Origin of the sequence: Marinobacter piscis (assembly GCF_007671655.1) — a bacterium.
Classification (GTDB): domain Bacteria; phylum Pseudomonadota; class Gammaproteobacteria; order Pseudomonadales; family Oleiphilaceae; genus Marinobacter; species Marinobacter piscensis.
In genome coordinates this window covers 1-57,671 of the sequence record NZ_VCGX01000001.1, presented here as the reverse complement: position 1 = coordinate 57,671, position 57,671 = coordinate 1, and the positions used below count along the sequence as shown (strand labels likewise).

Below are 57,671 nucleotides of genomic sequence, written 5' to 3'. Positions count from 1 at the left end.
GAGCGTGAAGAGTATTCGCAGGATGCAGACTCGCTGATTCATGCATCGGAAGTCATTGCAGCGTATTTCCAGACGGTTGCGGCTGCAAACGACTACTGGAAATAATCGGTGCGGTGGCAGCAACCACGCCTGCCACCGCACAGTGTGACTTATTCGATGCAGTCTTCAGAAGGGCAGCAGTTTGCGAAGGCTGAGGTCCCATTCCAGGCTGTCCAGAAGGTTTTTCAGGGCAAGCCCCAGTTCGGTGTCGCCCTCAATGACGAGGCGGCGCTGAAAAAAGAGCTGGTCGGGATCCTGCCGACGTTCAGACAGAATCTTGAACGCAGACAGGGAGCCGCGGATGGTGGCTTCGCCCGGACCTTCCAGTACTCGCAGCCGGCCAGCCCAGAAACCAAAGGTAATGCCGGGTTGGCCGCCGTTTACTTCCAGCCGGATACGACGACCCTCAAAATCATCAAATTCCCCATCGGCAATGGCCTCGGAAAAAATCCGGTTCAACGGTGCTTCGGCAATAACCTGTTTGACAGGAACCGGGATGGAGCGGTCAATGGCGCTAAGTAAAGGGGAGGGCGACGGCAGGTATTGCGAAAACAGAGCCAGAGTATCACTGATCAGCGGTTTAGCTGGCAGTCGATGGGTGGCAAGCGGTGGCAGGGCCATAATAAACTCCGGGCAGTAGCTTCAGACTGCCCAAAGTACCCAAAAGCTGTAACATTTGATTTGATATAGCTCAGTCTTTATGCAGACCTTTTTCTACAGCCCAAATGGCAGCTTCAACCCGTGAACGCAAGCTGAGCTTTTTCAGCAGATGTTTTACATGCACTTTGACCGTGCCGTCACTGATATCGAGTTTGCGGCCAATCATTTTGTTGGATAGCCCCTCGGCAATTAACCGCAGAATATCTTTTTCCCGCGGGGTGAGGGTGTCGAAGTCTGGCTCGGAGGTCTGTTGCGGCTTGTTTGAGCGCAGGGCTTCGGCCAGTAACGTGGTCAGCCGGTCACTGATCACCATTTTTCCGACGGCTGCCTGGTGAAGCTGGGCAATCATATCTTCCGGTTCCATGTCCTTCAGCAGGTAACCGTCGGCGCCTGCTCTGAGAGCGGCAACAACATCGTCTTCCTGGTCCGACACTGTAAACATGACGATCCGGGAGCTTACATTCAGTCCCCGTAGCCTTTTCAGGGCCTCAATACCACTGACATCGGGCATATTGAGGTCCAGCAGGATTAAATCAGGTTCATTCTCGGTTGCCAGGCGAATGCCATCTTCGGCGTTGCTGGCTTCGCCTGCGATCATCATGTCCGCCTCCATTTCAACAAGCTGTCTTATGCCCTGACGTAACAGCGGATGGTCGTCGATGAGCAATATACTGGCGGGTGTTTCAGACATGCTATTGTGTTTCCTCTCTATTCTGGTGTTCAGGAGCCCGATGCTTCGGTCGGAATCAGGTGCCGGCTTGCGGGAACGAATATAAGCTCCACTTCTACGCCGCCTTCTTCGCGGTTCTGTACGACAACCTGACCGCCCAGGGTGCTGGCGCGGTCCTGCATGATAATCAAACCATAGTGGTTGACTGGCTGCCCACCTTTGGGCAGACCTTTACCATTATCCTGTACTCGCACCCTCACTTGCGGTGACTCAAACAGCACATCCACACGAATGTCCGTAGCGTCGGCATGTTTGACCGCATTGGCAAGCCCTTCGCGCACAATCTGCAGAGTGTGTATCTCTTCGTTGGGTGACAGGGCCTGAGGGGGGAGATTGTAATTCAGGCCTACAGGTTTACCCAGCCTTTCGGAAAATTCGTCAATGGTTTTGCGAAGGGCGGTGGCAAGATCCGGCGTATCCAGCTTCAGACGGAAGGTTGCCAGCAGCTCCCTTAGCTGACGGTAGGCGCTGTTCAGGCCAGTACTCAGCTCTTCCAGGATGGCATCATGGGCACCTTTCTGGTCGCCTTCAATATCCAGTCGGCGCAGTCGGGCTACCTGCATTTTCAGGTAAGACAGTGATTGCGCCAGGGAATCATGCAGTTCACGGGCAATCACGGTGCGCTCTTCCGCCAGTGTCAGTTGCTGTTCCTCGGTAATCTGGCGCTCAAGGTAAATGGCGGTTGCCAGTTGGTCACTTAGAGTGTCCAGCAGGCGGCGGGTGGTGTCCGAAAGGCCTTGCTCTGCTGAGTACCAGACCTCCAGGGTGCCCAGCAGACTGCCCGGCGTTCGGATAGGCAGCAGCAGCTTGCGGCCATTGTCGCTTTCCATAGGCAATTCATCATAGGCTTTCTGGGTTATCAGGCAGGCATCGCAGTTATGGTCACCGCAGTAAAAAGGCCGCTCGGTTGCCGCTGTGGTTGCCGTTTGTACTGGTTTGGAAGAGTTTTTGTCGTGTAAGTAAAGCTGGATCGGCCCTATACCCAGAAGTTGTTCCAGTTCCCGCAGCATAGGGACGGCACCGCTGCACAGGTCGTGCTTGGCAAACAGGTCGCGGCTGGAAGCGTGCAGAAGTTGCAATGCCGCATGGCTTGTTTCCAGTTCCTCGGTTTTGCTGCGGGCCCGCTCTTCAAGCTCGGAATAGGTCAGCGCAAGCTCGCTGGTCATCTGGTCAAACGCACTGCCCAGCTGAGCCAGCTCATCTCTTCCGTGCAGGTCCGCTTTGACAGAAAAGTCCTGTTCGCCAACGGCGGTTGCAATGCCAACCAGCTTGCGAAGAGGTTTCAGAACGCGGTTTCTGAGGTCAAAAAACAACGCGATGATGATCAGGATAGAGAATGCCAGACTGATGAGCTGGATCAGGTGCAACAACTCGATGCGAGCTTCTGTGCGCCTCTCAAGCATGCTCACCAGCTGGTTTACAGAGTCAACATAGGTTTGCGTGGCCGCCAGCATTGAGGCACTGACCGGTGTGCCCTGAGGGTAGCTCTCAAGCCTGGGTCGAAGGGTGTGCCGCCAGTATTCCGCAACCGCCTGGTACTGCTTTGCCAGCGGATGGTCAGATGTATCTGGAATTGTCCGTGTAATCAGAGGGCTGGACAGTTTCGTTTCATGGAGAGGCGTCAGAGTGCTGATGCTCTCCCCTTGGTTATAGGTGCTTGCCGGGCTGGCCACTTTGCTCAGTAATTGAAATGCACCCATGCGGAGAGCCCCGGCCAGGTTAATAGCAGTGGCATTCCCTTCAATGCTTTTCGAAACCGCAAGCGTTGTGGCCATGCTGACAAACGAAGTAAGCACAATCGCACAAACAACAATGGCAATCCGGTTCACAAGAGGGCTTCTGGATTTCATTAAGTCTCGTTTTTGCAGTCGCCGGAACATATACCTCGTTGAGGTTAGTCAATTACCCCAATGGTTGGTAACCCATCATAGTCTTTGACCTGCATCAGGGCAAAAGATGAAACTGAAAAACGGGTTTAAAATTGTTCATTAAGGACGTTAGCCGATGAAATCTGAGGCGGTTCAGGAGGATGAGCGGCTGGCAACACTTGCCGTTATTCTGCCGCTGGCGGTCACCGGCCTTGTTATTGCTGCAGGCTGCTGGACGCTGTTTGCGGTCGCGGGGATACATGTCCGTGCCGAACTGGGTCTCAGCAATCTGCAGTTTGGGTTGCTTCTTGCCATGCCCATGGCCGTTAGCGCGATCCTTGCTGTCCCCGCCGGGCTTGCGGCCCACAGATTTGGCGCCCGTCGCATCATGCTTGTATGCCTTGCAGGGCTTGGGCTGTGCATGGTGATTCTGCTTTTAACCGACACATTCCCTGGCTACCTGCTGGCCGCGGGAGGGCTCGGCCTGGCCGGCGGTTTTTACAGCGCCGGGCTGCAATTTGTCACCAGTCATACCCGGCAGAACCGGCTCGGGCTTGTACTCGGTGTGTTTGGTGCGGGGGTCACGGGCGCCGGATTTACCTACTATTTAGTGCCACTGTTCCATGAGGCATTTTCCTGGCATGGCGTTCCACTGGCGTACCTGATTGTGCTGGTGGTTGTCATTTTGCTTTTTCTGTTGCTTACAGACCCGGAAGATCCGGTTACAGAACCAGACATCGGAATACCTGCCAAAGTCGTGTTTGAACGCTTCAGTCAGCAGGGCGTCTGGCAGTTGGCTGTTTATTTCGGCGTGATTGCCGGAAGTTTTTTCGCTCTGGCCCTGTGGTTTCCGGATTATCTTTCTTCCCAGTTCGGGCTACAGGTGGAATCCGGCGCAAGGCTTGCGCAGTGGTTCATTATTCCCGGCGCACTGGCTCAGATTCTCGGGGGGTGGCTCTCGGATCGCTATGGAAGCCCCAGGGTTATTGGCCGGTCCGTTTTTACGGGTCTCATGGCACTTCTGTTCTTATCTTACCCGCCCATGACCCTGCTTATTCGCGGAATGGATACAGTGATCAGAATTGAGTTTGCCCTGCCTTTGTATGCTGAAAGTATCTTTATTGTGGTGCTTGGGATCGCCCTGGGGTGCGCTATGGGGAGTCTGCAGCGAATGGCTGTTATTGAAAGCAAGCGAAGCGCCGCATTTGTGGCCGGTCTGTTATTGCTCAGTGCCTGTTCCGTTGCATTCCTGTTGCCGGTTGTTTTCGGAGCTGCCAATCACTGGATAGGTATACGCAGCACAGTTTTCATGATTCTGTTTGTACTGCTTTGTGGCTTTCAGATCATGTTTTCCCGTTTCAGTCGCAATCATGAGCGCCAGAATCTTCTCCAGCCCGGGATATAGGCAAAGTACCCCTTCATGGGTAGCTGGTGATTATGTAGTAGTAACCATGCAGATTTCAGAGTGGTTCTGCCACACAATGAACTCAAATCGGAAAACGATCCGGCAGACGGAGACAAAACCATGAGTCATTTGATCGATAAGCTGAGCTACTTCAGCAAAAAGCGTGAGTCCTTCGCGGACGGCCACGGCGAAACCCACGACGTCAGTCGCGACTGGGAAAACAGCTACCGCCAGCGCTGGCAGCATGACAAAATTGTACGCTCTACCCACGGCGTAAACTGTACCGGCTCATGCAGCTGGAAAATATATGTGAAGAACGGGCTGGTCACCTGGGAGACCCAGCAGACCGACTACCCCCGTACCCGTCCTGATCTGCCTAACCACGAGCCACGTGGGTGTCCGCGAGGCGCCAGCTACTCCTGGTATATGTACAGCGCCAACCGCCTGAAATACCCCCTGATGCGTAAGCATCTGATGCAGCTGTGGCGTGCGGCCCGCATTCAGTTCAACGACCCGGTGGAAGCCTGGGCGTCTATTGTGGAAGATCCGAAGAAAACCGCCGAGTACAAGCCGCGCCGTGGTATGGGTGGCTTTGTGCGTTCCAGCTGGGATGAAGTGAACGAGCTGATTGGTGCGTCCAACGTCTATACGGCCAAAAAGCATGGCCCGGACCGCATTGTCGGCTTCTCGCCGATTCCTGCTATGTCGATGATCTCATACGCCTCCGGCGCCCGTTACCTGTCGCTGATCGGCGGCACCTGCCTGAGCTTTTATGACTGGTATTGCGACCTGCCGCCGGCTTCTCCGCAAACCTGGGGTGAACAGACTGACGTTCCCGAATCTGCTGACTGGTACAACTCGGGCTATATCATTGCCTGGGGCTCGAACGTGCCGCAGACCCGGACACCGGATGCTCACTTCTTTACCGAAGTACGTTATAAGGGCACAAAAACCGTTGCCGTAACTCCGGACTTTGCCGAAGTATCAAAGCTCTCCGATGAGTGGCTGAACCCGCAGCAGGGCACCGACGCTGCCATGGGTCTGGCGATGGGGCACGTGATACTGAAAGAGTTCCACGTGGATAACCCCAGCGAGTACTTCACCGATTACGTCCGTCGCTACAGCGACATGCCGTACCTGGTCAAGCTGGACAAAATGGAAGATGGGCGGTACGTACCCGGTCGTTTCCTGCGGGCCAGTGACCTGGTCGATGGACTGGGCGAAGAGAACAATCCGGAATGGAAAACCATTGCGATTGATGAAAACACCAACCAGCTGACGGCGCCTAATGGCTCGATCGGTTACCGCTGGGGCGAGAAGGGCAAGTGGAACCTGAAGCAGACCGCCCAGGCTGAAGATGTGAATCTGCAGTTGTCGATGGTGAAAAAGCACGACGAAGTGGTCGACGTTGCGTTCCCGTACTTTGGCGGCATCAAGCATGATCACTTCAAGTCTGTGGAAATCAGCGACACCCTGACCCACAAGCTGGGCAGTCGTAAGATTGATCTTGTGGATGGCAGCGAAGCGCTTGTCGTTACTGTTTATGACCTCATGGTTGCTAACTATGGCATCAGCCGTGGCCTGGGCGAAGATGACGGTGCTACCTCCTATGATCAGGTGAAGCCCTATACGCCGGCCTGGCAGGAAAAAATCACCGGCGTACCCGCCGAGAAAGTGATCCGCATTGCCCGGGAATTTGGCGAGAACGCCCACAAGACCAAGGGCCGTTCCATGATCATTGTGGGTGCCGGTATGAACCACTGGTACCACATGGACATGAACTACCGGGCATTGATCAACATGCTGATCATGTGCGGTTGTATCGGCCAGAGCGGTGGTGGCTGGAGCCATTACGTGGGTCAGGAAAAGCTGCGTCCGCAAACCGGCTGGCAACCGCTGGCGTTTGGTCTGGACTGGCAGCGTCCGCCCCGGCAGATGAACGGCTCCTCATTCTTCTATGCACACTCCGGTCAGTGGCGCTACGAGAAGCTGGGAGTTGATGAGATTCTGTCGCCGCTGGCAGACAAGTCGAAATTTGGCGGCAGTCTGATCGACTATAACGTGCGCGCCGAGCGCATGGGCTGGTTGCCGTCAGCGCCGCAGCTTAACCGCAACCCACTGGGTATTGCCGCGGAAGCTGAGAAAGCCGGTATGGAGGTTGCGGACTACGTGACCCAGTCCATGAAAGACGGCTCTCTGGCGTTTGCCGCAGAAGATCCGGAAGCCCCCGAGAACCATCCGCGCAACCTGTTTATCTGGCGCTCAAACCTGCTGGGCTCCTCGGGCAAAGGCCATGAATACATGCTCAAATACCTGCTGGGCACCAAGAGTGGCCTGCAGGGCAAGGACCTGGGCGAGGAAGGCGGTGCCAAGCCGGAAGAGGTGAAGTGGCACGATGAAGCAACCGAAGGCAAGCTTGATCTGCTGGTGACCCTGGACTTCCGCATGTCTACCACCTGCCTGTATTCAGACATTGTTCTGCCAACCGCTACCTGGTATGAAAAGAACGACCTGAACACGTCAGACATGCACCCGTTCATTCACCCGCTGACGGCTGCAACAGACCCGGCCTGGGAATCCCGCAGCGACTGGGAAATCTACAAAGGCATTGCCAAGGCTTTCTCGAAAGCATCCGAGGGACACCTGGGTGTGGAGACCGATGTGGTTACTGTGCCTCTGATGCACGACGCACCGGCAGAGCTGGGTCAGCCGTTTGATGTGAAAGACTGGAAGAAGGGCGAGTGTGACCTGATTCCTGGTAAAACCGCACCGAACTTTGTCACCGTCGAGCGGGACTACCCGAATACCTATGCCCGTTTCACATCACTCGGGCCGCTGATGGATAAGCTGGGTAATGGCGGCAAGGGTATTAACTGGAACACCGAAGACGAAGTGAAGTTCCTGGGTGACCTGAACTTCAAGCATATTGACGGTGCCAATGCCGGCCGGCCGAAAATTGACAGTGCCATTGATGCTGCAGAAGTGATTCTGTCCCTGGCCCCGGAGACCAACGGCCACGTAGCCGTTAAAGCCTGGTCGGCCTTGTCGGAGTTCACGGGTCTGGATCACAGCCACCTGGCTAAAGGTAAGGAGCACGAAGCGATTCGCTTCCGCGATGTTGTTGCGCAGCCGCGCAAGATCATCTCCAGCCCTACCTGGTCTGGTCTGGAAGACGAACACGTGTCTTACAACGCCGGCTACACCAACGTGCACGAGCTGATTCCCTGGCGCACACTCACCGGTCGTCAGCAGTTCTATCTCGACCACGAATGGATGCGTGCCTTCGGTGAAAGCCTGCTGGTGTATCGTCCACCGATCAACACCAAGACGGTGAGCAAAATGCTCAACCAGCGCAGCAACGGCAACCCGGAAAAAGCGCTGAACTTCCTTACACCACACCAGAAGTGGGGGATTCACAGTACCTACAGCGACAACCTGATGATGCTCACCCTGTCCCGTGGTGGCCCCATCGTTTGGTTGAGTGAAGACGATGCCCGCGATGTGGGAGTGGAAGACAACGACTGGGTAGAGGTGTTCAACGCCAACGGTGCCCTTGCGGCCCGTGCTGTTGTGAGTCAGCGAGTCATGCCGGGCATGATGATGATGTACCACGCGCAGGAGCGGATTGTGAATATACCGGGGTCTGAGATTACCGGTAGCCGGGGTGGCATACACAACTCCGTGACACGGGTCTGCCCGAAACCCACCCACATGATCGGCGGCTACGCGCAGTTCTCCTACGGTTTCAACTACTACGGAACCGTGGGCTCCAACCGCGATGAGTTTGTAGTGGTGCGTAAGATGAAGAACGTTGACTGGCTCGACGGTGAAGGCAATGACATTGTTCAGGAGGCTGTAAAATGAAAATCCGTTCCCAAGTTGGCATGGTACTGAACCTGGACAAGTGCATTGGCTGTCACACCTGTTCAGTAACCTGCAAAAACGTATGGACAAGCCGTGAAGGCATGGAATACGCCTGGTTCAATAACGTCGAGACCAAGCCTGGAATCGGCTACCCGAAAGAGTGGGAGAACCAGGACAAGTGGAAAGGCGGCTGGATGCGGACCAAATCCGGAAAAATACAGCCCCGTATTGGCGGCCGGTTCCGGGTTCTAGCGAATATTTTCGCCAACCCGGATCTGCCGGAAATCGACGATTATTATGAACCGTTCGATTTTGACTACCAGCATCTGCATACCGCTGGTGACAGCAAGCATCAGCCGGTTGCCCGCCCCCGTTCGCTGATCTCCGGCAAGCGCATGGAAAAGATTGAATGGGGACCGAACTGGGAAGAAATTCTGGGTACCGAGTTTGCCAAGCGTCGCAAGGATAAAAACTTCGACAACGTGCAGGCCGATATCTACGGCCAGTTCGAAAACACATTCATGATGTACCTGCCGCGTCTGTGCGAGCACTGCCTCAACCCGACCTGCGTAGCGGCCTGCCCGAGTGGCGCCATCTACAAGCGGGAAGAAGACGGCATCGTACTGATTGATCAGGACAAATGTCGTGGCTGGCGGATGTGTGTATCCGGCTGCCCCTACAAGAAAATCTACTTCAACTGGAAAACCGGCAAGTCTGAAAAGTGCATCTTCTGCTACCCGCGGATTGAAGCGGGCATGCCGACGGTGTGCTCCGAGACCTGCGTCGGCCGTATCCGCTATCTGGGTGTGCTGCTTTACGATGCCGACCGCATCGAAGAAGTGGCCAGCACCCCGGGCGAACACGAGCTGTATGAAAAGCAGCTGGAGATCTTCCTGGATCCCAACGATCCGAAAGTGATTGAGCAGGCCCGCAAAGACGGCGTGCCCATGAACGTGATAGAGGCGGCCCAGCGCAGCCCGGTCTACAAGATGGCCGTAGACTGGAAACTGGCTCTGCCACTGCACCCGGAATACCGCACACTGCCCATGGTCTGGTATGTGCCGCCCCTCAGCCCGATTCAGTCAGCGGCTGAAGCCGGTAACGTAGAGTTTGATGGGGTATTGCCGAAAATCGAAAGCCTGCGTATTCCGGTGAAGTACCTGGCCAACATGCTCACCGCCGGGGACGAAAAGCCGATTGTCCGCGCACTCAAACGCATCATGGCGATGCGACTGTACAAGCGGGCAGAGACGGTTGACGGTGTTGAGGATCTGACGGCATTGCAAGAGACCGGCCTGACCAAAGCCCAGGCGGACGAAATGTACCGCTACCTTGCCATAGCCAACTACGAAGACCGCTTCGTGATCCCGACCAGCCATCGTGAACTGGCCAAAGAGGCCTTCCCCGATGCAACGGCGCATGAAGAGCGGAACGGTTGTGGATTCAGTTTCGGTGACGGCTGTAACGGTGACAGCAAATTCAACATGTTTGGTGGCCGCAAGCAAACTACCACCATGGTGCAAAAGCTGACCACGGTGAAACAGGTCGACCCGAAACAGTTGCAGGAATGAGGAGGCCACTATGAAACTTTTGAAAGTACTTGCACGGATTCTGGAGTACCCATCCGCTGAGCTTCAGGCCTCTAAAGATGCCATGGTTGCCGTGGTCCTTGAGGACAGCCGGCTGCCGCAGCGGAACAAGGAGCAGTTGCTGCAGTGCATTGACCGCCTCTGTGATGGCAACCTGCTTGATCTTGAAGAAGCCTACACAGGCACATTTGACCGAGGCCGCGCCACGTCGCTGCTGTTGTTTGAGCATGTGCACGGGGAGTCCCGCGACCGCGGGCAGGCAATGGTTGACCTGATGGAAGAGTACCGGGCCAACGGCCTGGAAATTGACGCCAGGGAACTGCCGGACTACCTGCCGCTGTTCCTGGAGTATCTGTCGACCCGGCCCTGGGACGAAATCCAGAACTGGCTGGAAGATATTCACCATATTCTGGGTTTGCTGGGCGAGCGTCTGTATCAGCGGGAAAGTGTGTATCACGTCGCCATGGATACATTGCTGGAACTGTCCGGGCGCACAACCGACCGTCAGGAACTGGCGCAGCTTGTCGCCTCGGAGGAACGTGACGACACGCCGGAAGCACTGGACAAGGTCTGGGAAGAAGAAATGGTGAAGTTTGTGGATGATCAGGGCAGTTCCTGCAGCACCGGCGGCGTTGTCGGTCAGCGTCGGCGTGAGCTGGAACAGACCCAGACGATTCACCTCAGTGACCATCTGATGACGGATGTAACGCCCGCTCAGGCGCGTGCCGCCGCGAGAGACGCCTGACGGCGCAGGAGGAGACCAAGATGATGTCTTATCTGAACACACTGATTTTCGGGATTTACCCGTACATTGCACTGGTCGTGCTTATTCTTGGCACCTGGGCGAGATACGACCACGGACAGTTCACGTGGAAAGCGCATTCCACCCAGATACTGACCAAGAAAAACATGGTAATGGCCAGTGTGCTGTTCCATGTGGGTATTCTGGTGATCTTCTTTGGTCACCTGGTTGGCCTGCTGACGCCACACTTTATGTACGAGCCGTTCATGAGTGCCGGCACCAAACAGGTCATGGCCATTGTCGTTGGTGGAATCGCCGGTGTGATGTGTCTGGTGGGTGGCGCCATGCTGGCGTATCGCCGGCTGACAGACCCAAGAGTCAAAGCCAGCAGCACCTTTGCTGACAATATGATTATTGTGGTCCTTGTCGTGCAGGTGGCCCTTGGGCTACTGACAATACTGCCCACACTGGGGCACCTTGATGGCGGCACCATGATGCAACTGGCAGGCTGGGCGCAGAGCATATTCACGTTCCAGGGAGGCGCTGCCGAGTACATGGTAGGAATACACTGGATCTACAAACTCCATATTTTCCTGGGGCTGACGATCTTTGTATTGTTCCCGTTCACCCGACTGGTTCACATGCTGAGTGTGCCCCTGGAGTACTTCGGACGTAAGTACCAGGTAGTGCGCAAGCGGGCGTAAGAGCCTCCCCCCTCTCCCCAACCCCTCTCCCTCCAGGGGAGAGGGGCTTTTAACTGCACTGCTCTCGGGCTGGATTACAAACCCGAAAGCTTGGGATGTGTATCTCCCCTCTCCCCTCGCGGGAGAGGGGTTGGGGAGAGGGGGGCAAGGCACTCGACAGACCTATTCACGGAGATCCACCATGCAACTGATTCCCACCGGTGAACCCGAAAAACCCAGAAATCAATTTCCGCCCGTCTATGTAGGCGACACACTGATCCCTGAGGATGATATCGCCCGGGAGATGCAACACCACCCGGCAGACGAAGTTGCTGAAGCCTGGCATGAAGCTGCCAGAAGTCTCGTCATTCGCGAATTACTGCTGCAACAGGCAACAAAGCTGGCCTTGCCGGAGGAGTTGGATGAGGAAGCTACCCTTGCCACTGTTCTGGAAAAAGAGCTGGATGTGCCCGAGCCAAGTGATGCGGACTGCGAGCGGTTTTACGCTGCTAACCCGAGCCGCTTTCGCAGTCCGACGTTAATGGCTGTCAGTCATATTCTGTTGGCGGCGGCGCCGGACGATCCGCAGGAGCGGGTGCGTCAGGAAGACATGGGCAAGCAACTACTCTCCTCATTACTGGAAGGTCGTGCCCAGTTTGGTGCTCTGGCCAAACAGTACTCGGCTTGTGAATCACGCCATCAGGAGGGTAGTCTGGGCCAGATCAGTAAAGGCCAGACTGTGGACGAGTTTGAGCGGCCGGTACTGACTCTCAGGGAAGGTCTGAACCCGGAACTGATAGAGAGCCGTTACGGCTGGCACATAGTGCGGGTAGACCAGCGCATTGACGGTGAACAGCTGCCGTATGAGCATGTTAAACCACAAATTCGTCAGTACCTTAGTGAGAGCGTTACCCGCAGGGCCTTTCGGCAGTATCTGCAGGTATTGGCTTTTGAAGCCGGTGTCGAGGGTGTGGATCTTGAGCTGCCAGACTCGCCCCTGATGCAATAAGTTTCTCGGGTTGACTTGCAGCAAGTGGGGAGAATCGTTAGAGGTGCGACAGATTGCGTTAAATCAAATTTTCGCCAGTAATCGCAGCTCTACCCCCATTGAGGGAGCGACTTTTCAGGGACATCCTTTTATCATGTAAAGCAACATAAAGAATGCATGATTAGGAGAGGGAGCGATAATGGTGGCAACTCAGACTGTGGATACCCGCTACTCCAAACCGGTTCTGGTAGCTGTTAATACGTTGGCTGATGATGAAAACGGGCTGCAGCCACTGCGCAATCATGCGCTTTTCAAATCCCTTAGTAACGCCGATTTGCAGAGCTTGATTGCGCAGTCCCGGCGTCTTCGTCTTGGTCATCATCAACTGTTGTACCGGCAGGATATGCCGGCCCATCACTTTTTCTTTGTTATTTCCGGCCGCTTGCGGCTATACCGTCTGGACTCCTCAGGCGTTGACAGAACCCTCGACAGTATTGCTCCGGGCGACTGCTTTGCGGAGGTTATGATTTATGCAGATCCCGCCCGTTACGCCTGTTACGCTGAAGCACTGAAATCCAGCGAGATCCTGATGATCCCGGTTAAAGCCTATCAGGAGCTGCTCGACACCAATCCGGAATACGCCCATGCAGCGCTGCGGCACTACGCCATGCGGGCCGTATCCCGCTTCCATGACCTTGAGGTCATGACCGTTCAGAACGCCCGTGATCGTCTGATCCGTTATCTGATTGACCTGTTACCTAATGGCGCAACAGAAGGGGGTGAGGTAGAGCTGCCTTTACCCAAGTGTCTGGTCGCCTCCCGCCTGGCTATGCAGCCGGAAACCTTCTCCAGGATTCTTGCAGACCTTAAGTCCAACGGACTGGTGCGGGTAAACCGAAGCAAGGTGTTTATATCAGACCCCAAGCGATTGATCGAAATCAGCCAGTAGAAAGCAAAAGCACAAGGGTATTGCATCCATGATTAGCAGTTACAGTGATTTGATTAGCGCAACCAGTAACGAGCCTGAACCCCAGCGCCTGCTGTTTGTTTTTTGCCGTGCCGAGATGCCGGATGATGCATCCGCAGAAGAAAAGGCCGCCTTTGAGCGAGGCGAAGGGGGCGCGCTCACGCCAGTTATCTGTGTCGACAAAACACCACAGGAAGCAGCCGAATTCTCAGCCCTGGTGGAAGAGTCCCGTAAGACGGGCCAGTCGTGGGATGTGGTTTTTGTTGCGGCCATGTCCGGTCGGGGTGGTGTCCCTCCCTCTTCCGATGAAGCTGAGCAACCCATGACCATGATGGTTGAATCTGTTCGTCTGGGACACGTTAATAACTATCTGCCGCTGGACAAGAGTGGAAATGCCATCAATCTTGGCTGAGCCGGTCACTCACCAAGGGTTATCAGAAGGTGTAACCCTGAAGGGGTATTTGTTTTATTCCTCAATCATCTAGCCTTGGAACCCAGGCTTAATGATTTGCTGTATATGTCGAGGGCCAGTTTTGAATATTATCTCCCGCGCAGTGTTCTGTTTATTTACCCTTTTCCTTGTCTGGGTGCCGTTAACCCAGGCGGAACCACTCAGTCAGTATGAGCCCATAGCCGGGCGCCAGGTTATCGAAGAAGCTTTTCCGGGTGTCACCCGCCTGGAGCCCAGAGAGGGAAACCGTGCCATACAAGAGCTGTATGCCGGCGATGAGCTCAAGGGCTATGCTTACCAGTCTCTCGATTTTGTACAAACACCCGCATACTCCGGTAAACCGCTGAACGCCATGGTGGTGCTGGACACGGAAGGCACCATTCGCTTTGCCAAAGTGATCTACCACGATGAGCCGATACTTCTGGTGGGCATTCCGGAATATAAGCTCCATGACTTCACCGATCAGTACGCCGGCCTGAAAGCAGATCAGCGCGTGACGGTTGGTGGCACATCCAATGAGCGCAAGAAGGCCGTTGATGGCCTGTCGGGGGCAACCGTCACCGTGATGGTGATTAACGAAGTCATCATGCGCACAGCGCACCGTGTGGGTGTTGAGCTGGGGCTGGTAGAAGGCAGCGGCACCAAACGCCCACCAACCGCCGAAGTGATCACGGATGGCTTTCAGCCCCGCACATGGGAAGAGCTCACCGGAGATGGGTCGATTCGTCGCATGCTGCTCACCAAAGGCCAGGTAGATGATGCGTTCAAAGGTACGGATGCAGAGGGTGTCGAAACGGCCGCGCCTGGTGAAAGAGATGACACGCTGATCAATTTATATACGGCTTACCTGGATACACCGACAATCGGTCAGAACTTGCTGGGGGAAAGCCAGTATGAGTGGCTCATGTCCGAGCTGAAAGAAGGGGAGCAGGCCATTGCTGTTATGGCTAATGGTGAATATTCCTTTAAAGGCTCTGGTTATGTGCGCGGTGGTATTTTTGATCGGGTCCAGATCCGTCAGTACGGCGATACCTTTAACTTCCGTGACCTCGACTATTACCGGTTGAGTGACGTATACGCCGAGGGCATCCCTGATTTCAAGGAAATGGCGATCTTCATTATTCGCCAGCAGCATAACTTTGACCCGGGTGCGCCCTGGACGCTGGAGCTGACAGTAAAACGCCAGACCGGCCCTCTGGACAGTGAGTTCCAGGTATTCCCTCTGGAGTATCAGCTGCCGGATCAGTACTACACCCGCCCAGACCCCGTGCTGACGGAAGAAGAATGGCTTGAAGAGCAGCCTCTGTGGGTTCAGGTGTGGTATCAGCGCCAGTTCCAGGTCATCGTTGTGGGCCTGGGTATTGGTGTATTGATGCTGATTCTGTTCTTCCAGGACTGGCTGGTTAAAAAACCAAAGCTGACACGCTGGGTTCGGCATGCATTCCTTACCTATACACTGTTTTTCATCGGCTGGTATGCCCTGGGTCAGCTGTCGGTGGTTAACGTACTGGCGTTTGTGCACAGTCTGTTCAGTGGGTTTACATGGGAAACTTTCCTGATCGACCCGATAATCTTTGTGCTCTGGACAGCTGTGGCCGGCATCGTGCTTCTGTGGGGCCGGGCGGTCTATTGCGGCTGGCTGTGCCCGTTTGGCGCCTTGCAGGAACTGATTAACGAAATTGCTCGCGCGCTGAAGGTGCCTCAGTACAACGTGCCCTGGCCCATTCACGAGCGCCTGTGGGCGGTGAAGTACATCGTGCTGCTGGTGTTGTTCGGAGTCTCGCTGGATTCTCTGGCCATGGCTGAGAAAATGGCAGAAGTTGAGCCCTTCAAGACCGCCATCACGCTGCACTTCGATCGCAGCTGGCCGTTCGTCACTTATGCCGTACTGCTGCTGGTGGTGAACATCTTTACCCGAAAAGTGTTCTGCCGCTATATGTGCCCGCTCGGAGCAGCGCTGGCCCTGCCGACCAAACTGCGTGTGTTTGACTGGCTCAAGCGCCGCAAGGAGTGTGGCAACCCATGCCAGTTGTGCGCCAAGGAGTGTGAAGTTCAGGCTATTCACCCTGATGGCACCATCAACTATCAGGAGTGCCATTACTGCCTGGACTGTCAGGTAACCTATTTTGACGATCATAAGTGTCCACCACTGATCGTTAAACGTCGAGGCAGGCGTCGTGGACGCAATGCACCTGGCCGCCAGAATGAAATTCCGGTGGTTGAGGTGGCCTAGCAGTGCACTATCAAAAAGAAGAGAAGTGAATCGCTATTACCAATAATGGAGTTGGATGCTATGAAAAAGACAAACGAACTGGACAAAGACGTGCAGGAGACCGGGGACAGCGGTCTGAGCCGTCGTCGGTTCCTGGGTGCCACAGCGCTGGCAGGCGCCGTAGGTGCGGCTGGTTTTGGCGGTGCTGTGATGACTCGCGAGTCGTTTGCGGCGGCTGCCAAGGAAGCCCAGAATAATATTACGGTTGAACCAGGTGAGCTGGACGAGTATTACGGTTTCTGGAGTGGTGGTCAGTCTGGCGAAATCCGCGTGATGGGCGTACCGTCCATGCGTGAACTGATGCGGATTCCGGTTTTTAACCTGGATGGCGCGACCGGTTGGGGACTGACCAACGAGAGTAAGGATGTTCTGGGACATGATAACAAGTTCCCGAATGGTGATGCTCACCACCCCCATATTTCCATGACCGACGGTCGTTATGATGGCAAGTACATGTTCATCAACGACAAAGCCAACTCACGCGTGGCGCGTATCCGTCTGGACATCATGAAGTGTGACAAGATCACCACCATCCCCAATGTGCAGGCGATTCATGGTTTGCGTCTGCAGAAGGTGCCGAAAACGAACTACGTATTCTGTAACGCAGAGTATGTAATTCCGCACCCGAACGATGGCAGTGATTTCTCAATGGAAAGCAGCTTTACCATGTTTAACGCTCTGGATGCGGAAACCATGGAAGTTGCCTGGCAGGTGATTGTAGACGGCAACCTGGATAACACCGATGCGGACTTCACAGGTAAGTACGCCGCCTCTACCTGCTACAACTCCGAGAAGGCAACAGACCTGGCCGGCACCATGCGTAACGACCGCGACTGGGCCGTAGTCTTCAACGTTGAGCGGATTGCCGAAGCGGTAAAAAATGGCGACTACAAAACCCTGGGTGACTCAGATGTTCCGGTAGTGGACGGTCGTGGAAAATCACCGTTTACCCGTTACATTCCTGTGCCGAAAAACCCGCACGGTCTGAACACGTCTCCGGATGGCAAGTACTTTATCGCCAACGGAAAACTGTCGCCGACCTGTACCGTGATTGCCATTGATCGCCTGGATGACCTGTTCGATGACAAGATCGAACTGCGTGATACGGTTGTTGCCGAGCCTGAGTTGGGGCTTGGGCCTCTGCACACTACGTTCGACGGACGTGGTAACGCCTATACTACGTTGTTTATTGACAGTCAGATCGCCAAGTGGAACGTTGAAGATGCTATCAAGCACTACAACGGTGAGGACGTTAACTATCTAAGGCAGAAGCTGGATGTGCATTATCAGCCTGGTCACAACCATGCTTCGCTGACAGAGACCCGCGATGCTGATGGTAAGTGGCTGGTTGTGCTGTCGAAGTTCTCGAAGGACCGTTTCCTGCCGGTTGGCCCTCTGCATCCGGAGAACGACCAGTTGATCGACATTTCGGGTGACGAGATGAAGCTGGTGCACGATGGTCCTGCGTTCGCCGAGCCGCACGACTGTATCCTTGTGCGTCGGGATCAGATCAAGACCAAGAAGGTCTATACCCGCGACGATCCGTACTTTGCCAGTGCCCGTGCACAGGCAGAAGAGGATGGTATTACTCTGGAAGCCGATAACAAGGTCATTCGCGACGGTAACAAGGTGCGCGTTTATATGACGTCGGTTGCGCCTCAGTTTGGCACTACTGAGTTCAAAGTGAAGCAGGGTGATGAGGTGACTGTGTATGTCACTAACCTGGATACCATTGAGGATGTGACTCACGGGTTCTGTATGGTGAACCATGGGGTGCAGATGGAGGTCAGCCCACAGCAGACTTCCTCTGTAACCTTTGTCGCCGATAGGCCCGGGGTACACTGGTACTACTGCAACTGGTTCTGTCACGCTCTGCACATGGAGATGAGAGGCCGGATGCTGGTAGAGAAGGCCTGATTCCAGAAGTCACGGAAGTGAGTCCGGGGCCCTTTTTGGGGCTCCGGTTCTTCTGACTTTGGAGAAGCAAGACACTGGAAAAGCACTCTCCAAAACACGCTCCTTGCGGCACGTCCGTGTGGCGCTTGGGCTTCGCCATCCATGGCTCCGCACAGTTTTGGAGAGTGCTTTTCCAGTCTCTTGCCCAAATTTTAGCAGTCTCTTTCAGTTTGAGAGCATAATTAATGCACCACATTTTGCGTTTAGGAGCGGCTGTAGCGGTCGCTTTGCTATCGCTGACCGCACAGGCGGGTGTTCAGCAGCAGCTGGATGATCTTGCGCCAGGCGCGTCTTTTGAGCTTCCACCGACAACGCTTTCGCCATTGGTTATCCGGGTGCCGGGGGTGGCTGTGCGCTGTCAACCGGAAACCTTGATTGATGGGGGAGGTCAGGGAATTGCGGTTGAGATTCAGGCTGAGGGTGTGACCTTGTCCGGTTGCCGTATCCGGAACTGGGGGACCGATCTGAATGAGCTGGATGCGGGGGTGTTTGTGAACCGGGAGGCTCGCAACACGACCGTTGAGGGCAATAACCTTCAGGGTTCAGCGTTTGGTATCTGGCTGGATGCGGCGCCGGATGTGACGGTGAAAAACAATACCATTCGCGGGGATGCCGGCGTGCGCTCAAACGATCGTGGTAATGGTATTCATCTTTTTAATACCACCGGTGCGTTGATTGAGGGGAATGATATTCAGGAAACGCGGGATGCAATTTATATCGAAACCGCGAACGGGAACGAGATTCGTAATAATACGATGATGGATCTGCGTTACGGGATTCATTATATGTATTCCATGGACAATCTGCTGGAAAACAATGTCACCCGGGGCACCCGTACCGGGTATGCGCTGATGCAGAGTAAGCGACTTACTGTCATCAACAACCGTTCTGAAAATGACGAGAACTATGGCATTTTGATGAATTTTATTACGGATTCTGTGCTGCGGGGGAACGTGGTCACGGGCGTCGCACAGGGGCAGACGGCGGGTGTGTCGGTTTCCGGGGCCGAGGGGAAGGCCGTTTTTATTTATAACTCTCTGTACAACACCTTTGAGAGAAATGTGTTCCGGGACAGTGGCATAGGTATTCATCTGACGGCAGGCTCGGAAGACAATGAGGTGTTTCACAATGCCTTCATTGATAATCAGCGTCAGGTTAAGTATGTGGCTCTGCGCACCCAGGAGTGGTCAAAAGACGGTGAAGGCAATTACTGGAGTGATTACCTGGGCTGGGACCGTAATCAGGATGGCATTGGCGATATACCTTATGAGCCCAACGATAATGTCGACCGGCTGCTGTGGACCTACCCGGAAGCAAAGATTCTGATGTTCAGTCCGGCGGTGGATACGCTGCGCTGGGTTCAGGAAGCGTTCCCTGTGGTAAAGGCCGCGGGTGTGAGTGATCCGCACCCGTTGATGAAACCGCCCGTTAATATACAACCGGAGTCCTGATGAGTTGCTTTCGTCTTGAGAATGTAAGCTACCGGTACGATAAGGCACTGGTGCTGAACGGCGTTGACCTGCGCCTTGAACCCGGAGAAATTCTCGGGCTGTTTGGTCATAACGGTGCTGGTAAAACCACCAGTATCAAGCTGATTCTGGGTTTGATGACCCCGTGTGCAGGGAATCTCTCTGTGCTCGATGGCGAAGCGGGCGACCCTAAGGTCAGTCAATATATCGGCTATCTGCCCGAAAATGTGATGTTCTACCCGCAACTGACCGGCCGTGAAATTCTTGCACATTTTGCCCGGCTCAAAGGTGCCAGTCTGCGCCAGGTTCCGGAGCTGCTGGGGCGGGTCGGGCTGGAAGATGCCATGGATGCCAGGGTGAAAACCTACTCAAAGGGGATGCGCCAGCGTCTCGGGCTTGCTCAGGCTTTGCTTGGAAAACCCCGTTTGCTGATGCTGGATGAGCCGACAGTCGGGCTGGACCCTGTGGCAACGGCCGACCTTTATCGGTTGCTGCGCGGTTTGCGTGATGAGGGCACGGGCATTGTTTTGTGCTCCCATGTGCTGCCCGGGGTGGAACCCTACATAGACCGGGCCGCCATTCTTACGGAGGGTGCCCTTAAAGCCGCAGGGGATCTTCCCGCTCTGCGCCGGCAGGCGAATATGCCCATCACCCTGACGCTTGAGGCCGAAAATGACGAGGCGGCACTGCAGGCTGTTGTCGAAAAAACGGCGGGCACCAGTGTTATCAAGCGGGATAACAGCGGTCGTCTGAGTGTGGCGGTCCGGCCAGAGGAGAAAATGCCGTTGATTCAGGCGCTGATGATGTCCGGTGAAGTACGTGATCTGGGAATCTATCAGCCCACGCTGGAGGATTTGTACGTGCACTTTATTGGCTCAGGTGGTCTCGCTCACCGTGGAGGTGCCCAATGATGAGTATCTGGACCATTGCCCGTAAGGAGCTCAGTGACAGCCTGCGCAACCGCTGGCTGATTGCCATCTCTCTGGTGTTTGCCACACTGGCACTGGGGATTGCCTGGTTTGGTGCCGCGGCCTCGGGAGAGGTTGGTTATGCCTCCACACCGGCAACCATCGCCAGCCTTGCCAGCCTGGGAATATTCCTTATTCCCCTGATCGCCTTGCTGCTGGCCTACGACGCTATTGTGGGCGAGGAAGAGGGCGGCACTTTGTTGTTGCTGATGACTTATCCGCTGAGTCGGGGGCAGCTGCTGTTTGGCAAGTTTCTTGGGCATGGGCTGACCCTGGCTCTCGCCACACTGATTGGTTTCGGGGTCGCGGGCGTCGCCATTGCCTTGCTGGTGCAGGATGTGGCGGTGGGTACGCTAGCTGTGGCCATGCTGCGCTTTATTATTTCTACCACGCTGCTTGGTTGGGGGTTTATTGCTCTGGCCTATGTGGTGAGCGTATGGGTGAGTGAGAAACCGGTTGCTGCCGGGCTGGCTCTGGCTATCTGGTTTTTCTTTGTACTGATTTTTGATCTGGTTTTGCTGGGTGTACTGGTTGCCAGTCAGGGTGGCTTCAATCCGGATCTGCTGCCCTGGTTTTTGCTTCTCAACCCCACGGATATCTACCGGCTGCTGAACATAGTGACATTCAGTGATGGTGCTCAACTCAGTGGCGTTCTGAGTCTTGGTACTGATCTGCCCATTGGCCCGTCGGGGCTCTGGCTGGCACTGGTACTGTGGTTTGTTGTTCCCTTAACCGGCGCCTGGGCACTGTTCCGCCGTCGCCGTATCTGATCTGGCAACCTGAATCTGGAGATCACCATGATGCCCGTTCGTTTAATGCTCATCCCTGTGTTACTGATGCTTGCTGTCTTTTTGACAGGTTGCTCTGAAGGCCCTGAGAAGGTGGCAGAAAAGCCGGCTCCGGTTCATATCGATTCAGACGATGAGTGCCATGTATGTGGTATGGCCATTACACGCTTCCCAGGCCCGAAAGGCGAAGTGATTACCGAAAAAGAGCAATCGGTTCACAAGTTCTGCTCAACCAAGGATATGTTTGCCTGGATGCTGCAGCCTGAGAATGCGAACCGGCAGCACACACTTTATGTGCACGATATGAGCCAGACCGAGTGGGAAAGCCCGGACGATACAGCGCTGATTGATGCCCGGGAAGCGTTTTATGTCGCGGGTTCAGAGCGGACCGGGGCAATGGGGCCGACTCTGGCAACCTTCTCCGATGAAGCGGCGGCTCAGGAGTTCGCGAAAGAGTATGGTGGCCAGGTTCTGAAGTACAGTGAGGTCTCCATGGAGCATCTGGTCTCCGAGATGCCCATGGGTGATGGTGAAATGCCGCATTAAAGGTGGAGCCAATGCCGGGGGTCAGCCCCCGGTCATGTTCATAAAGCGCAGGATCTGAACATCACCCTCAGAAGAGAAGTGATGTTTTTCAGGTTTCAGATCCATGGAATCAATAATGGCCTGCCGGAGCTTGTCGTCAGTCACCGGGTGGCCGCGCAGAACCCGGCGTAAATCGACCGAGTGTTCATTACCCAGGCACAGCAGCAAACGGCCTTCCACCGTTACCCGCACACGGTTACACGTAGAGCAGAAGTTGTGGGAGTGAGGCGAAATAAAGCCGACCTTGATGGAGCTGTCAGGCATCCGGTAGTAGCGGGCCGGGCCACCGGAGTCTTCCGTTGTGGCAACCAGTTCATGCCGCTGGCTGATAATATCGCGCACCTCATCACTGGTGCACAGAGCCTGCCCACGGTCGTGTTCGGAAATTTCGCCCAGGGGCATTTCTTCTATAAAGGTTATATCTACGCCTTTTTTGCGGGCAAACTCAACAAGGTCAGGGACTTCGTGATCGTTGCCGCCCTTCATCACCACGGTGTTCAGTTTGATGCCTTCAAAGCCAGCGTCTTTGGCAGCGTCTATCCCATCCAGCACCCGGGACAGCTTGCCGGTGCGGGTGATGCTGGCGAATTTGTCCGGATCCAGTGAGTCGAGGCTGATGTTCAGCCGTTTCAGACCCGCCTTGCGCAGAGGATCGGCCATTGTGGGCAGCTGGCTGCCGTTCGTGGTCATGGCAAAATCCCGCAGACCGTAGGTACCGATCTCCTTAACCAACTCAAGAATGTCTTTGCGAACCAGCGGTTCACCGCCCGTCAGGCGGATTTTTTCAGTGCCCAGAGACACGAAGGTTTTCGCAACCCGGGCAATTTCCTCAAGTGTCAAAACCTGCTGCCGGGGCAGGAAGGTCATTTCCTCGGCCATACAGTAAACGCAGCGGAAGTCGCAACGGTCGGTAACCGACAGGCGCACATAGTTTACGGTTCTGCCGAAACGGTCCGTCAATTTGCTCTGAGACATCGGTTTCTTTCCTGTAACTGCTGAATGCTCTTTAGCCTGTTCACACTATGCCTAGTATCGCAGAGTCCGGCAATGAATCCGATACCTCTCGCTGGGTAACTCTGCGTCTTTTTGACCTAAAGATAACTATAAAATATACTTTAATGCCTCGGGAGACCTGTTCATTAATAAACGATAGAATAGGGGTAAATGGCACGGTGCTGAGGTAACGCTATGAGAGCGCGCTCCGGTAAGATCGGTTTCAGAATTCTTGCCTATATGTTTGTGGGAATCGCCGCCGCTGGTGTTGTTCTGCCTTTGCTGCCCACCACTCCCTTTGTGCTGTTAGCGGCGTTTTTTGCCAGCAAAGGATCCCCTGCATTTGCCAGCTGGCTTGATGGGCATCCTTCGTTTGGGCCGATTATAAGGGATTGGCGCCGGAACCGGGTCATACCGCCAAAAGCCAAGGCGTTGGCATGCGGCATGATGACCCTGAGCTGGGGAATTCTCTTTGTTTTGGGAACCGCCGGGATGGTTTTGGCCGTGTCGGGAGTATTCATGGTTGGTGTAGCAAGTTATTTACTTACCCGACCTTCGTATTAATTGCGTTTACTGGATAACCGGAGTGTAAAATGCACATAACCCGCTATACAGACTACTCGCTGAGGGTCCTGATTTATCTGGCGGTACAGGATGAGTACCTTACCACAATCCAGGAAATTGCAGACAGTTATGAGATTTCCAAAAACCATCTGATGAAGGTGGTGCACCAGCTCAATAAGAAAGGCTATATCGAGACGGTGCGAGGTAAAAAAGGTGGCATGCGGCTCCTCATGAAGCCGGAGGATATCAATATCGGAGTGTTTGTGCGTGAAACCGAACATGACCTCAGCATTGTTGAGTGCCACTCCTCAAAAAATGCCTGCATAATCACCCCGGTCTGTGGGCTGAAATCCATGTTTTCCGAAGCTCTGCAGGCGTTTCTCGCAGTACTTGATCAGTACACACTGAGAGACGTTATCAAGGAGCAGCACAAACCGCAGCTACTGAGACTGCTCCAGATTGCCTGATGGTTCTCCTGCCGGGCGGGAGCCGGGCGGCAGAACCAGCGTTTCCAGCTCATCCAGCGCTTCGCCGGTATACACGGCCAGGTTTTGCATGCTGGGCAGAGTATCCCGGCAGCCTGTAAACCCGAAGTTGATTGCACCGGCATAGCTCAGACAGGTGATATTCAGGGCACCTCCGTGGGCAATCAGTGAAACCGGGTACATGGCTTCAAGCCTGGCGCCTTCATAGTACAGGTTTTGCCCGGGACCAGGGACGTTGGAAATGGTTACGTTGAATACCGGGCGCATGCGCCCCCCGAGGCCAGACATCAGCTGCAGGATATAGGGCGACATCAGCAACATGGTGTATTGGTTAAGAGCACTTTTGGGCAGTTTTTGCAGGTGTTCTTTTGCCCGGCGCGTAGAGGTTTTAATCGTCTGCAGGCGGTTCAGTGCATCTGGCTCATCCGTAGCCAGTGATGCAATCATGAAGCTGATCTGTGTCCCTGTTCCCTCATCATTGGCCGGGCGGATATTAACCGGAATGCCTGCTGTCAGAGCAGTCTCCGGAAGGTCGTCATGCTCCAGCAGAAAGCGTCGCAGGGCGGTGCCGCACAGATAAAGCACAATGTCGTTGAGTGAGGCGCCGGTGGCACGGGCCACGTCTTTCAGGCGATCAAGCTGGTAATGTTGCGTCGCAAGGCGACGCTGGCCGGTGACCCGGTGATTGATCTTTGAAACCGGGCCGGTGAAGGGCGCCGTAAGGTTGTCTTCCGGGTGACGGACCGAGTGCACCAGCCGGTTGCCCGCCTGCCACATAGAGGGAGCCATATCGGCTTGCAATTTCAGCGCATCCAGTGCTTGCGAAAAGGCAGCGGGAAAGCTTGCATCTGAGTCTGCCTTACTGCCCCGGCGACGCATGGGCCGCACTGACCATGGAGGTAGCATGTCTCTTTTGCCCGGATCCTTACTCAGAACCCGCTGTAGCAGGCGCACGCCACTGATGCCATCAATCATTGAATGATGCATTTTGGTGTAGAGGGCAAAGCGATTGTTTTCCAGCCCCTCGATAACGTGGCACTCCCAGAGAGGACGGGCGAAGTCCAGAGGGTTTGAATGCAGGCGTGACACCAGGATGCCAAGTTCTCGCTCACCTCCCGGTTTGGGCAGTGCCGAGTGGCGTACGTGATAATCCAGATCGATATCTTTATCAACCTTCCAGGCAGGTGCCAGCAGCCGCCCCAGTAAACCCGAAAATGCCAGTTTAGCGCCCCAGGGCAGGGCAATGTCCCCGGTTTCTTTCATCCGGGTAACCATGTCACGAAGGAAGGTGTCCGGACAGTCTTCCGGCAGTGTGAAGATCATCAGGTTACCCACATGCATGGGCGTGTCTTCGGATTCGACAGCCAGCCAAGAGGCATCCAGTGTTCCCAGGCGTTTCATTCCTTGTATACCCCCGCCCGACCCGGGCGTTAAAGTGAGTCTTTATAATTATTGGCTGTCAGTATACGGGGTGTATTCGTCCCAGACGATCTTTGGCAGACAAAAATACTGAATAAGGAGTGCGCTTTCGCGCACGATCCAGTTGCCAGAGGCTTAGGGGGGACAGTGGTATTCGTCGACGATATCACCGTCATCCACACTCTCCAGATGCACATCAAACCCCCACAGCCTGTGGGCATGGCGAAGCACTTCTTCGGTATCCTTGCCCAGAGGTACTCTGTCTACAGGCACGTGCCTAAGTGTCAGTGAACGATCACCACGAACGTCCACGCTCCATACCTGTATGTTCGGCTCCCGATAACTCAGGTTGTACTGACGGGCCAGCTTCTCTCTCAGTTCCCGGTACCCGGGCTCGTCGTGAATGGCGGTTATTTGGTAGCTGTCTTCCAGGTCGTCGTCTTCAATGGCAAACAGTTTCAGATCACGCATGACTTTGGGGGACAGAAACTGCTGGATAAAGCTCTCATCCTTGAAGTTGGCCATGGCAAAGTGCAGGGTTTCCAGCCAGTCTGTGCCAGCAATGTCGGGAAACCACTCGTAGTCTTCACCTGTCGGTTCTTCGCAGATTCGCCGCAGGTCGGTAAAAATGGAAAAGCCCAGAGTGTAGGGGTTAATGCCGGAATACCACGGGCTGTCGAACGCTGGCTGATACACTACTGAAGTGTGGCTTTGCAGGAATTCCAGCATAAAGCCGTCGGTTACCAGGCCTTTTTCATACATTCTGTGCAGCAGGGTATAATGCCAGAAGGTAGCCCAGCCTTCGTTCATTACCTGGGTCTGGCGCTGGGGGTAAAAATACTGGGCCAGCTTGCGCACAATCCGGATGATTTCCCGCTGCCAGGTTTCCAGCAGGGGCGCATTTTTCTCAATGAAGTAGAGAAGGTTTTCCTGGGGCTCTTCGGGATAGCGTTTCTTGCGTGTTACCGGGTCTTCATCCCCATCCATTTTCGGAATCGTGCGCCACAGGTCGTTCACCCGACGCTGCAAATACTCTTCCCGCTCTTCCTGCCGGTGCGCTTCTTCGTGTGCGGAGACAGGCGCAGGGCGCTTATAACGGTCAACGCCGTAGTTCATCAGTGCATGGCAGGAATCCAGCGTTTCCTCGACGGCCTCCACCCCGTAACGTTCCTCGCACTCGGACACGTATTTCCGGGCAAACACCAGGTAATCGATGATGGCGCTGGCATCTGTCCAGGTGCGGAACAGGTAGTTGCCTTTAAAGAAGGAGTTATGGCCATAGCAGGCGTGGGCAATCACCAGTGCCTGCATGGGCAGGGTGTTCTCTTCCATCAGATAGGCAATGCAGGGATTGGAGTTGATAACCAGCTCATAAGCCAGACCCATTTGCCCCCGCTGGTAGCCTTTGGAGGTGCTCAGAAACTGTTTGCCAAAGGACCAGTGGTTGTAGCCCACCGGCATACCAACAGAGCTGTAAGCGTCCATCATCTGTTCCGCGCTGATCACTTCAACCTGGTTGGGGTAGGTGTCCAGGCGAAATTCTGCGGCACACTTTGCAATTTCTTCGTCGTATTGGCGGATCAGCTCAAAGGTCCACTCCGAGCCGGTGGAAATAGGCTCATGGGGTTTCGGGGACGTATTCCCCGGCGCGTCTGGACGATCAAATACATCACTCATGCAGCCTTCCTCTCAAACAGTCGCCGGAATACCGGGTAAATTTCCCCCGGGTCTGCAATCTGCTGCAAGGCAAAACTCTCGGGAAACAGCGCCTGCACCCGTTCGTATTCGTACCACAGCATCTGATGATCCTGAGGGGTAATCTCCACATAGGCGTAATATTGCACCAGCGGCAGAATGCTGTCGGTCAACAGTTTTCCGCACGCGGGCGAATCGTCGTTCCAGTTATCACCGTCGGAGGCCTGAGCGGCATAGATATTCCATTCTGCAGGTGGATACCTGGATTTGATGATCTTGTGCATCAGTTTCAGGGCACTGGAAACAATGGTGCCGCCGGTTTCCCGGGAGTAGAAAAACTCTTCCTCATCCACCTCTTTGGCGCTGGTGTGGTGCCTGATAAAAACCACATCGATCTTTTTGTAGCTCTTTTTCAGGAACAGATACAGCAAAAGGAAGAAGCGTTTGGCCGTGTCTTTGTGCATCTGGGTCATGGAGCCAGACACATCCATCAGGCAGAACATGACGGCGCTGGTGGCCGGCTTGGGTTGCTTCAGGTGCTGGCGGTAACGCAGGTCGATTTCATCGATGAACGGAATACGCTTCACATTGGCCTTCAGCCGCGCGATTTCGTCCTCCAGCGCTTTGATCTGATCCTCGTGACTGAAGGCTGCGTCCAGCTCCGCTGGCGCGCTCAGAAGGTCTGCACGCTGAGCCTCCAGCTCGCGGATTTTTTTCTTGCGGGCGCCTCCCAGGCCCAGCCGACGCGCGTGAGCACCGCGCAGCGACCTCACGACATCCAGCTTTGCCGGCACGCCCTGGGTACTGAACCCGGAGCGCACGTAAGTGAAGCTTTCGGTGTCTTTGAGTTGTTTCCGGACAAGATTGGGAAGCTCCAGGTCATCAAACAGAAAGTTCAGGAACTCTTCCTGGGTAATCTGAAAGGCAAACTCGTCCATGCCTTCGCCATCCGGGCTGGCCTGGCCTTGCCCCTGGCCCTGGCCGCTGCCACCGTCCGGTTTCGGCAGCCGATCACCCGCCACAAACTCCCGGTTGCCCGGATGCACCATCTCGCGGTGGCCACCCTGGCCATGGTGGAAGACAGGTTCATCGATATCCCGGGCCGGAATGCTGACATTCTCCCCCCGCTCTATATCTGTGATTGAGCGCCGGTGCACTGCATCTGAAACAGCCTTTTTGATGTGATGCCGGTAGCGGCGCAAAAACCGCTCCCGGTTCACCGCGCTCTTGTTTTTTCCGTTCAGCCGTCGATCGACGATGTGGGTCATACCCATAATTCACGCTCCGCTAGTGAGACTTCCGAACTCGCAGGTACCACTCTGCCAGCAGGCGCACCTGCTTTTCGGTGTAGCCCCGATCGACCATGCGCTCAACAAACTGTTTGTGCTTGTTCTGGTCTTCTTGACTGGCTTTGGGATTGAACGATATCACTGGCAGCAGGTCTTCCGTATTGGAGAACATCTTTTGCTCAATCACGCTGCGCAGTTTTTCATAACTGAGCCACGAAGGGTTCTCGCCCTGATTGTTGGCTCTTGCCCGCAGTACAAAGTTGACCACCTCGTTGCGGAAGTCTTTGGGGTTGCTGATACCAGCGGGTTTTTCGATTTTCTCCAGCTCTTCGTTGATGGAGGAACGGTCGAGAATCTCGCCGGTTTCCGGATCCCGGAATTCCTGATCCTGGATCCACAGGTCAGCATAGGTTACATAGCGGTCAAACAGGTTCTGGCCGTATTCACTGTAGCTTTCCAGGTAAGCGGTCTGGATTTCCTTGCCGATAAACTGGACGTAATGCGGCGCCAGAAACTCTTTGATAAAGCGCAGGTAGCGTTCCTGAACTTCCGGAGCGAACTGCTCCTGTTCCACCTGTTTTTCAATCACATACAACAGGTGAACGGGGTTGGCGGCCACTTCGGTGGTATCAAAGTTGAACACCTTGGAGAGAATCTTGAAGGCAAAACGGGTGGAAAGGCCATCCATGCCTTCGTTCACACCTGCCGCGTCCCGGTATTCCTGAATGGATTTGGCTTTGGGGTCTGTGTCCTTGATGTTCTGGCCGTCGTAGACGCGCATTTTGGAAAAAATGCTGGAGTTTTCCGGCTCCTTGATCCGTGACAGCACTGAAAACTGAGCCAGCATGTCCAGTGTATCCGGGGCACAGGGGGCACCGGCCAGAGAGCTGTTTTTCAGCAGTTTTTTATAGATTTCGACTTCTTCAGTTACCCGCACGCAATAGGGCACTTTGACGATGTAAACCCGGTCCAGGAAGGCTTCGTTGTGCTTGTTGTTGCGGAAGGTCTGCCACTCGGATTCGTTGGAGTGTGCCAGAATAACGCCATCAAACGGCACGGAACTCATGCCTTCGGTGGTGTTGTAGTTGCCTTCCTGGGTGGCCGTCAGCAACGGGTGCAGCACCTTGATGGGCGCCTTGAACATTTCCACGAACTCCAGCAGCCCCTGATTGGCCTTGCACAGGCCGCCGCTGAAGCTGTAAGCATCCGGATCGTCCTGGGAGTAATCTTCCAGCATGCGGATGTTTACCTTGCCCACCAGAGCCGAAATGTCCTGGTTGTTGTCATCACCCGGTTCGGTTTTGGAAACGCCGATCTGGTCAAGGACAGAGGGATAAAGTTTTACCACGCGGAACTTGCTGATATCGCCGCCATACTCGTGCAGGCGCTTTACAGCCCAGGGCGACATGATGTTTTTCACATAGCGTGAGGGAATTCCGTACTCTTCTTCCAGAATGGTGGCGTCTTCGGCCGGATCAAACAGCCCAAGAGGCGACTCGTTAACCGGGGAACCCTTGATGGCGTAGAAAGGTACTTTCTGCATCAGGCTTTTGAGCTTCTCCGCCAGCGAGGATTTACCACCGCCAACCGGCCCCAGCAGGTACAGGATCTGCTTTTTCTCTTCCAGGCCCTGAGCCGCATGCCGGAAGAAGGACACTATGTCCTCGACAGCATCTTCCATGCCGTAGAACTCGGAGAACTCCGGGTAGCGCTTAATGACTTTGTTGGAAAAGATGCGTGACAGGCGGGGATCACGAGACGTATCAATAAACTCCGGCTCGCCAATGGCAATCAGTAATCGCTCGGCGGCCGTCGCATAGGCGGATGGATCGTTCTTACAGATCTCGAGGTATTCTTCGAGACTGAACTCTTCTTCCTGAGTGCGCTCATACCGGTTCTGGAATTGTTGCAGTATGTTCATGGGTAGCCCCTCGATCGCTGTTTTAATACTTTCAGTACACGCAATATCCCCGTTGCAGTTACGGACGCCATGCCGGCGATTCGTCTGGTTGTGAGTGGAAGGAAAGGGTATCTCAGGCCTTATACGATCTGTGTCATATTTCGGCCTGTTTAACCTGAGCTTAGTTCACTGTTGCAAAATTGGACAGTAATAAAGGGGTGAAGGTTCATTAAATCTGATGCCCGGATAGCTCGCGGCACTATCGTTTTGTAAGCCTGAACACACTCTCCGTGGCGTCGGTAAGGCCTTTGCGTTTACTGAACGGGTGGTCGCTCCCAAGGGGGTTGGTAAGGATGTGCTCAATACTGTAATTGTCGGCATACAGCGCCTGCACTTCGTTGTCGGAGACATTGAAGGGTGGCGCAGTAATTTTTGTATTGTAGTCCAGGGTAATAAGCAGAATCCGGGTGCCTTCTGGAACGATGGCAGTCAGATGCTCCACATAGTCTTTGCGCATGGATGGAGGCAGGGCGATCAGGGCTGCGCGGTCATACACCAGGTGGGTATGCTTCAGGTCCTCGGGAGACAGCTGAAAAAAATCACCGGCCCAAAGCTCCAGACTGCCGTGGCGGAAGGTTGTAAAAGGCTCACCCGGGTGCACCATGGCTTTTTCACCGGCTTCTTCAAAAAAATCCTTGCAGGCAATTTCACTCAGCTCTACGCCGAGTACAGGGTGACCCCGGTCATGCAGCCACCACATATCGTGCGCTTTGCCGCATAATGGTACAAATACACTCCCGGTGTCGCCGCCGGAAAGCTCTGGCCAGTGGTCGTAAAGGTATTTATTGACAGTGCCTTCGTGAAAGCCGATTTCTTTGTTGCTCCAGCGCTCGTGCCAGAATTCGTGTTCCATGATTTTGTTCTCTTATTTGGACGTTTGCATCAGTCTACCTTAATCTCGGCGTCTGTTGATGAAGGAGAAAAGTATGAAAGCCGTGTTTCTTGATGCCATAACCCTGGGTAATGATGTTGACCTGACGCCTGTTGAGCAGGTTACCGGCGGTCTGATGAAACATGATGCTACCCCATCGGAACAGGTGCTCGCGCGCATCCGGGGCTTTGATACGGTGCTGGTGAACAAGGTCGTGCTTACCCGGGAGCACTTCGAGCATTGTCCGGAGCTGAAGACCATTGCGGTAGTGGCAACCGGGCTGAACAATATTGATCTGGACGCTGCCCGGGACCATGGGATACAGGTGCTTAATGTAACGAATTATGGCCGCTCAACCGTCGCCCAGCACACCATGGCACTGATGCTGGCGCTGGCGACGCGTCTGTTGGATTATGATCGCGACGTTCGCGCCGGTCGCTGGGCAGACAGTGACATGTTCTGTCTGATGGACCACCCGATCATGGAACTGGAGGGCCGCACCCTGGGCATTGTCGGCTATGGTGATCTCGGGCAGGGCGTTGCCGAGCGGGCAAAGGCCTTTGGCATGAACATTCTTCTGGGGGCGCGCCCGGGACAGCCAGCGGCAGAAACGGACGGTTACCCCAGGCTGCCGCTGGATGAACTGCTACCTCAGGTCGATGTGCTGTCACTGCACTGTCTGCTGACCGAGGAAACCCGCCACCTGATTGGTGCCCGGGAGTTGCAGATGATGAAGTCGGATGCCTTGCTGATTAACACCAGCCGCGGCGGCCTGGTGGATGAGGCGGCCCTGGCAGAGGCGCTGCGTAACGGCGTGATCGGCGGAGCCGGCTTTGATGTGCTTACAGAAGAGCCGCCACGGTCCGGCAACCCTTTGCTTGCAGATGATATCCCGAACCTTATTGTGACGCCGCACTCTGCCTGGGCCAGCCGGGAGGCGCGCCAGAGAATTGTGGAAATCACAGCGCGTAATCTTGCGTCGGCTTCCTGATGCACACAGAGGCTGTGGTTTGAAGACACGTCGACGTCGCCTCCTGGCTGCGGCTGCGATCCTGACTGTATTGATGTCGGGATGCTCGTCATTTCAGCATCGGGATCAGCTGGCCAGATTCAATTCAGCTTATACATCCGGTGATTACGAATCTGCACTGGAAACGGTGAGTTTCAGCATGCCTGATAACAAGCCTGTTGATTCCCGGAAGCATCTGCTTGAGTTATTGCACCAGGGTGAAATGTACCGCCTGACGGATCGGAATGAAGCGTCTGTGAAGGCCTATGATCTGGCGGAAGAGGGAATGAAGTACCTCGACACGGAGGGCCTGCTTGCGCGTTCCGCAGAAGGGTTTATGGCGGTCATGGTAAACGACGCAGAGCGCGATTATCAGGCACTGATGTCGGAAGCTGTTCTGGTCAATACCTACAAGGGCCTGGCCTTTCTGGCAGCGGGCAATAATGAATACGCCCGGGTTGAATTCAATCGTGCCAACGACCGTACCCGCCGGGCGGTTGACTATTTTCAGAAAGAAATAGCTGAACAACAGGCAGCGCTGAGAGCCGAGGCCCGGGGCGGAAACAGGCAGGCGTCCATGGTTAGCAGCAGCCTGCAAAGCCAGGGGCTTCAGTCCGCGGTTAACCAGCAGTACGGCAGCCCTTCATCCTGGTCGGTTTTTTCCGACTTTATTGTACCTTCCAGCACGTATCTCCATGGCATTTACTTTCTTGCAAACGCGACAGGCCATGCTGATTATGAGCGCGCGGTAACTTCGCTTCAGCGCGTGGCGGAAATGGCGCCACAGAGTCGCGTGCTGAAAGCCGATGCGGATCTGGCCGAAGCACTGGCATCCGGCTCGCAGAGTGCGGCGGCTTTACCGCCCCAGGTATGGGTTGTGTATGAAAACGGACTGGGGCCGGTGCTCAGGGAGGCACGCCTTGATGTGCCGCTGCTGCTTGTGCACGGTAACCAGCAGGCGCCTGCGTATTTTGGTATCGCACTGCCTGAATACGTTGAGCGCTCTGCTGTGCCCGGGAGTCTTGGTATAGTCAGTGGTGCCGGGCAAGAGGTTCGCACTGAGCGTATTTCGGATATGGGGAAAGTGGTCCGCACGGAAATGAAAGAGCGATTCCCCGGGGTACTTGCCCGGGCGGTTACCTCTGCGATAAGCAAGGCGGTTCTCCAGCATGAAGCGGCAGACCAGTTTGGGCCCCTGGGGCAGCTGCTTGCCGCTACAATGACGGTAGCCACTACCCAGGCTGACTTGCGCAGCTGGCAGGCGTTGCCGGATCACTGGCAGGCGACCCGTATGAAGCGCCCGGATGATGGAAAGCTGACCCTGCGAGATCATCGGGGCGAGGTGTTAGGTCATCTGGACATACCCGATCAGCCTTATACGCTCGTATATGTGAAAAGGCCGACCGCACAGGCGCCGGCGACTGTTATCACCATGGATTTGCAGGGCAAGTCGGAGGCGGATTTTGCTCGCTTCTCCAGATAGGATGAAATACAAGGTTTTCATCAATCAGGTAATCAATACATAACCCAAGCAGGATGTTTGCTATGAAAATGTTCATTCTGGTCAGTATGCTGATTCTGGGCCTGACCGGCTGTGCTTCACAGCCTGAAACCAGTAGCTCATTGATTGACAGGGAGGAGCTGAAAGTCGACCCCGAAGTCATTTACACAATGGATGTGAAGGAGCTTTTTGAAAAGCGGCTGGAACAACCGGGTGGCGAGCGCCTTTTGCAGGTGCAGTTTGCAGTAGAGGCCAGGTCTGATACTGAACTGGCCTGGAAGGTGACCTGGTTCGATGAAAGTGGCATGGTTGTAAGAGGTGTAGGTGAAGGCTATAAAAAAGCGACGTTGCTGACCGGCCAGACACGCTACTTCAGCTCGACAGCGCCCAACGCCCGCGTGACCAGTTACCAGCTTCACCTTCGTGAACCCAAATAAAAGGAAACCCCGATGTTGATACGTGCTTTTGCTGTTCTGATCAGCCTTGTTGTTCTGGCCGGCTGCTCCACACCCACGCGTTACATTGATCCAGCCGCAGATGATGGCCCTGTTGCCATGACTATGGATTACCGGGATTTTGAAAAAGCGGCCACAGACGCTGTCGAGGATATGCTTGCCAGCGGAGCTGTGAACAACCCGGACGGCGGCCGATACATCATGGTTGTCAGCCGTATTACCAACGACACCATGCAGCGCATTGATACGGACCAGCTTACCAAAAAGATCCGCGTAGCGTTGTTGCGCTCAGGCAAGGTGGTGACGACGACTGCCGTTGGCCTCAACGGCCCTGAAGACGCAATGACTGAAAAAGCCCGGGAACTCCGCGATTCCGACGAGTTTGATCAGTCCGGTGTGCAGCGCAAAGGTACCCTGCAAGCACCGGATCTGAGCCTTTCCGGTAAAATTATCCAGCGCAACCATAAAGTGGAAAAAGAGCAGCAGGTGGAGTATTACATACAATTATCACTCACCGAGCTGTCTTCTGGCCTGGCGATCTGGGAAGGTGAAACGCCGATCATCAAGCGTGGCTCGGACAAGTCAGTTTCCTGGTAGGGCTCTACTCACACCAGACAAAAAACAGGATGTTAAGTGGCTTCCTTCCAACTGAAAGAACGGCTCCAGGCCGCAGAGACATGGATTCTTGCCAACCCGAACCCGCCGAGAAGCTGGCCCTGGACCTGGCTCTATAAGGCTGGGCGGTCTGCTTATGCGCTGATACGGGATGTGGTCAGCGGGCAGCTAACCCTCCACGCCATGAGTCTGGTTTACACCACGCTGCTGAGTATAGTGCCCTTGCTGGCACTGAGTTTGTCGGTGCTAAAGGCGCTGGGAGTACACCAGCGAATGGAGCCGTTTCTGTTTCAGTTCTTCCAGCCTCTGGGGCCCCAGGGTGTTGAAATGGCCGAGCGGATACTGGGCTTTGTCGATAACATGAAGGTCGGGGTTCTGGGATCTGTCGGCCTGGCGCTGCTGGTATATACCGTGATCTCCCTGGTGCAGAAGATAGAGCGCTCCTTCAATATGATCTGGCGTGTTCCGGAGATGCGCTCGGTGGCTCAGAGGTTCAGCAACTACCTGAGTGTCATCATGGTGGGGCCATTGCTGATGGTTTCTGCCATTGGTGTAAGTGCGACCATATTCTCGTCGTCCCTGGTGCAGGCACTGATTGAAATTGAGCCATTTGGCTCGGTGATCGTTATAGCAAGCCGCTTCACACCGTTCTTTCTTGTGGTTGCGGCCTTTACCTTTGTTTATATATTTATGCCCAACACCCGGGTGAAGGTGAGGTATGCCTTTATCGGAGGCCTGGTTGCCGGTGTTTCCTGGCAGGCTGGCGGGATCTTGTTTGCCTCCTTTGTTGCCGGCTCGGCCAAGTACGCCGCCATTTACTCCAGCTTCGCCATTGGCATCATCATGCTGATCTGGATTTACCTGAACTGGATGATCCTGCTTTTGGGGGCAAGCCTGGCGTTTTACCTGCAGAATCCGGGCTCGGTGGCCAAGCGTAGCCATGTTCAGCTTGCCCCGGAGCTACAGGAGCGGATCGCTCTGGCCATGATGTGGATGGTGGCACGCCCGTTCAGTGAAGGCGCACCTGCACCACAGCAGGAAGCCCTGGAACAGGCGCTGCGGGTGCCGGGTGAGGTCACCCGGAATGTCAGTGATAAACTGATCCGCGCCGGATTGCTTACCCTTGCCGGTCGTCAGGGGGATCAGTTGGTTCCCGGGCGGGCGCTTGACCTTATTTCAGTAGGGGATGTGCTTACCGTTGTACGCCGCGATGAAGACCGGGTTGTGGACCGGCTACCGCCCGTGTTTCCTGCAGAGCTTCTCAAGGGTGAGCGAGAGAGTGATTCAACAACGTTTGCGGCCATGCTGAAACGCGAGGACAGTACCTAGATCAGGCACCCGCACTCTCACTGAGAGCGGCCTTCAGGATCGTTCTGGCCTGGCGTAGCTGGTCCGGGGTAAGGTGCAGCGCTTTTTGCAGGTCTTCTTCCGGTAAGTTTCGCTGATTGGCGTGGCGCAGCACCTCACGACTGCCCAGCAGTATGCCGTCGGTCAGGGCTGTGAGATGCTGACCAGGTTCCGGGCGTTCGGCCTGTCTCAGGAATGCTCTGTATCTGGTTGGTAAACCCCATTCATGGGCGATCAGCCGGGATGTACTCCATTGGTAGCGGGTCAGTGCCTCATAAATCAACGCGGTATCTGGCTCACTGTCTGCATGCTGCTCCTTCCAGATTTTATGCAGTTCCCTGTGAAGCGTGATGTATGAAAGAGCTGGAAGAAGTCCGACCGTGAAATGGGCGCTGGCGTCAGCCCCGTCAAGCATAGCGATGAATTCAGTGGCACGCGCGCAGGTTAACCCCCAACGCCAGGTGCGTTTGGAAAACAGGGCCTCGCGACTGTTCCGGGGGGCTATCATAGGGCGTACAAGTGCTGCAGCAATGACTTTACGAATGCCATCCATACCAAGTACAAAAACAGCCTGATCGACAGACTCTATGGTGTGTTCGCCAGTACGGAAATATGGACTGTTGGCAACGTGCAGCAGTTGATCGGTTAAGGCCGGATCCTCAAGAATAATCCGGCTTAACTTTTTGCGGTCACCGGACTCGTCAGAGAGGGCTTGTATCAGCATGGGCAGCGTCATTGGCTGTCTGGGCAGCTCTCTCATCTTATTGTTTTTGAGACGAGAGTTGAGCTCTTCAAGCATGGGGTTTGCAGGTGAGGTTGTGGCGTACAGCTTCGAGGGGGCGGCATCTAAAAGCCAGCAGAAGAGGTTTTCCTCAAGTAATACGCGCAGGCTGCGTGTATTTTCCGGAGGCGGGGGTGCCTGTATTGTCTCTTCTGAATCGTGCAGCTGTCCCTGTGGGGTCACAGCAGGCGTAGCCTTGGTGAAAAAGCCTGCAATCCAGGAAAAGAAGCCTGGCATTCGGCGCCTCCGGTTTCTGTGTCGTGATTATGTACGCATATATACTGTGTAGTATAGAGATCCCTCGCAAGCTTGCACAGATAAAATAAGGCTTCTGTTCTGCCTGCTTATGAAAGAGCCCCTCCGAACACAAAAATCAGCTGGCAGACACCAGCCGTAAAGCCCAGAGCCGCGCCTACAAGGATGAGCTTGATTTCGTCTTCCTGAAAGCAGGGCCGGAGCAGGTCCTGGAACTCAGCCGGGGAGAGCGCCCGCATACGTTCGACCATAATGGACTCTACAGCGCGTGCTCTGTCGACCTCAAACACCGGGTCGTCAAACGGCTCTTGTGATATTTCGATGGCTTTCTCTCCCACCTGATGCCTCATCGTCGCAAAGCCGGTCGGGCCGAACGCCACCTGAGTCAGGGCCTTGCCCAGGCCGGCCGTTTCATCGACCAGGGGTTTAATGTGTTGCTTCACCATGTTGCGGGCCCGGTCCCCACTGGGGCCTTCCAGTATGGCGTTGATGATATTGCTGACCGTGAGGATGTCGTGGGTCACTATGTGGCAGAAAGATTCAGCCACCTCGTGTTGGCGTTTGAGAAACAGGCCCTGAATGCGGAATGGGCCAATTTTAATTGCGTGCAGCGGGCGGAAAATAACATTCAGTGCTATCCAGTTGGTGGCCCAGCCGACCATTAGCCCGAACACGGGCAACACCCACCAGTTCTGGAAAAAATACCAGACAGTCATCTGAATCAGGCCGAACAGGAAGCCGAAGTAGAAGCCTGAGTTCACAATAAAGCGGAACTCTGCTTCGCCGCATTCGAGAAAAGTGCGGTTCAGCAGTTGCTTGTCAGTGGTGAGGCGTTCGACCACCATGCCTTTCATGTCCAGCAGGTCTTCAATATTGTCTGCAACATCACCTACCAGGTTGTCGACCAGTTGCGGCGTGGCTCTGCGCACCCGCTCGTAGACAATTCTGCGTGCGGAAGCGGGGAGGTTTTCCCAGAATGTCGGGTGCTCCCTGAGCATCAGTTCGTCGACATATTCCTCAAGGCGCGGATCGACAGAGTGGACAATGTGAGTAGCAAGCACTCTAGGGTCAATCTGCTCGAAAATTTCCCGCACCGTGCCGATTTTGGAAATGGTTGCATCAACACTGATGGACGCCATTTTGCCGGCTTTGGAGGGAATAATGCCCTGCCAGCCAAGCCAGGGTGGCTTGCCCACAAACTCCAGCGGAAAGAAGGTCATTTTGATGGCGAGCCAGTTCGTGCACCAACCGATAATAGCCGCGATCATCGGGATGCTGAGATACTGCCAGAGCTCTGGATTACCCAGCAGGCTGGTCATCCGATATCTCCCCATAACCACTGGCATAGCGCCGTAGCTGCAACGGGGGCGGTTTCGGTTCTGAGAACCCTGGGGCCAAGAGCCACAGGGAGAAAGCCGTCCTGTTCTGCCAGAGCTATCTCGCTCGCGCTCAGACCGCCCTCAGGGCCAATCATCAGCGCGATATGCTGAGGCTTGTCCATGGCAGCGAGAGACTGTGCGGTGCGGTGGTGAAGCACCAGACGCAGATCGCAGTTGCGGCTATGTTCCAGCCATTGCTCCACGGTCATGACTGGCAGAATCTCCGGAACCCTGGCCCGGCCACACTGCTCTGCGGCACTCACCGCGACGGACTGCCAGTGCCGAAGACGTTTGCTCTCACGGTCGCCTTTAAGTTTTACCTCACAGTGCTCAGTGGTAAGCGGCACGATGCAGGTAACGCCCATTTCCACCGCCTTCTGAACGGCGTAATCCATACGGTCACCCCTGGACAGCGTCTGGCCCAGGGTGATCTGCAGGGGCGACTCAGTGTGATTGGCCTCTGGCGCATCTACACGTACTTCGACACGCTTTTTGCCGGTTTCGGTAATCGTAGCCGGGTAGTCCTGGCCATCCCCGTTGAACAGTCTCAGCTGTTGCCCTGATTGCATTCGTAAAACGCGGCCAACGTGCTGGGCAGCGTTTTCATCAAGTTCAGCGAGAGCGCCTTCGCTCAGAGGCGAGGCGGTGTAGATTCTGGGGATGCGCATGAGTGTTTACCCGGGTCAGTCACGAACGGCGATGTTTATACCTTCTGTCGCGACCTGGGCCAGATGTTGAATCTGGTCTTCGGTTATGACGTAAGGTGGCATGAAGTAAACCACATTACCCAGGGGTCGAAGCAAGGCCTCGCGTGTGAGGGAGTGCTGATAAACACGAATACCCCGGCGTTCCTGCCACGGGAACGGGGTTTTTGTGGCCTTGTCTTTGACCATTTCCACGGCCAGGGTCATGCCATGCTGGCGGATATCGCCCACGTTTGGGTGGTCGGCAAGATGGGCAACCGACTCGGCCATACAGGCTGAAAGACGGCGGTTTTGTTCGATAACCTGATCGTCCCGGAAAATATCGAGGGTTGCCAGCGCCACGGCACAACCGATGGGGTTGCCGGTGTAACTGTGGCTGTGCAGAAAGGCTTTCAGGGTTTCGTAGTCGTCGTAAAAGGCGTTGTAAACCTGATCGGTGGTCAGCACAACCGAAAGAGGCAGGTAGCCGGCCGTGAGACCTTTAGACAAACACATGAAGTCTGGCGTTATACCGGATTGTTCGCAGGCAAACAGGGTGCCGGTGCGGCCGAAGCCGACGGCAATTTCGTCTGCGATCAGGTGAACGCCATAGCGGTCACAAGCCTCACGCAGTTTGGTGTGGTAAACCGGATGGTGCATTCGCATGCCGCCGGCGCACTGGATCAGCGGCTCCACGACGACAGCGCAGATTTCTTCGTGCTTTTCCGCTAACAGCTTGTCCATGGCTTCAAACTGGCGCAGAGCATACGCTTCGTCAGTCTCTCCCTCTTCTTTGTAATAGGCATCTGGCGAGGGTGCTGTTAATACCTCCATCAGCAGAGGTTGATAGGTGTCCCTGTACAAGCCCACATCTCCCAGAGCCAGCGCACCCAGAGTCTCGCCATGGTAACTGTTGCTCAGGTTCACAAAGTTTTTCTTGCCGGGTTTGCCCTGGTTTTTCCAGTAGTGAAAGCTCATCTTGAGTGCTGCCTCGATGGCTGACGAACCATTGTCCGCATAGAAGCACTTGTTCAGATCTTCGGGAGTGACTTCAATAAGCCGTTCAGACAGGTTGACCACAGGCTCATGGGTGAACCCGGCCAGGATGACGTGTTCCAGTTCGCCAATCTGCTTTTCAATCGCCGCGTTGATTCTGGGGTTGGCATGGCCAAACAGATTCACCCACCAGGAACTGACGGCATCAATGTAATGATTGTTCTCAAAGTCCTCCAGCCAGACTCCCTTGCCACGCTTGATAGGGACCAACGGGAGGGTTTCGTGATCCTTCATCTGGGTGCAGGGGTGCCATACGGATTTAAGCCCACGGGCTATAAGATCAGCGTTGTGCATAAAAGTGCTCCGGTAAGTGCATGGATATGCAATGATAAATCTTGGCTGTTAACCGTTTTTGATAATACAGTTAACGGCGGTCCATGACCAGAGCTCCGGAGTGCTGATAAACAGGCAGATTTATGGCGCCTTTTACACCTGAACAGAACGCGAGTATGAAACAGTTAAACAGCTGTTATAATGCGCGTTCATGGACGAAACAACGTAAAGGATGCGATATGAGTAAAGCCGTTGTACTACTCGGAGACCTGGGCTCCGATCACGAAGGTTTCCCGCCAACGCCGGTGCTCGCCGGCTCCCCCGATGTTCTTATTGATGGTAAACCCGTTGCCCGTGTGGGCGACCCGCTGGGGCCTCACTCCAAGCCCAAACACCCACCCCACCCACGGGCAGTGGCTGCAGGTTCCGGAACCGTGATGATTAACGGCATACCCGCCGCTGTGACAGGGGGAGCAATTACCTGTGGTGGGGTGGTGATTGGATCCGGGTCGGTGGTAATCGGGGACTGAGTCAGCGCACCAGCACCCTCGAGAGAAACGCCTGGGTGCGCTCGTTCCGGGGGTTATCAAACACGTCGTCTGGCTTGCCCTGTTCCACAATCTGGCCCTCGTGTATGTAGATCACACGGTCGGCCACTTCCCGGGCGAAGCCCATTTCGTGGGTGACCACCATCATGGTCATGCCTTCTTTGGCCAGTTCGCGCATGACATCCAGCACTTCGCCGATCATTTCCGGATCCAGTGCGGAGGTAGGTTCGTCAAACAGCATAAGGCCCGGCTCCATGGCCAGCGCCCGGGCAATGGCGACCCGCTGTTGCTGGCCACCGGAAAGGTGGCTGGGGTATTTGTCGGCCTGGCTACCAATGCCTACCCGGTCCAGCAGGCGCTCAGCGGTGGCGTTGGCAACCGTTTTGGGCGTGTTTTTAACTTTCTTCGGGGCCAGCATAATGTTCTGCTTCACCGTGAGGTGAGGGAACAGGTTGAACTGCTGGAACACCATACCGACCTCTTTGCGTATGGCTGTTAAAGCCTGCTGATTGCCGCCTTTCGGTGACAAGGCGTGGCCATGAACCTCCACACGACCAGACTCAAACTCTTCCAGGCCGTTAGCACAGCGGATCAGGGTGGACTTGCCTGAACCGCTGGCCCCGATAACCACAACCACTTCGCCCTGCTCCACAGTCAGGTCGATATCTCTGAGGACATGTAACTTGCCGAAGTACTTGTTCATGCCCTTCATTTTTACAATCTGCGTCATGATCAGGTGTCCTTCACACAGAGGCGAGCCCGCGCCGTTCAATCAGGCGGAGGACCAGTGACAGGGAAAGCGTAATAGCCAGATAGAGAACTGCAACAACAAAGTACACCTCAAAGGCCGTGAAGGTGTTGGCAATGTAAACCTGGCCCTGACGGACCAGCTCACCAACACCGATAACCGAGAACAAAGAGGTGTCCTTGATGCTCACGATAGCCTGGTTGCCCAGTGGCGGGATCATGCGCCGGAAGGCCTGGGGCCAGACCACGGACCAGAAGGTTTGTGTGCGCGACAGCCCGAGGGACAGCCCGGCCTCGGTCTGACCTCTGTCAATGGATTGGACGCCGCCGCGCACAACCTCTGAGATATAGGCCCCGGAGTTCAGTGCAATTGCCGCAATACCGGCCGTCAGCGGGTCAATCGGACCACCGATCAGGTCTGGCAGGCCATAAAAGATAAACAGGACCTGAACCAGAATCGGAGTGCCCCGGAAAACTTCAATGTAGGCCGTGGCGGGCCATTTGAAGAACCACTTTTTGTTGATGCTCAGTAAGCCAAAAATAATACCCAGGACAAAGCCTATCACAAGGCCGCCGAAGGAAATCAGGAGAGTATAGGGTATCCCTTTGATCAGAAAGGGAATGGAGTTGATGGCTGCCTGCCAGTCAAATTGAAACTGGGATTCCACAGTAGGCGTCTCCGCAGGGGTTGGCGTCAGAAGCCACCGGGGCGAGGCCCCGGTGGTAGATACGGAAGAAGGTTCAGCCGGCTAAGGGCTTATTTTTCTTCCGGCATGGGGCCAAACCACTTTTCGTAGATCTTCTTATAGGTTCCATCATCTTTCATGGAGGCGAGGGCGTCGTTAACGTCTTCAACCCACTCGCTGCCATCCTTGAGTGCGATGCCGTATTGCTGACCTTCGTACAGTTTGCCTACTGTTTTTACCTTGCCTTCGCCTTTGGTGCGGGCAAAGTAGCCAACGTTCGGGGAGTCATAAAATACCGCATCGACCGCCCGCGACATCAGAGCCATGTACATATCGGAACTGCCGGGGTAGGGCGTAACGCCGTCGTTTTCGTCCAGATTCTTCTTGAGGTAATCGTAGCTGGTGCTGCCGATTTTAGTGCCGACTTTCAGGCCCTCAAGATCCGACATTTCAGTAACCTCGTTGTTATTGTTACGAACAAGGATACGCAGGCCGGAATCATAGTAAGGGTCGGAAAAATCAACGATTTTCTCGCGCTCATCGGTAATGGTGATGCCGGCAATGGCAATATCCACATTGCCGGTTTGCAGAGCCGGAATAATACCGTTGAAATCCATGGTGTTGAGCTTGTAATCAAAGCCGGCGCGCTCGGCGACTTCGGCAATGATTTCCATGTCGAACCCGATCATTTCGCCGGATTCCTCATCCATCATTTCGAAGGGGACAAAGCTTGGGTCGGTGACCACTCGGAGGGTTTCAGCGCTGACGGTGCTGGCTGCGACGGTCAGTGCCAGGCCTGTGCCCAGGGTTTTCATCCAGTTGATGCTCATGCTTTCTCCTTGTCTTTCTTATTGGGGCTCCGTCTTCGGGGGAGCATTAGTGGAACTGCATCATGTACATTTTAGACTATTACTAGGATGGGCGCTGGAAATCAAATGCTTGCACAACATAAGCCCCTCTCCCCTTGCGGGAGAGGGGTTGGGGAGAGGGGTTGGGGAGAGGGGTTGGGGAGAGGGGAGAGGAAGTCACCTCAAAACGCAATCTTCTCCCGCTCGCTGATACCCAGGTTGTTCCAGATACTGATGCTCGGCTCAGCCTGGTTCAGGGTGTAGAAGTGCAGCCCCGGTGCGCCGGCTTGCAGCAGCTTTTCACACATGCGGGTGACCACTTCTTCTCCGAACTTGCGGATGCTGGCTGTATCGTCACCGTAGGCTTCCAGCTGCTTACGAATCCAGCGTGGAATTTCTGCACCACACATGTCCGAAAACCGCACCAGATTTGAAAAGTTCACAATGGGCATGATGCCAGGGACCACCGGAATGGTAACCCCGAGCTTTTCCAGCCGGTCGATGAAGTAGAAATAGCTGTCCGCATTAAAGAAGTACTGGGTGATGGCGCTGTTGGCACCGGCTTCTACCTTGCGGGCAAAGTTTTTCAGATCTTCTTCGGCGTTACGGGCCTGGGGATGAAACTCCGGATACGCAGCAACTTCCAGGTTGAAGTGGTCGCCGCTGTGCTCGCGAATAAATTCAACCAGCTCGTTGGCGTAGCGCATTTCACCGCCGGCACCCATACCGGAAGGCATGTCACCCCGAAGGGCGACAATGCGGTTGATGCCGTTGTCTTTGTAGGCATCCAGTAGTTCTGCTATATCGGCACGTGTACCACCAATGCAGGACAGGTGGGGCGCGGTGGAAATGCCTTTGCTGTGCAGGTTGAGCACGGTTTCAATCGTGCGGTCGCGAGTGGAGCCGCCCGCCCCGAAGGTGACCGAGAAAAAATCCGGGTTCACCTCGGCAAGCTGGTTGCGCACTCCCTGGAGCTTTTCCCACCCTCTGTCCGTTTTGGGCGGGAAAAACTCAAAGCTGAAGCGGCGTTTGAATTGTTTCTGAGATTCCATTTTTCTATCCGATCAGTATTTATAACTTTCTGGCTTGTACGGGCCTTCAACCGGTACACCTATGTACTGCGCCTGCTCCGGTGTCATCTTGGTGATCACACCGCCAAAGCCTTCAACCATGGCGCGGGCCACTTCTTCGTCCAGGTGCTTGGGCAGAACCTGAACATAGATGCCTTTCGCGCGCGCCTCTTCAGGCAGGTCTGCGAACTTGCGTTCGAACAGGTACATTTGCGCCAGAACCTGGTTGGCGAAGGAGCCATCCATGATCCGTGAAGGGTGCCCGGTGGCATTACCAAGGTTTACCAGGCGACCTTCAGAGAGCAGGATCAGGTGGTCATTCACCGCCTTGTCGCGATAAATCACGTGCACCTGGGGCTTAACTTCGTCCCACTCCCAGTGCTTGCGCATGTAGGCTGTGTCGATTTCGTTATCAAAGTGGCCGATATTGCACACAACGGCGCCGGACTTGAGTGCTTTGAGCATGTGAGCATCGCACACGTTCATGTTGCCGGTTGTGGTCACCAGAATGTCGGTGTTCTGCAACAGGTCGGTGTTAATCGCCGCTTCCGTGCCTGTGTTGACACCGTTGGTGTAGGGAGAAACCACTTCAAAGCCGTCCATGCAGGCCTGCATGGCACAGATGGGGTCGGCTTCGGTCACTTTTACAATCATGCCTTCCTGGCGCAGTGAAGCGGCGGAGCCTTTGCCCACGTCGCCGTAACCGATCACCAGCGCTTTCTTGCCGGAAAGCAGGTGGTCGGTGCCACGCTTGATGGCATCATTGAGGCTGTGGCGGCAGCCGTACTTGTTGTCGTTCTTCGACTTGGTTACTGCGTCGTTTACGTTGATGGCAGGTACTTTCAGGGTGCCTTCACGCAGCATTTCCTGCAGGCGGTGGACACCGGTGGTGGTTTCTTCGGTTACGCCGTGGCAGTTGGCCAGTACTTCCGGGTACTGTTCATGGAGCAGGGCAGTGAGGTCGCCACCGTCGTCCAGAACCATGTTTGGCTCCCAGCCGTCTACGTCGGCACCAATCGTGCGCTCGAGGCACCAGAGGTATTCCTCCTCGGTTTCGCCTTTCCAGGCGAATACGGGGATGTTTTGGGCCGCAATGGCCGCTGCTGCCTGGTCCTGGGTAGAGAAGATGTTGCATGAGGACCAGCGTACGTTAGCGCCCAGTTCAACCAGGGTTTCGATCAGTACGGCCGTCTGGATGGTCATGTGGATGCAGCCCATGATGTTGGCGCCTTCCAGCGGCTGCTCGGCTTTGTATTTTTCGCGCAATGCCATGAGAGCGGGCATTTCGCCTTCGGCGATTTTGATTTCTTTGCGGCCCCAGTCTGCCAGGGAAATGTCGCGTACTTTGTAGTCTTCGAAGTTGCTCATGGTGTTCTCCAGTTAGTTCTGTTCAGGCCTGGAGGTTTACCTCTCTGGCCTTTGAATTTTGTGTGTCGGTGGTGGGGGATCCCTCCCCGGAACCGCTACGAGCACATCCATGTGCGCTTGGCTTCGGCCATCCATGGCCTCAGACATTCCGGGGAGGGAGTCCCCCACCACCTCTCTTAAACTTTGGCGAATGCCATCAGCAATACGCCAAAAAACGTGTCAGATACCCGCTGCATCCTTAAGAGCAGCCGCGCGATCTGTTTTCTCCCACGGGAAGGTGGTGAATGTGTTGCCGCCAATGGTGACTTCCTGTGGCTCGCGGCCGAAGTGTCCGTAGGCTGCTGTGGCCTGGTACATAGGGTGTAGCAGGTCGAGCATGTTGGTGATGGCGTAAGGGCGCAGATCGAACTGTTCCCGGACCAGCTGGATGATTTTGTCGTCGCTGATTTTGCCGGTGCCGAAGGTGTTCAGGGAGATGGAGGTGGGTTGGGCCACGCCGATGGCGTAGGACACCTGTATCTCGCACTTGTCGGCCAGGCCGGCGGCAACGATGTTTTTGGCGACGTAGCGGCCGGCGTAGGCGGCTGAGCGGTCTACCTTTGAGGGGTCTTTGCCCGAGAATGCGCCGCCGCCGTGGCGGGCCGTGCCGCCGTAGGTGTCTACGATGATTTTCCGGCCAGTAAGGCCGCAGTCGCCCACCGGGCCACCGATAACGAATTTACCCGTGGGGTTGATGTGGTACTGGGTGTCTTTATGCAGCAGTTCGGGTGGCAGTACCTTTTTTACGACCAGCTCCATGACCGCTTCTTTCAGGTCTGCCTGGGTAACGTCCGGGTCGTGCTGGGTTGAGAGCACCACGGCGTCGATGCCGGCTACTTTGCCGTTTTCATAGCGGCAGGTAACCTGGCTTTTCGCATCCGGGCGCAGCCACGGGAGAATGCCTTTTTTACGGGCTTCTGCCTGGCGCTCCATCAGGCGGTGGGCGAAGGTAATCGGGGCCGGCATCAGTACTTCGGTTTCGTTGCTGGCGTAGCCAAACATCAGGCCCTGGTCGCCGGCACCCTGGTCTTCCGGCTTCTGGCGGTCGACGCCCTGGGCAATGTCGACGGACTGTTTGCCGATGATATTGATGATGCCGCAGGTATCGGCGTCGAAACCTACATCTGAAGAGGTGTAACCAACGTCCTTAATGACATCCCGTGCCAGATCTTCCAGGTCTACCCAAGCGCTGGTGGTGATTTCGCCGCCAACAATGGCAACACCGGTTTTCACCATGGTTTCACAGGCCACGCGGGCGTGGGGGTCTTCTGTCAGGATGGCGTCGAGAACGGCATCGGAAATCTGGTCGGCCAGTTTATCCGGGTGCCCCTCAGAGACGGACTCGGAAGTAAAGACGCTGTAGTCAGACATAGGCTTGCTCCTCTTTGAGCGTTTCGAAAATCTTGCCGGCTCTGCATTAAGAGTAGAATGCAGGTGCTGGCTTCTTTGTTTGTTCTTTGTAGGTACTACTACCTACGCCAATATCAAAATTTTTTGATATGCTCTGGCAGGGCGTAATTTACCCGGGAGCGGCTACCGGATTGGTAGCAGTGTTTTCCAGAACTCCCTTACCTGTACCTGAAATCCGTTGCGCAAACCGATAAACAGTTGCTCTCCCGCTTTCAGCCCTGCTGCGGCTGCCCAGGCGGTAAGCTCTTCCGGCTCGAAACCAAGCCAGAGATCACCGCAGTTTTCTTTTGCCCAGTTCTGGTCATGCCTGCACAGATCGCTGATAACCAGGCAGCCGCCGTTATTCATCAATGCGGCCGCATCCAGAAAAATGTCAGCCGGACTGGGGACATGGTGCAAAACCATGTTGGCCACCACCAGATCAAAGGCGTCGCCCCGGGCCAGCAGTACGTCGGTTATGCCTTCTATCAGGTCGACATTACTCAGGCCGTTGTCCGTGCAGGTGCGTTCGGCTTTGGCGAGCATGTCCCGGCTGTTATCCAGTGCCACCACATGCTCACACAGCCCGGACAGCACCGGCAGAAACCCGCCTTCACCCGGACCTATCTCCAGCGCCGCCTGCCATTTGGTTTTGCGGGTGCGCTTACGAATCAGGTCTGCCACCGGCGCTGCATACAGATCGAAGGCGGCAATCAGCTCCTGTTGTTCCCGGAACTGTTCCGAGTGCCGGGAAAAAAACGCCTGGGACTGATCCGCGCGCTGTTTGCGGATGGCCCGGATCTTTTCCTGCAGCTGCTCCGGTAGCGGCGCACGGTCAACCGCCTCAAAAATCTGCCGGATTGTCAGGTCCGTTGGCTTGTCGTTATCCAGGTGCAGCGGGCGGCGGTAAAAAATCGCATTGCCCTCGCGCTGCGGTTCTACCAGCCCTGATTTGTGCAGCACCTTCAGGTGATGGCTCATGCCCGACTGGCGCATGCCAAACAACTGGCTCAGTTCCAGTACACCAAAGGTGTCACGTTGCAGAACCCGCACGATTTCCAGGCGCAATGGATCCCCGCTTGCCTTGAAGATAGGGGCAAGCAGATCCACGGAATTCAGTGAGTTATCAAGTGCGCCGGACTGTGTCATGGAAGGAAGTGTAAGTGGGTTACAGGATTCAATCAACATCTATATCAATTTTTTTTGATATAGATGTGATTTGCCCCGACACACCCTAATCGGCGAAAATACAGTCCGCATTCTGTTAGCAGCATTTCATCGCCCGCTTAAAAGCGCTGGATGACCTCTTATTACCTTGAAAACACTGGAGAAATGTAGATGCCCTCTCGTAAAGATCTCGCCAATGCCATACGCGCACTGAGCATGGATGCGGTTCAGAAAGCCAAATCCGGCCACCCGGGTGCGCCTATGGGCATGGCGGACATCGCCGAGGTGTTGTGGAACGACTATCTGAGCCATAACCCGGCTAACCCGCAGTGGGCCAACCGCGACCGTTTTGTGCTTTCTAATGGCCACGGGTCCATGCTGCAGTACTCGCTGCTGCACCTGAGCGGATACGATGTGTCTCTCGACGACATCAAAAACTTCCGCCAACTGCACTCCAGAACTCCCGGTCATCCTGAATACGGCTACACGCCAGGCGTTGAAACCACCACCGGTCCACTGGGGCAGGGCCTGGCCAATACGGTTGGTTTTGCGCTGGCAGAGAAGTCACTGGCGGCCCAGTTCAATCGCCCCGGCCACGATATAATTGATCACTACACCTACGCGTTTCTGGGCGATGGCTGCCTCATGGAGGGTATCTCTCACGAAGTGGCTTCTCTGGCAGGTACCCTTGGGCTGGGCAAACTGATTTGCTTCTACGACGATAATGGCATTTCCATTGACGGCAAGGTCGATGGCTGGTTTACCGACAATACGCCACAGCGTTTTGCGGCCTATGGCTGGGAAGTGCTTGGCGGTGTCGATGGCCATGACGCTGACTCCATCTGCTCGGCACTGGAAGTGGCGCGCGCTAATACCGAAACGCCAACGCTGATCTGCTGCAAAACCGTGATTGGTTTCGGCTCGCCCAACAAACAAGGCAGCGAGTCTTCCCACGGTGCGCCTCTGGGTGAAGACGAAATTGCGCTGACCCGCGAGGCACTGGGCTGGACCCACGGGCCGTTTGAAGTCCCGGCGGATATATACGACGCGTGGAACGCCAAAGACCGGGGCGCCCGCGCGGAAAGCGCCTGGAATGACGCCTTCGCTGCTTATGAAAAAGCCGAGCCGGAACTGGCGGCTGAACTGAAGCGCCGCATGGCCGGTGATCTGCCTGCAGACTTCTCCGAAAAAGCACAGGCGTATATCCAGGAGTGTCAGGACAAGAGTGAGACTGTTGCCAGCCGTAAGGCCTCACAGAATACACTGAACGCCTACGGACCTCTGCTGCCGGAGCTGATGGGCGGCTCTGCCGACCTGGCCGGCTCCAACCTCACCATCTGGGACGGTTCAAAAGGCGTCACCAGAGACGACGCCAGCGGCAACTACATCTATTACGGCGTGCGTGAGTTCGGCATGGCCGCAATTATGAACGGTATCGCCCTGCATGGCGGCTTCGTACCTTATGGCGCCACCTTCCTGATCTTCATGGAATACTGCCGTAACGCCGTGCGTATGGCGGCTCTGATGAAGCAGCGCTCTATCTTTGTGTTTACCCACGATTCTATTGGTCTGGGCGAAGACGGTCCTACACACCAGCCGATTGAGCAACTGGCCAGCCTGCGCACCACCCCGAACATGAGCACCTGGCGCCCGGCCGACGCAGTTGAGTCTGCCGTCGCCTGGAAAGCTGCGCTTGAGCGCAAAGACGGCCCCACCGCCATGGTCTTCTCCCGCCAGGGCCTGCCCGGTCAGGCGCGTGATGCCCAACAGCTGGCGGATGTGGCCAGAGGCGGCTATGTGCTGTCTGACAGCGAAGGCACGCCCGAGCTTATTCTGATTGCCACCGGCTCCGAAGTTGGCCTGGCACAGGACACAGCCGACAAGCTGCGGGAGCAGGGCAGAAAAATTCGCGTTGTCTCCATGCCCTCAACCGATGTGTTCGATGCCCAGAACGCCGAGTACAAGCAGCAGGTGCTGCCGATACAAGTCACCAACCGCATCGCCATTGAAGCAGCCATTGCCGATTACTGGTACAAGTACGTGGGCCTGGACGGCCGGGTTGTAGGTATGACCACCTTTGGTGAATCCGCTCCGGCCGGCGAACTGTTCAAAGAGTTCGGCTTTACCGTAGACAACGTACTGGAAGTGGCCGCGGAACTGCTGGACGCCTGATGACCGACTCCGCGCCCTTTCGTATTGCCATCAACGGGTATGGCCGCATAGGCCAGTGTGTGTTGCGTGCACTGTACGAAAGCGATTTTCGTGACCACCTGCAGGTGGTTGCGATTAACGAGCTTTCTGACATAGACACCATTGCGCACCTGACCCGTTACGACTCCACCCACGGCCGCTTCTTCGGAAGCCTGGCCGTGGAAGGGCAGAGTCTGATCATCAACGGTGATCCTGTGCGCGTGCTGCGCCAGGCCGACCCGGCAGACCTGCCTTGGGAAGAGCTGGGCATTGATCTGGTACTGGAGTGCTCTGGTGCCTACTCAGACACAGCCACAGCCAGGCGCCACCTGCAGGCCGGTGCCAAACGGCTGCTTTTTTCGCAGCCCGCAGAGCCGGATGTCGACAGAACCGTGGTGTACGGCATTAACGACACCAGCCTCACTGAAAGCGACCGGATTGTGTCTGCAGGCTCCTGCACCACCAATTGCCTGGTGCCGGTTATTTCGGCACTGGATAAAGCCTTTGGTGTAGAGCAGGGGAGTACCACCACCATACACGCCGCCATGAACGACCAGCCGGTGATTGATGCGTACCACCACCAGGACCTGCGCCTCACACGCAGCGCCCTGCATAACGTGGTGCCAGTAGACACGGGGCTGGCCCGGGGCGTGGAGCGTTTGCTGCCCCATATGAAAGGCCGCTTCAGCTCCGTGGCCCTGCGCATACCTACCATGAACGTCTCAGCCATCGATATGGTGTTCAACGTGCGCCAGTCCACAGACATTGCCGCGGTAAACCGGGTTTTGCAGCAGGCCGCCAGCGGCCCCCTGAAAGGCATACTAGGCTACACCAATGAACTGCTGGCCAGCTCCGACTTCAACCACGATGCGCATTCCGGCGTCGTGGATGGAGGCCAGACCCGGGTGACCCAGGGCACCATGGTAAAGGTACTGTGCTGGTTCGATAACGAATGGGGATTTGCCAGCCGGATGCTGGATGTCAGCCGGAGCTGGTTGCAGAGGGTGAAATGACCCCCCCCCTCTCCCCAACCCCTCTCCCTCCGGGGGAGAGGGGCTTTTAAGCATTTACTCCCTCTCCCTCGGGGGTGAGGGGGTTTTAATGCATTTACTCCCTTTCCCTCGGGAGTGAGGGGGGTTTAAAGCATTTACTCCCTCTCCCCTTGCGGGAGAGGGCCGGGGAGAGGGGGTGACTCCCCTCCCCAAAACTCATTGCCAACAACTGAACATGGAACTCAGATCATGGCCATTAAACGAATGACCGACCTTAGCCTCGCCGGCAAGCGGGTTCTCATCCGGGAAGATTTAAACGTACCGGTAAAAAACGGCGAGGTATCCAGCGATGCCCGCATCCGTGCCTCCCTGCCGACGATAGAAGCCGCCAGAGACGCCGGCGGCAAAGTCATGCTGATGTCCCATCTGGGCCGCCCGGAAGAGGGAGTATACGACGAAGCCGCCTCCCTGAAGCCGGTAGCCGATTACCTCACCAAAGCGCTTGGCCAGGAAGTACGCCTGATCAGGGATTATCTGGAAGGCGTAGACGTTGACAACGGCGAAGTCGTGCTGCTTGAGAACGTGCGCTTCAACAAAGGTGAAAAGAAAGACGAGGAAACCCTGGCCCGACAGTACGCGGCTTTGTGTGACATCTACGTGATGGATGCCTTTGGCACCGCCCACCGGGCCCAGGCCTCGACTCACGGCGTGGCAAAGTACGCGCCTGATGCCTGCGCTGGTCCACTGCTGGCGGCGGAACTGGAAGCTCTGGGCAAGGCCCTCGATAACCCGGCCAAGCCGGTGGTCGCCATTGTGGGGGGCTCGAAAGTGTCCACCAAACTGGATGTGCTCAATGCTCTCGAAAAAGTATGCGACCAGATTATTGTTGGTGGCGGCATTGCCAACACCTTCCTCGCCGCCGCCGGCCACCCGGTGGGTAAATCCCTGTGCGAGCATGATCTGATTGATACCGCTAAAGACATCGCCGCCCGTGTAGAGATTCCTCTGCCGGTGGATGTGGTGGTTGCCAGTGAGTTCGCCGAAGACGCTACCGCTACTACCCGGAACATTGCCGACGTAACAGAAGACGACATGATTCTGGATGTGGGCCCGGAAACCGCCAGCCAGTTTGCCGAGCTGCTCAAAAACGCCAAAACCATTCTCTGGAATGGCCCGGTTGGCGTGTTCGAGTTTGATCAGTTTGGCGGGGGCACCAAGTCCCTGGCGGAAGCCATTGCCCAGAGTGAAGGCTTCTCACTGGCCGGCGGCGGTGACACGGTCGCAGCCGTTGACAAATACGGCATAGCTGACAAGATCTCTTATATCTCTACCGGCGGCGGCGCCTTCCTTGAGTTTGTAGAAGGCAAGGTGCTTCCGGCCGTTGCCGTACTGGAAGCGCGCGGAGACTGACAGATTTCCCATTGCGCCACTTATTATGTAACTGAGGAGACAACTACATGGCCCTGATTTCGCTGCGGCAAATGCTGGACCACGCCGCCGAGCATGGTTACGGTGTGCCAGCCTTTAACGTAAACAACCTGGAACAAATGCGCGCCATCATGGAAGCCGCCGACAAAACCGACTCCCCGGTTATTGTTCAGGCGTCTGCCGGTGCCCGCAAATACGCAGGGGCCCCGTTCCTGCGCCACCTCATCCTCGCCGCTGTGGAAGAGTTTCCCCACATCCCGGTTGTGATGCACCAGGACCACGGCACCAGCCCGGCCGTATGCCAGCGCTCCATCCAGCTGGGCTTCAGCTCGGTAATGATGGACGGCTCTCTGGGTGAAGACGGCAAAACGCCGATGGAGTTTGACTACAACGTAGACGTAACCCGTCGTACCGTAGAAATGGCTCACGCCTGCGGCGTATCCGTAGAAGGCGAACTGGGGTGCCTTGGCTCCCTGGAAACCGGACAGGCCGGTGAAGAAGACGGTGTTGGCGCCGAAGGCACTCTGGATATGAGCCAGATGCTGACCGACCCGGAAGAAGCCGCCGAGTTTGTGAAGCAGACCCACGTAGACGCACTGGCCATCGCCATCGGCACCAGCCACGGTGCCTACAAGTTTACCCGTCCGCCCACAGGCGACATTCTGGCGATTGAACAGATCAAAGCCATTCACAAGCGCATTCCGGACACCCACCTGGTCATGCACGGCTCCAGCTCTGTGCCCCAGGAGTGGCTGGAAATCATTAACAAGTACGGCGGCGAGATCCCCGAGACCTACGGCGTACCGGTTGAAGAAATCGTGGAAGGCATCAAACACGGTGTGCGCAAAGTCAACGTAGACACCGACCTGCGCCTGGCCAGCACCGGTTCAGTACGCCGCTTCCTGGCGGAAAACCCGGCCGAATTTGACCCGCGCAAATTCCTCAAAGAAACCATGAAGGCCATGACCGACATCTGCATCGCGCGCTACGAAGCGTTCGGCAGCGCCGGCCAGGCCAGCAAAATCAAACCCATCAACCTTGAGCGTATGTACATGCGCTATGAAGCAGGCGAGCTGGACCCGAAAGTTCAGTAAAACCGCTATTCACAACCCCGGGTGTACCGCCCGGGGCTGTGGTTTCCTCCCGAATATCTCCCTTCCAGAATCCTCCTGATTCGACATTTTTAATCGCAAGAGACATTTGTCACAGTTTTTCCAGGTTTAACAAGATATTGCAAAGGCCAGCGGAAAACCGATTGGTGATGGGGTAGTGTGGTGGCTAATTGTTAGGAGGCATGGCGCTTCCATATTGCAACAAGCCCGGTTGCCGTGTTGGGCGATGGAAACCAAGAGGCTGATACTTAGCGGAGTTATACGAACGTCTTCGCAAAACCCCAGAGCCCTACCGAAAAAACAAGGTAACTATCTGAAAGGGTTTGAAAGTTGCAACAGGACGGGTGGAATTATACGCCTGTGGTGGGAGCGGGAGTGGCTCAATAGAGGGCGTATAACTCTGGCGGTAGCCGTGGTGATTGGTGCTCAGGAGTCTGTTTTTGTTTAAGAAAACCTTGTTGTTTTGGGCGCGTTTGAATGGGGTTTTACGAATGGGTGATATATGAACGTGTTCGTATAATTAGCTGTTAGCAAGGAGGTAGGATAGTGCCAGAAAGACTCAGATTGACTAAGAATGCACAATTTTACAGACTCAATGAGCCTGTAGAAGATGAGCTAGTTAAAACTATCCTGGACACTGCCTCTGACAACATGAATCCCGATAGTGGATTTGTAATTGATGAATTTAGGCAGGAACGGAACTTGGACGAACAAAGTTTCAGTTATGTCTATTCAGCTAGGGTATTTCCTTCTAGTCGGCCAGTTTATTTCTTAGACGATGATTTCGAAGACAAAATTTATGCATTTATATTGATCATTGAGATTGGCGACTACCTTGCTGTTCTAAAGAAGAGCTGCGCCAACATATTTGACCTGATGGACGAAAAATTTACGCTTGTCGGCAGCAAGGAATTTTCATCATCATTCTCTGATGATGATGTAGAATTTCAGAGGTTAGCGCTTAGAAATATGACGGTTTCAGATCGCGCAATGAGATCTAGATCGTATGAGGCGGCTGACTTAAAAGGATTGCTTTCTACTCACTCAGCAGGAAGATCAATTCCCTACTACTTTAAGCTCCGACAAGGGGCCAAAACCAGATCTATATCAGGAACTGGTCGGGTTGTTGAATCATCTAGTAGAGAAACAATCGATAATATCGCTGCATGGGGTTACGAGCAAATCAATCTAATAGAATCCCCTAGCAATACAAATTTTTTAGATGCTTTCGCAAGTAAAGTGGAGTTAAGCGAAGTCTTAACGATTTGTTCGCCTAATGCCATTCTTATAGAGAGTCACTCCTTGCTTGATCGCCTGAAGAAGGATGGCGTTTCAGTAAAATATAAAACAAAGAAAGGAAAAGTCATCAGCATTTCCAATCGTGTCTACAAAAATCTAGAGTCTGCACTGGAGAAAGTATACGAGATAGATTCGGATTTGAACATAATGGGTGTTAATGACGGATCTCGAGTTAGAGCCAACAAGAAAAGCCTGACATTATATTCAAAATACCTTGCAAAGTTCCGTGTGCCTGAAAACGGGAAGTTAATAACTCTTCAAAAGTATATTGTTAAGCACGGGTTTTATAGTATCACTTTTGACGACCCAAAATATATGTACTTTATGGGGGCGTGTTTCGAGGATTCTTCTGGGATTTCAGAAATCGACAACATCCTCGAGATACTTCAGCCAATAGAAGCAATTCCTGCTGTCAATTCGGAAAAAGGTAGCTTTACGGAAGAAAGCGAAAATTTTACAGAAGACTCAATGTTTGATGTCATTGAGAAAATTCATGCGGAAGATGATTATATATTCTGTGATGATCTAGGTGATGAGTGGGCCGATCATATAACCTTTAACAAAGAGAACTCAAACATATGCTTTATTCACTCAAAACACGGCGATCCCAGTACATCAGCCAGCAACTTGCACGATGTTGTCGGTCAAGGAATTAAGAACCTTGGAAACATGTATTTTGATGCGAATGCTATGTTATCGAAGTTAGACAAAACCTTTAAAAATTATTATAAGTCTGGAAAAGGTATACAGACAAAAATACCCAGGATACGAAAGGGAAATATCGATGATTTCGATTGGTATCTGGCGAATTTGCTTAAGGATTACAAGCTCAATCGCAGCTGTATCCTATGCTGTTCATTCCTTTCGGTCTCAGATGTTACAGGCGAGTTTAATAAAATAAAAGAAGGAAAGCCTGTGAGAGGTAATATTGTCCAGCTACTATGGATTATCTCTTCCTTCGCGCATGCGGTTAAAGATATGAACGCAAGGCCAATAATATATTGTGCCGAGTAATATTGCTAACAATGCCATGCACGCGACAAGCGCGTGATGGCGGCGTTGAGACTGTAGAAAAACCTAAAACGGATGGTTTTTGGTAGCATTGAGCAAACAGACAAGGAGCCGTCGGAATGCCCCGCTTCAAGCACTACAACTACGACCAGGATGTCATGGTCGTCATCAATTATCAGGAGCAGCTTCAGCCCGGCACCTTTGAATACGCCGTTCATTACCTGATTGAACACAAGCTGGACCTGTCGGTGTTTCATCCCAAGTATCGCAACGACGTCACAGGCCGCACGGCCTACGATCCTGCTATTCTGTTGAAGATCATCCTGTTTGCTTACTCCAAGGGCATTACCTCCAGCCGCGAGATCCAGTGGTGCTGCGAGACCAACATTATCTTCAAAGCCTTGGCCTGCGACACCGTTCCGCACTTCACCACCTTGGCCAATTTCGTCAGCCAGCACGCCGATGAGATTGAAGAACTTTTCGAGCAGGTGTTGTTGGTGTGCCACGAACAGGGCCTTCTTGGCAACGAGTTGTTTGCCATCGACGGTTGCAAAATGTCCTCGAACGCCGCCAAAGAATGGTCGGGCACCTTTAAAGAGTTAGGCGAGAAGCGGGGCAAGCTGAAACGGCTGATTCGTCATCATTTGCGTGAGCATCACGAACGGGATCAGGCGGAAACCGAAGCGGAACTGGATCGGGATATTCGCCGCGCCAACACCATACTGTCGCTGGATGAAGCGATGTCCAAAGTAGACCGTTTCCTAAAGACCGTGAATTCAGATAATAACTGCAGCACTTTGGCGTAACCAGGTAGAGACGGGAGGGCCGTCGCCGGTACCCTCACGGGCTTTACCGACCAAAGTGAAGCAGTGATGAAGTACCGACAACTAACCCAGACTCAACGATACCAGATTTCGGCCCTGCGTGTGGCCGGCAAAAGCCAGCGACAGATCGCAGCAATGCTAGGCTGCCACAACAGCACAATCAGCCGCGAGTTGCGGTGTAACAGCGTTCACGGCTATGAACCAGAGATGGCGCAGCATCGGGCGAACACCCGGCGCAGAAGCGCCTTCAAGCGCCACAAACGAGTGCAGTGGCTCACGAGCTGGGTCTCGGAACGGCT

49 protein-coding genes and 1 pseudogene (1 of these 50 running past the window's edge) are annotated in these 57,671 nt (G+C 54.9%); 30 read left to right on the top strand and 20 right to left on the bottom strand.

Features of this window, described 5'->3' with window-relative positions; translation table 11 throughout:
* Nucleotides 1-105: the 3' end of a hexameric tyrosine-coordinated heme protein gene (locus tag FFI95_RS00255; RefSeq protein ID WP_218975816.1), read on the top strand. Its footprint begins 210 nt before the window's first position; the window shows 105 of its 315 coding nt (coding positions 211-315); the start codon falls outside the window, past its left edge; the stop codon is at nucleotides 103-105.
* A gap of 60 nt (nucleotides 106-165) precedes the next feature.
* Here the strand turns inward: FFI95_RS00255 and ubiT are convergent, their stop codons facing one another.
* The 3 genes from ubiT to FFI95_RS00240 all read right to left on the bottom strand — a co-directional run bounded on the left by ubiT (nucleotide 166) and on the right by FFI95_RS00240 (nucleotide 3,279).
* Nucleotides 166-660, bottom strand: a complete 495-nt coding sequence (gene ubiT, locus FFI95_RS00250; RefSeq protein WP_144820351.1) for a ubiquinone anaerobic biosynthesis accessory factor UbiT — start codon at nucleotides 658-660, stop codon at nucleotides 166-168.
* A gap of 70 nt (nucleotides 661-730) precedes the next feature.
* Nucleotides 731-1,390 carry a two-component system response regulator NarL gene (narL, locus tag FFI95_RS00245; RefSeq protein WP_144820350.1) on the bottom strand — a complete coding sequence of 220 codons (660 nt, stop codon included), beginning with the start codon at nucleotides 1,388-1,390 and terminating at the stop codon, nucleotides 731-733.
* A 29-nt stretch (nucleotides 1,391-1,419) separates the two neighbouring features.
* Nucleotides 1,420-3,279 carry a histidine kinase gene (locus FFI95_RS00240; protein WP_144820349.1) on the bottom strand — a complete coding sequence of 620 codons (1,860 nt, stop codon included), beginning with the start codon at nucleotides 3,277-3,279 and terminating at the stop codon, nucleotides 1,420-1,422.
* Between the two features lie 154 nt (nucleotides 3,280-3,433).
* Here FFI95_RS00240 and FFI95_RS00235 point away from each other — a divergent pair, with 154 nt between their 5' ends.
* From FFI95_RS00235 to FFI95_RS00170, 14 genes are all read left to right on the top strand, one after another.
* On the top strand, nucleotides 3,434-4,702 hold the full coding sequence (locus tag FFI95_RS00235; RefSeq protein ID WP_144820348.1) for an MFS transporter: 1,269 nt from the start codon (nucleotides 3,434-3,436) through the stop codon (nucleotides 4,700-4,702).
* A 120-nt stretch (nucleotides 4,703-4,822) separates the two neighbouring features.
* Nucleotides 4,823-8,566, top strand: coding sequence for a nitrate reductase subunit alpha (locus FFI95_RS00230; RefSeq protein ID WP_144820347.1), 3,744 nt, complete (start codon nucleotides 4,823-4,825; stop codon nucleotides 8,564-8,566).
* On the top strand, nucleotides 8,563-10,137 hold the full coding sequence (gene narH / locus FFI95_RS00225) for a nitrate reductase subunit beta (protein WP_144820346.1): 1,575 nt from the start codon (nucleotides 8,563-8,565) through the stop codon (nucleotides 10,135-10,137). Before FFI95_RS00230 ends, narH begins: the two co-directional genes overlap by 4 nt.
* A 10-nt stretch (nucleotides 10,138-10,147) precedes the next feature.
* Nucleotides 10,148-10,900, top strand: a complete 753-nt coding sequence (gene narJ / locus FFI95_RS00220; RefSeq protein ID WP_144820345.1) for a nitrate reductase molybdenum cofactor assembly chaperone — start codon at nucleotides 10,148-10,150, stop codon at nucleotides 10,898-10,900.
* Between the two features lie 23 nt (nucleotides 10,901-10,923).
* Complete coding sequence (gene narI / locus FFI95_RS00215) at nucleotides 10,924-11,601, top strand: respiratory nitrate reductase subunit gamma (protein ID WP_144821397.1); 678 nt, start codon at nucleotides 10,924-10,926, stop codon at nucleotides 11,599-11,601.
* 181 nt (nucleotides 11,602-11,782) lie between these two features.
* Complete coding sequence (locus tag FFI95_RS00210) at nucleotides 11,783-12,589, top strand: peptidylprolyl isomerase (protein ID WP_144820344.1); 807 nt, start codon at nucleotides 11,783-11,785, stop codon at nucleotides 12,587-12,589.
* Nucleotides 12,590-12,767: 178 nt separating this feature from the next.
* Entirely contained in the window at nucleotides 12,768-13,517 is a 750-nt protein-coding gene (locus FFI95_RS00205) for a Crp/Fnr family transcriptional regulator (protein WP_144820343.1), read from the top strand.
* A gap of 28 nt (nucleotides 13,518-13,545) precedes the next feature.
* Complete coding sequence (locus FFI95_RS00200) at nucleotides 13,546-13,947, top strand: ribonucleotide reductase subunit alpha (RefSeq protein WP_144820342.1); 402 nt, start codon at nucleotides 13,546-13,548, stop codon at nucleotides 13,945-13,947.
* Between the two features lie 127 nt (nucleotides 13,948-14,074).
* Nucleotides 14,075-16,219, top strand: a complete 2,145-nt coding sequence (gene nosR, locus FFI95_RS00195) for a transcriptional regulator NosR (RefSeq protein WP_373880413.1) — start codon at nucleotides 14,075-14,077, stop codon at nucleotides 16,217-16,219.
* Nucleotides 16,220-16,279: 60 nt separating this feature from the next.
* The gene (nosZ, locus tag FFI95_RS00190) at nucleotides 16,280-18,175 is read left to right on the top strand and encodes a TAT-dependent nitrous-oxide reductase (RefSeq protein WP_144820340.1); all 1,896 of its coding nucleotides are present in this window, start codon (nucleotides 16,280-16,282) and stop codon (nucleotides 18,173-18,175) included.
* Nucleotides 18,176-18,399: 224 nt separating this feature from the next.
* Nucleotides 18,400-19,665, top strand: coding sequence for a nitrous oxide reductase family maturation protein NosD (locus FFI95_RS00185; protein WP_144820339.1), 1,266 nt, complete (start codon nucleotides 18,400-18,402; stop codon nucleotides 19,663-19,665).
* A complete protein-coding gene (locus FFI95_RS00180) occupies nucleotides 19,665-20,594 on the top strand; it encodes an ABC transporter ATP-binding protein (protein WP_144820338.1) in 930 nt (309 codons plus the stop codon). Before FFI95_RS00185 ends, FFI95_RS00180 begins: the two co-directional genes overlap by 1 nt.
* Nucleotides 20,591-21,421 (top strand): ABC transporter permease, encoded by an 831-nt coding sequence (locus FFI95_RS00175; RefSeq protein ID WP_144820337.1) that lies wholly within the window; start codon nucleotides 20,591-20,593, stop codon nucleotides 21,419-21,421. The genes FFI95_RS00180 and FFI95_RS00175 overlap by 4 nt, the downstream gene beginning before the upstream one ends.
* A 30-nt stretch (nucleotides 21,422-21,451) precedes the next feature.
* Nucleotides 21,452-21,985 carry a nitrous oxide reductase accessory protein NosL gene (locus FFI95_RS00170; protein ID WP_144821396.1) on the top strand — a complete coding sequence of 178 codons (534 nt, stop codon included), beginning with the start codon at nucleotides 21,452-21,454 and terminating at the stop codon, nucleotides 21,983-21,985.
* A gap of 21 nt (nucleotides 21,986-22,006) precedes the next feature.
* Here FFI95_RS00170 and moaA read toward each other — a convergent pair whose 3' ends face one another.
* Nucleotides 22,007-22,999, bottom strand: a complete 993-nt coding sequence (gene moaA / locus FFI95_RS00165) for a GTP 3',8-cyclase MoaA (protein WP_144820336.1) — start codon at nucleotides 22,997-22,999, stop codon at nucleotides 22,007-22,009.
* A gap of 213 nt (nucleotides 23,000-23,212) precedes the next feature.
* Here moaA and FFI95_RS00160 point away from each other — a divergent pair, with 213 nt between their 5' ends.
* On the top strand, nucleotides 23,213-23,581 hold the full coding sequence (locus FFI95_RS00160; protein WP_144820335.1) for a YbaN family protein: 369 nt from the start codon (nucleotides 23,213-23,215) through the stop codon (nucleotides 23,579-23,581).
* A gap of 29 nt (nucleotides 23,582-23,610) precedes the next feature.
* A complete protein-coding gene (locus tag FFI95_RS00155) occupies nucleotides 23,611-24,048 on the top strand; it encodes an Rrf2 family transcriptional regulator (protein WP_144820334.1) in 438 nt (145 codons plus the stop codon).
* Here FFI95_RS00155 and FFI95_RS00150 read toward each other — a convergent pair.
* The 5 genes from FFI95_RS00150 to tmpT all read right to left on the bottom strand — a co-directional run bounded on the left by FFI95_RS00150 (nucleotide 24,022) and on the right by tmpT (nucleotide 31,282).
* Nucleotides 24,022-25,467, bottom strand: a complete 1,446-nt coding sequence (locus FFI95_RS00150; RefSeq protein WP_144820333.1) for a WS/DGAT/MGAT family O-acyltransferase — start codon at nucleotides 25,465-25,467, stop codon at nucleotides 24,022-24,024. The genes FFI95_RS00155 and FFI95_RS00150 overlap by 27 nt on opposite strands.
* Nucleotides 25,468-25,620: 153 nt before the next feature.
* Nucleotides 25,621-27,162, bottom strand: coding sequence for a SpoVR family protein (locus tag FFI95_RS00145; RefSeq protein ID WP_144820332.1), 1,542 nt, complete (start codon nucleotides 27,160-27,162; stop codon nucleotides 25,621-25,623).
* Entirely contained in the window at nucleotides 27,159-28,454 is a 1,296-nt protein-coding gene (locus FFI95_RS00140) for a YeaH/YhbH family protein (protein WP_144820331.1), read from the bottom strand. Before FFI95_RS00140 ends, FFI95_RS00145 begins: the two co-directional genes overlap by 4 nt.
* 13 nt (nucleotides 28,455-28,467) lie before the next feature.
* Nucleotides 28,468-30,390: a PrkA family serine protein kinase gene (locus FFI95_RS00135; protein WP_144820330.1), complete on the bottom strand. Its 1,923-nt coding sequence runs from the start codon at nucleotides 30,388-30,390 to the stop codon at nucleotides 28,468-28,470.
* A gap of 238 nt (nucleotides 30,391-30,628) precedes the next feature.
* Nucleotides 30,629-31,282, bottom strand: coding sequence for a thiopurine S-methyltransferase (gene tmpT, locus FFI95_RS00130; protein WP_144820329.1), 654 nt, complete (start codon nucleotides 31,280-31,282; stop codon nucleotides 30,629-30,631).
* Nucleotides 31,283-31,355: 73 nt separating this feature from the next.
* On the opposite strand from tmpT, the gene FFI95_RS00125 reads away from it, so the two are divergent.
* The 5 genes from FFI95_RS00125 to FFI95_RS00105 all read left to right on the top strand — a co-directional run bounded on the left by FFI95_RS00125 (nucleotide 31,356) and on the right by FFI95_RS00105 (nucleotide 36,209).
* Entirely contained in the window at nucleotides 31,356-32,291 is a 936-nt protein-coding gene (locus tag FFI95_RS00125; protein ID WP_144820328.1) for a D-2-hydroxyacid dehydrogenase, read from the top strand.
* A 19-nt stretch (nucleotides 32,292-32,310) separates the two neighbouring features.
* Complete coding sequence (locus FFI95_RS00120; protein ID WP_246069298.1) at nucleotides 32,311-33,792, top strand: COG3014 family protein; 1,482 nt, start codon at nucleotides 32,311-32,313, stop codon at nucleotides 33,790-33,792.
* Nucleotides 33,793-33,854: 62 nt separating this feature from the next.
* On the top strand, nucleotides 33,855-34,247 hold the full coding sequence (locus FFI95_RS00115) for a YcfL family putative periplasmic lipoprotein (RefSeq protein ID WP_246069296.1): 393 nt from the start codon (nucleotides 33,855-33,857) through the stop codon (nucleotides 34,245-34,247).
* A gap of 12 nt (nucleotides 34,248-34,259) precedes the next feature.
* The gene (gene lpoB, locus FFI95_RS00110; RefSeq protein WP_144820326.1) at nucleotides 34,260-34,862 is read left to right on the top strand and encodes a penicillin-binding protein activator LpoB; all 603 of its coding nucleotides are present in this window, start codon (nucleotides 34,260-34,262) and stop codon (nucleotides 34,860-34,862) included.
* A gap of 36 nt (nucleotides 34,863-34,898) precedes the next feature.
* Nucleotides 34,899-36,209, top strand: coding sequence for a YihY/virulence factor BrkB family protein (locus FFI95_RS00105; RefSeq protein ID WP_144820325.1), 1,311 nt, complete (start codon nucleotides 34,899-34,901; stop codon nucleotides 36,207-36,209).
* A gap of 1 nt (nucleotide 36,210) precedes the next feature.
* On the opposite strand, the gene FFI95_RS00100 is transcribed toward FFI95_RS00105, so the two are convergent.
* The 4 genes from FFI95_RS00100 to FFI95_RS00085 all read right to left on the bottom strand — a co-directional run bounded on the left by FFI95_RS00100 (nucleotide 36,211) and on the right by FFI95_RS00085 (nucleotide 40,675).
* Nucleotides 36,211-37,245 (bottom strand): HDOD domain-containing protein, encoded by a 1,035-nt coding sequence (locus tag FFI95_RS00100; RefSeq protein WP_144820324.1) that lies wholly within the window; start codon nucleotides 37,243-37,245, stop codon nucleotides 36,211-36,213.
* A 107-nt stretch (nucleotides 37,246-37,352) separates the two neighbouring features.
* On the bottom strand, nucleotides 37,353-38,582 hold the full coding sequence (locus FFI95_RS00095) for a DUF445 family protein (RefSeq protein ID WP_144820323.1): 1,230 nt from the start codon (nucleotides 38,580-38,582) through the stop codon (nucleotides 37,353-37,355).
* Nucleotides 38,579-39,310, bottom strand: coding sequence for a 16S rRNA (uracil(1498)-N(3))-methyltransferase (locus FFI95_RS00090; protein ID WP_144820322.1), 732 nt, complete (start codon nucleotides 39,308-39,310; stop codon nucleotides 38,579-38,581). The genes FFI95_RS00095 and FFI95_RS00090 overlap by 4 nt, the downstream gene beginning before the upstream one ends.
* 15 nt (nucleotides 39,311-39,325) lie before the next feature.
* A complete protein-coding gene (locus FFI95_RS00085) occupies nucleotides 39,326-40,675 on the bottom strand; it encodes an adenosylmethionine--8-amino-7-oxononanoate transaminase (protein WP_144820321.1) in 1,350 nt (449 codons plus the stop codon).
* A gap of 218 nt (nucleotides 40,676-40,893) precedes the next feature.
* On the opposite strand from FFI95_RS00085, the gene FFI95_RS00080 reads away from it, so the two are divergent.
* Nucleotides 40,894-41,184 (top strand): type VI secretion system PAAR protein, encoded by a 291-nt coding sequence (locus FFI95_RS00080; protein ID WP_144820320.1) that lies wholly within the window; start codon nucleotides 40,894-40,896, stop codon nucleotides 41,182-41,184.
* A gap of 1 nt (nucleotide 41,185) precedes the next feature.
* Here FFI95_RS00080 and FFI95_RS00075 read toward each other — a convergent pair whose 3' ends face one another.
* The 7 genes from FFI95_RS00075 to FFI95_RS00040 form a co-directional block, all read right to left on the bottom strand.
* A complete protein-coding gene (locus FFI95_RS00075; RefSeq protein ID WP_144820319.1) occupies nucleotides 41,186-41,932 on the bottom strand; it encodes an amino acid ABC transporter ATP-binding protein in 747 nt (248 codons plus the stop codon).
* A 13-nt stretch (nucleotides 41,933-41,945) separates the two neighbouring features.
* Nucleotides 41,946-42,617, bottom strand: a complete 672-nt coding sequence (locus FFI95_RS00070) for an amino acid ABC transporter permease (protein ID WP_144820318.1) — start codon at nucleotides 42,615-42,617, stop codon at nucleotides 41,946-41,948.
* An 89-nt stretch (nucleotides 42,618-42,706) separates the two neighbouring features.
* On the bottom strand, nucleotides 42,707-43,465 hold the full coding sequence (locus tag FFI95_RS00065) for a transporter substrate-binding domain-containing protein (RefSeq protein ID WP_144820317.1): 759 nt from the start codon (nucleotides 43,463-43,465) through the stop codon (nucleotides 42,707-42,709).
* 200 nt (nucleotides 43,466-43,665) lie between these two features.
* Nucleotides 43,666-44,535 carry a methylenetetrahydrofolate reductase [NAD(P)H] gene (gene metF, locus FFI95_RS00055; RefSeq protein ID WP_144820315.1) on the bottom strand — a complete coding sequence of 290 codons (870 nt, stop codon included), beginning with the start codon at nucleotides 44,533-44,535 and terminating at the stop codon, nucleotides 43,666-43,668.
* A gap of 12 nt (nucleotides 44,536-44,547) precedes the next feature.
* Nucleotides 44,548-45,921, bottom strand: coding sequence for an adenosylhomocysteinase (gene ahcY, locus FFI95_RS00050; protein WP_144820314.1), 1,374 nt, complete (start codon nucleotides 45,919-45,921; stop codon nucleotides 44,548-44,550).
* A gap of 219 nt (nucleotides 45,922-46,140) precedes the next feature.
* Nucleotides 46,141-47,331, bottom strand: coding sequence for a methionine adenosyltransferase (metK, locus tag FFI95_RS00045; protein ID WP_144820313.1), 1,191 nt, complete (start codon nucleotides 47,329-47,331; stop codon nucleotides 46,141-46,143).
* 162 nt (nucleotides 47,332-47,493) lie between these two features.
* Nucleotides 47,494-48,498, bottom strand: a complete 1,005-nt coding sequence (locus FFI95_RS00040) for a metalloregulator ArsR/SmtB family transcription factor (RefSeq protein ID WP_144821394.1) — start codon at nucleotides 48,496-48,498, stop codon at nucleotides 47,494-47,496.
* A gap of 189 nt (nucleotides 48,499-48,687) precedes the next feature.
* Here FFI95_RS00040 and tkt point away from each other — a divergent pair, with 189 nt between their 5' ends.
* From tkt to FFI95_RS00005, 7 genes and pseudogenes are all read left to right on the top strand, one after another.
* On the top strand, nucleotides 48,688-50,688 hold the full coding sequence (gene tkt, locus FFI95_RS00035; RefSeq protein ID WP_144820312.1) for a transketolase: 2,001 nt from the start codon (nucleotides 48,688-48,690) through the stop codon (nucleotides 50,686-50,688).
* Nucleotides 50,688-51,719: a type I glyceraldehyde-3-phosphate dehydrogenase gene (locus FFI95_RS00030; protein WP_144820311.1), complete on the top strand. Its 1,032-nt coding sequence runs from the start codon at nucleotides 50,688-50,690 to the stop codon at nucleotides 51,717-51,719. The genes tkt and FFI95_RS00030 overlap by 1 nt, the downstream gene beginning before the upstream one ends.
* A 228-nt stretch (nucleotides 51,720-51,947) precedes the next feature.
* On the top strand, nucleotides 51,948-53,108 hold the full coding sequence (locus tag FFI95_RS00025) for a phosphoglycerate kinase (RefSeq protein WP_144820310.1): 1,161 nt from the start codon (nucleotides 51,948-51,950) through the stop codon (nucleotides 53,106-53,108).
* 47 nt (nucleotides 53,109-53,155) lie between these two features.
* Complete coding sequence (fba, locus tag FFI95_RS00020; RefSeq protein WP_144820309.1) at nucleotides 53,156-54,220, top strand: class II fructose-bisphosphate aldolase; 1,065 nt, start codon at nucleotides 53,156-53,158, stop codon at nucleotides 54,218-54,220.
* 564 nt (nucleotides 54,221-54,784) lie between these two features.
* Nucleotides 54,785-56,551: a hypothetical protein gene (locus tag FFI95_RS00015; protein WP_144820308.1), complete on the top strand. Its 1,767-nt coding sequence runs from the start codon at nucleotides 54,785-54,787 to the stop codon at nucleotides 56,549-56,551.
* A 116-nt stretch (nucleotides 56,552-56,667) separates the two neighbouring features.
* Nucleotides 56,668-57,318: pseudogene (locus FFI95_RS00010) on the top strand (transposase); the annotation flags it as partial.
* 102 nt (nucleotides 57,319-57,420) lie between these two features.
* On the top strand, nucleotides 57,421-57,671 hold a 251-nt coding region (locus tag FFI95_RS00005; RefSeq protein ID WP_144820307.1), incomplete at its 3' end, for a helix-turn-helix domain-containing protein.

What these genes read in the sequence shown, in the direction of transcription:
- ubiT (WP_144820351.1), bottom strand. Translation starts at nt 660, where the DNA reads ATGGCCCTGCCACCGCTTGCCACCCATCGACTGCCAGCTAAACCGCTG.
- narL (WP_144820350.1), bottom strand. Translation starts at nt 1,390, where the DNA reads ATGTCTGAAACACCCGCCAGTATATTGCTCATCGACGACCATCCGCTG.
- FFI95_RS00240 (WP_144820349.1), bottom strand. Translation starts at nt 3,279, where the DNA reads ATGAAATCCAGAAGCCCTCTTGTGAACCGGATTGCCATTGTTGTTTGT.
- FFI95_RS00235 (WP_144820348.1), top strand. Translation starts at nt 3,434, where the DNA reads ATGAAATCTGAGGCGGTTCAGGAGGATGAGCGGCTGGCAACACTTGCC.
- FFI95_RS00230 (WP_144820347.1), top strand. Translation starts at nt 4,823, where the DNA reads ATGAGTCATTTGATCGATAAGCTGAGCTACTTCAGCAAAAAGCGTGAG.
- narH (WP_144820346.1), top strand. Translation starts at nt 8,563, where the DNA reads ATGAAAATCCGTTCCCAAGTTGGCATGGTACTGAACCTGGACAAGTGC.
- narJ (WP_144820345.1), top strand. Translation starts at nt 10,148, where the DNA reads ATGAAACTTTTGAAAGTACTTGCACGGATTCTGGAGTACCCATCCGCT.
- narI (WP_144821397.1), top strand. Translation starts at nt 10,924, where the DNA reads ATGTCTTATCTGAACACACTGATTTTCGGGATTTACCCGTACATTGCA.
- FFI95_RS00210 (WP_144820344.1), top strand. Translation starts at nt 11,783, where the DNA reads ATGCAACTGATTCCCACCGGTGAACCCGAAAAACCCAGAAATCAATTT.
- FFI95_RS00205 (WP_144820343.1), top strand. Translation starts at nt 12,768, where the DNA reads ATGGTGGCAACTCAGACTGTGGATACCCGCTACTCCAAACCGGTTCTG.
- FFI95_RS00200 (WP_144820342.1), top strand. Translation starts at nt 13,546, where the DNA reads ATGATTAGCAGTTACAGTGATTTGATTAGCGCAACCAGTAACGAGCCT.
- nosZ (WP_144820340.1), top strand. Translation starts at nt 16,280, where the DNA reads ATGAAAAAGACAAACGAACTGGACAAAGACGTGCAGGAGACCGGGGAC.
- FFI95_RS00185 (WP_144820339.1), top strand. Translation starts at nt 18,400, where the DNA reads ATGCACCACATTTTGCGTTTAGGAGCGGCTGTAGCGGTCGCTTTGCTA.
- FFI95_RS00180 (WP_144820338.1), top strand. Translation starts at nt 19,665, where the DNA reads ATGAGTTGCTTTCGTCTTGAGAATGTAAGCTACCGGTACGATAAGGCA.
- FFI95_RS00175 (WP_144820337.1), top strand. Translation starts at nt 20,591, where the DNA reads ATGATGAGTATCTGGACCATTGCCCGTAAGGAGCTCAGTGACAGCCTG.
- FFI95_RS00170 (WP_144821396.1), top strand. Translation starts at nt 21,452, where the DNA reads ATGCCCGTTCGTTTAATGCTCATCCCTGTGTTACTGATGCTTGCTGTC.
- moaA (WP_144820336.1), bottom strand. Translation starts at nt 22,999, where the DNA reads ATGTCTCAGAGCAAATTGACGGACCGTTTCGGCAGAACCGTAAACTAT.
- FFI95_RS00160 (WP_144820335.1), top strand. Translation starts at nt 23,213, where the DNA reads ATGAGAGCGCGCTCCGGTAAGATCGGTTTCAGAATTCTTGCCTATATG.
- FFI95_RS00155 (WP_144820334.1), top strand. Translation starts at nt 23,611, where the DNA reads ATGCACATAACCCGCTATACAGACTACTCGCTGAGGGTCCTGATTTAT.
- FFI95_RS00150 (WP_144820333.1), bottom strand. Translation starts at nt 25,467, where the DNA reads ATGAAACGCCTGGGAACACTGGATGCCTCTTGGCTGGCTGTCGAATCC.
- FFI95_RS00145 (WP_144820332.1), bottom strand. Translation starts at nt 27,162, where the DNA reads ATGAGTGATGTATTTGATCGTCCAGACGCGCCGGGGAATACGTCCCCG.
- FFI95_RS00140 (WP_144820331.1), bottom strand. Translation starts at nt 28,454, where the DNA reads ATGGGTATGACCCACATCGTCGATCGACGGCTGAACGGAAAAAACAAG.
- FFI95_RS00135 (WP_144820330.1), bottom strand. Translation starts at nt 30,390, where the DNA reads ATGAACATACTGCAACAATTCCAGAACCGGTATGAGCGCACTCAGGAA.
- tmpT (WP_144820329.1), bottom strand. Translation starts at nt 31,282, where the DNA reads ATGGAACACGAATTCTGGCACGAGCGCTGGAGCAACAAAGAAATCGGC.
- FFI95_RS00125 (WP_144820328.1), top strand. Translation starts at nt 31,356, where the DNA reads ATGAAAGCCGTGTTTCTTGATGCCATAACCCTGGGTAATGATGTTGAC.
- FFI95_RS00115 (WP_246069296.1), top strand. Translation starts at nt 33,855, where the DNA reads ATGAAAATGTTCATTCTGGTCAGTATGCTGATTCTGGGCCTGACCGGC.
- lpoB (WP_144820326.1), top strand. Translation starts at nt 34,260, where the DNA reads ATGTTGATACGTGCTTTTGCTGTTCTGATCAGCCTTGTTGTTCTGGCC.
- FFI95_RS00100 (WP_144820324.1), bottom strand. Translation starts at nt 37,245, where the DNA reads ATGCCAGGCTTCTTTTCCTGGATTGCAGGCTTTTTCACCAAGGCTACG.
- FFI95_RS00095 (WP_144820323.1), bottom strand. Translation starts at nt 38,582, where the DNA reads ATGACCAGCCTGCTGGGTAATCCAGAGCTCTGGCAGTATCTCAGCATC.
- FFI95_RS00090 (WP_144820322.1), bottom strand. Translation starts at nt 39,310, where the DNA reads ATGCGCATCCCCAGAATCTACACCGCCTCGCCTCTGAGCGAAGGCGCT.
- FFI95_RS00085 (WP_144820321.1), bottom strand. Translation starts at nt 40,675, where the DNA reads ATGCACAACGCTGATCTTATAGCCCGTGGGCTTAAATCCGTATGGCAC.
- FFI95_RS00080 (WP_144820320.1), top strand. Translation starts at nt 40,894, where the DNA reads ATGAGTAAAGCCGTTGTACTACTCGGAGACCTGGGCTCCGATCACGAA.
- FFI95_RS00075 (WP_144820319.1), bottom strand. Translation starts at nt 41,932, where the DNA reads ATGACGCAGATTGTAAAAATGAAGGGCATGAACAAGTACTTCGGCAAG.
- FFI95_RS00065 (WP_144820317.1), bottom strand. Translation starts at nt 43,465, where the DNA reads ATGAGCATCAACTGGATGAAAACCCTGGGCACAGGCCTGGCACTGACC.
- metF (WP_144820315.1), bottom strand. Translation starts at nt 44,535, where the DNA reads ATGGAATCTCAGAAACAATTCAAACGCCGCTTCAGCTTTGAGTTTTTC.
- ahcY (WP_144820314.1), bottom strand. Translation starts at nt 45,921, where the DNA reads ATGAGCAACTTCGAAGACTACAAAGTACGCGACATTTCCCTGGCAGAC.
- metK (WP_144820313.1), bottom strand. Translation starts at nt 47,331, where the DNA reads ATGTCTGACTACAGCGTCTTTACTTCCGAGTCCGTCTCTGAGGGGCAC.
- FFI95_RS00040 (WP_144821394.1), bottom strand. Translation starts at nt 48,498, where the DNA reads ATGACACAGTCCGGCGCACTTGATAACTCACTGAATTCCGTGGATCTG.
- tkt (WP_144820312.1), top strand. Translation starts at nt 48,688, where the DNA reads ATGCCCTCTCGTAAAGATCTCGCCAATGCCATACGCGCACTGAGCATG.
- FFI95_RS00030 (WP_144820311.1), top strand. Translation starts at nt 50,688, where the DNA reads ATGACCGACTCCGCGCCCTTTCGTATTGCCATCAACGGGTATGGCCGC.
- FFI95_RS00025 (WP_144820310.1), top strand. Translation starts at nt 51,948, where the DNA reads ATGGCCATTAAACGAATGACCGACCTTAGCCTCGCCGGCAAGCGGGTT.
- fba (WP_144820309.1), top strand. Translation starts at nt 53,156, where the DNA reads ATGGCCCTGATTTCGCTGCGGCAAATGCTGGACCACGCCGCCGAGCAT.